We start from the raw sequence: 57,671 nt of genomic DNA on the forward strand, positions 1-57,671 counted from the left end.
GAGAAAATGCTAGCAGATAAATCTTACTGGTTAGGACAATTTGCTGATTCAATTCCCGTCTTAGAGTTGCCAACAGATTATCCACGTCCCCTAATACAAACTTATGCTGGGGTTGAACAAACGATGCTCGTTGATGCTGAATGTTTGCGTGAGTTAAAAAGCTTCAGCAATCAGCATGGATGTACCTTGTTTATGACCTTAATTGCTGTCTTAAATTTGTTATTACATCACTTATCTGGTCAAGATGATATCGTAATTGGTGTTCCTACTGCTGGACAATCTTCTGTAGGAGATAAAGACCTAGTTGGTTATTGTGCTAATGTATTGCCATTACGCTTTGCAGTGAAAAACAAAAGTTTTAGTGACTATCTGAATACTATTAAAAAGGTATTTTTACATGGCTACGAGCATCAAAATTATCCGATTAGCCAATTGCTTAAAGAACTGAATATTAAGCGCGATCCCAGCCGACCGCCTCTGATTACAACATTAGTTGGTATGGATAAATTTGGCGTTGCATTAAAATTTTGGGGGCTGAAAGTTGAGGGCTTGACAAATTATCTTGGCATTGCTCGGCGGGAACTAACTTGGAATATGGTTGAGATCGACGGGAAACTATCATTGAAGTGTAATTACAACGCAGATATTTATAGTGCCTCTACAATTTGGCACTGGATGCAGCAATTGGAAACCATTTTCCGCACTGTCATAAAACAGCGCGATATCAGTCTAGATGCGCTCACCGAAAAACTGACTCAAGCAGATGGACAAAAACAGATTGGAGAAGAACAAAAATTAGCAGCAGCTAGTATGCAAAAGTTAAAGAACTTTAAGAGAAATGCTATATAATATCAAGAGTATTTATGAATACTTTGAATTGAAAATTCTATTTATTTGCTGACAAAGTGAAGTTTGTCTAAAAATCATGAATAAATCAATGACAAATTTGCCTGGTTTTGACCCAAATATTCAAATTAAATTAGAAAATTTTAAAGTTTTGCCAAGATTTGTAGGCACTTGGGAAGGGAACTGGATTCGCCTAGATGAAGATGGTAATGAAATTGAGAGATTCACATCACTTTTAAATCAAAATATTGTTAATAATCAATGGGTACAAACTAATCAGAATAAATATCCTGATGGTAAAATTGTTAACATAAGTTTTTTTGGCAAGATTGTGGGGGCAGGTAAGGTACTTTTTGAAAGTCCCGATTATCCTTATTGCAATTTTCAGATGATGGTAGAGGAATATGCTGATAATATTATCATCATTAGAGTCTCAGATAAGATAGCAGGTTTTCCACTAGCATTAGAAACTATCAACTTAATTAGTGATACTGAAAGAATCAGGACGTTACAAAAGTTTAAGCTACCAGATGGAAAATTATCTGGATTCATGATTGTTGTTGAAAACAAGATTTTGCGAAATTCGGGGCGTGATTATGGGGTGAAATGAGTGTGACTTAAAGGAAAAGATTGCCGGAAATTAAAGGATAAGCGTGCCGAACCCTGATTCAGACTGGCTTTAAGCATTTTCAACTGAACGTCGAGCTTCCCAGAAAGCATCCACAACTTCCTTTTTCCATAAGGCAGAGGGTTTAGCCATAAACTGACGAATATTTTTAAGTGTAGGATTAATACCCTGAGCATAAAGTTGTGGAACAATGTGTTGAACTTCTAAACAACCTTGTTGAATCACTTCCAAGCGACGCAATAAACGGTAATGTTTGTATCGCTCAACAATAATTTGGCAAAGGTCTGGGCAATAGAGGTAGAAAGTAGCTAAACCAATATGATGACATCTGGCTACTTCGCTGAGGGAAGGTGAAGGAGAATTGTCCAACATGGCAATTCTATCGAGCGATCGCTTCCGTGACACTGGATCAAGAACAATTGCCTGACCCATCTCGACCCTATTTAAGAGCTTTAAAAGCTTGTAATCCTTATTAAGGGTAGCTTAGAGCTTTATAAGGGTGCCAATTTGTTATGACCTATATAGAGAGACTTTTATACTAAGCAAGGCATTATGAGTTTTACGTAAAGCCGTTAAGCTGTTATATAAAGTTTATTTAAATGTTTGCTTAACTGTCTTAACTGTCTTAACTTTCCTTGCATCTTGACCATAATTCTAAGAAGATATGTGAGTCTAAAAAGTCTTAAGGAAAGCTGATCTTTCAGGAGCTAGCCTTTCGGAAGCTAATCTTTTAGGAGCTTATTTATAAAAGGCTGATTTAACAGGAGCTTATTTACAGAAAGCCAATCTGGAAGGAGCAGTTTTATATGGAGCTAATCTTCAAGATGCTAAACTCAAGGGTTCTAATTTAGAGGGAGCTAAACTCAAAGGAGCAAATATTGAAGAAGCTATCAAGTAAAACTTGTATAGCTTTGTACAAATTATTCTGAATTTATCTCACAGTTGAGGTGAGTAAAAGTAACTCTTTTACTCGCTTAGAAAATAGAAGCAAATGTACCCAGCAGAGTTAGTACATTTAATTGATATTAGGAAAATAATATGACTACTTCAGAAATAGCTAATTTGGAACAGAAAGAGGAAAAACAAACTTTAATTATTGGTGAAAATTTATCAGATGAATCATTCCAAAAAAAACTGTTTACTTTTAAAGTAATTGAATATTTATTGCTAGCAGCCTTTTTTTCTGCTGTGATTGTTCTTATTTTTTATCCATCAGATAAAACACTTGTAATATCTGGAGCAATATCCTTAAGTTTTTCGTTTTTTTTGCTACTTGTTAACAGACAATTAATTCAGGATGCTAAGAAATCTATTAATCAGTTTGAGATTACTAGAAAAGCTCAACTGTATACTTATCTAGTAAATAATAATTCTTGGAATAAAGATACAGCAGCTTTGACAAGAGGAAAAGCTTTACAGTACTGTCAAGATTTAATTGATGATTATAAAAAAGTTCGGAGTTCAGCCAGGAACCTTTATTATGGGCTGCAAATAGCAACAGTTATTTTATCAGGAGTCACACCAATTTTAGTTTTGGTAGACAAATTAGAAGCAGGACAAGCTTGGCTCAAGTGGCTACCTGTTCTCTGCCCAGCTATTGCCTCTATAGTCGCTAGTATAGTTACCTCTTTTCCTTTTCAGAAGAATTCGATTGCTGCTAATACAGCAGTTGAGTTGTTGGAAGCAGAACAAGAGAAGTTTATATTGGGCGTGACTCCTTCTTACCGTTGTTATGATGTATCCGATGAAACTCAACAGCAACAAAAAGCAAGCCAAGCATTAGAATATTTTATTGTTCAAGTTAATAATATTCATCTCAACCAACTACAACAACAAGCTCCTGAACAACAGTCCGAGAAGGCAGAATCATCTCCACCTAATGAGCAAAATTAATAACATTTGGCTTTGGAGGCAATTTTAGCTTAACTTAAGCTACAGGGTGGAAAAACAATGAACATAAGATTTGCAAGCGAGTATGAATTTATACCACGTTATTTTCACCTAGCTCTTGCTAACGTCCTATCGAATATTATGGTACCACTGGCTAATTTGGTCAGTGTCATCTTCTTAGGTCATCTTGAAGAAATTCACCACTTTGCTGGAGTCACCCTCGCTGGCAACTTGCTTAACTTTCTCTACTTTGTTTTACTCTTTTTACGAATGGGAACGACTGGAGTAACAGCGCAAGCAGTGGGGCGAGATGACCGAGAAGGTGTATTGTTGGTGGGACTGCGTAATGGTTTAATTGCTCTGGTGCTGGGGATTGCACTCATACTCTTGCAGTACCCTTTGGGAGAGCTTGGGTTTGCCTTACTAAATGTTACCCCAGAGATCAAATCTTCAGGTCTTGCCTATTTCAACACCCAAATTTGGGCAGCACCTGCGGTTTTGCTCAATTTTGTCATGATAGGTTGGTTCTTAGGGCGGGAAAAAAGTGGCTTAGTTGTGCTGGTGTCAGTCGTTGGCAATGGGGTAAAAATCGCACTTGACTACCTGTTTATTATCCACCTGGGATGGGAAAGTACAGGGGCAGGAGTTTCTTCTGCAACAAGCCAATATCTATCGCTGTTGGTGGGATTGATCTTTTTTTGCACAGAAATCCAGTGGATTGAGGTACGAGCAGTAGCTGGCAAAATATGGGACATCTCAGCTATAAAATCTAACTTGACCCTCAATATAAACATATTTATCAGCAATTTAGTTCTTCTGTTTATCTCCTTAATATTTAGCTATCAAGGAGTACAGATGGGGACATTGATTTATGCTCAAAATGCCTTGCTGTGGCAGATAGTCAGTTTGAATACATATTTTGTAGATGGATTGGGATTTGGTACAGAAACTTTGGTCGGAAACTTTAAAGGAAAAGGAAATTTACAACAGTTAGCACCCCTGGTTGGTGTTTCTGTTTTAACGGCTCTGGTGGTAGGACTGTTTTTCGGCGGAGTGTGTGTGCTATTTCCCGATACTGTTTTTAGGTTGTTCACTAACCACACCGAAGTCACCTCTAACATAGATACTTTTATCCCCTGGTTGCTACCTGTCCTGATACTTAGTTCAATAGGTTTCTCGCTGGAAGGATATTTCTTGGGTTTAGCACAAGGACATACCCTCCGCAATGTTAGCTTAATTGCTCTTGCCGTGGGGTTTGCGCCTACGGATTTTGCTGCCATTAAGTTTTCGGCTAACCATGTCTTGTGGTTAAGTCTATCTTTATTTTATGCAATCAGAATGCTGATGTTTATGATAAAGTTACCTAGCACATTTGGTAATGAGCTTGATGATAGTGGTGTTTCCCTCCCGGCTTTAGAAGCAAATCGCTCCTTGCCTCTGATTTTTGAAGAAACCCGCGAACAGATAATGGTCGAAAATTTGCAGGGAGGTCAAGATGATAATTCATTTAATAACTAATGTTTTGTCTCTAAAATTACAACTGCAATCCGGCTTGTAACTCGCGTATGTTGAAAATTGATTATGCAACTGCTTGATAAAATTATATTTCATAAACCTGTTATTATTGAAACGATAGAACAGTAATGTGTCGCTACTTTAGAAGTAATACAAATAAATATTACTGGTCTTTAAAGTTCTTAATAGAATACAATAAAAAGAAATTTTTGGTTTGACAAAAATAATTTTTGATCGTGCGTCTTTTCTTTATAATCGAACCTCATAATTAACCTCGATATCATGAATAAGTAAAAACAAAAAAATAGGAATGAAATAATATTAATTGAATCTGTTTTCTAGAGTATTGCTTCAGTAATTTAAATAAGACTTTTGACAGATAGCATAAGAAAAAATGAGCGCCCGCACTTAAAGTCACAGATAACAAAGTTTGGATTAAAAATTAGCAATGCCGAGCAATTCTTCTTTGAAAAATCAGCCACAAGTTACAGGGGACGCGAAATCATTTCCCCTCTCTTACGGTCAACAAGCGATGTGGTTTCTCTACCAGATAGCACCCCAGAGCATCGCTTACAATATCTATACGACAGTAGGGATCATCTCAGAGTTAGACTTGCGGGCATGGCATCGAGCGTGGCTTCATATTGTAGAACGTCATCCTATCTTGCGAACTACCTATACACAGCATCAAGATCAACCTGTTCAAGTAGTTCATCCATACCAAGAAGTAGATGTTAAGGTAACAGATGCAACTTCATGGAACTTAGACTACTTGAAGAAGCAAATTCTGGCAGAAGCTGACCGTCCCTACAACTTGGAAACAGGTCCAGTGCTGCGGGTACATCTGTTTACACGATCGCCAGAAGAACACATCCAATTGCTCGCCATGCACCACATTGCTGGGGATATGTGGTCTTTTGACATATTATTGGATGAACTCCAGGTTTTATATGCCGCCCAAGTAAAAACATTACCTCAAGCTTCTTTACAGGTTGTTGAAAATTCTTTTATTTCCAATTCCCAAACAGATAATATCCTCTCGCTTCCAAAGCTGTCATACACAGATTATGTGCGTTGGCAGACTGAGATATTGACAAGTTCTTCACGTGAGCAACTCTCGGCATACTGGCATAAACAATTAGGGGGTGAGTTGCCGCTTTTAGATATGCCTGTAGATAAACTGCGACCAAGCGTGCAGACTTATTGTGGAGCAACACACACAATTAAGTTAGATGAAGAATTGCTCCAAAGGCTGAGAAAGTTGTCAGAATCTGAAAAAACCAGCCTTTATAGAATTTTCCTCGCTGCCTTCTTCGTACTGTTTTACCGCTTATCGGGTCAAGAAGACATCCTAGTTGGCTGTCCGGTGGCGGGTCGATCGGGTCGAGAGGAGTTTGAAGGAATTGTCGGCTACTTTACAGATCCTGTCGTTTTGCGTGCAAATCTGGAGGGAAATCCCACCTTCAAAGAATTTCTCGCTCAAGTACGTCGCACAGTTTCCGAGGCTAAGGAGCATCAAGATTATCCTTTTCCCTTATTAGTAAAAGAGCTTTCGCCTGATAGAGATCCTAGCCGTCCTCCTCTGTTTCAAGTTTCCCTAACTTGGCAAAAGCATCGCTGGTACGAGAATGCCCAAAAATCATCTCTAGTGATGTTGCCATACCTGATAGAAGGACATCAACGAGGAGCAGCGTTTGACCTAGATTTGGCGATTATTGAAACTGGTAGTGAGTTTCATTTTTGCTGGCAATACAACACTGACCTGTTTGATGCTGCCACTGTAGAACGAATAGCAGAAAATTATCAAACTTTGCTCTTAAGCATCTTAACCAATCCAGAACAAAATATTTCAATCTTAGCATTGTTAACCCAAGCAGAACGACACCAGTTGTTGGTGGAGTGGAACAACACCACAAAAGAGTATCCCCAGGATAAGTGTATCCATCAATTGTTTGAAGAGCAGGTAAGAAAAACGCCCGGCTCTATGGCGGTGGTGTATGAAGATGAACAACTGACTTACCAGGAGTTAAATGAACGTGCAAATCAGCTGGCACACTACCTGCAAAAACTGGGTGTGAAACCAGAAGTTTTGGTGGGGATTTGTGTAGAGCGATCGCCATTAATGCTGATCGGATTACTGGCAATACTCAAAGCAGGTGGCGCTTATGTACCTCTAGACCCAGCCTATCCTGCGGATCGCCTGGCTTATATGCTCAGTGATTCTCAAGCACAAGTATTGTTAACTCAACAGCAGTTAGTCAACTCATTGCCAAACACTCCAGCAAAAGTTATCTGCTTAGATTTTGACTGGAAGTTGATCGCCACTCATCGCCAGAACAACCCACAAACTCAGGTCAAACCCGATAATTTAGCTTATGTAATTTATACTTCCGGGTCTACAGGAAAACCGAAAGGGGTGATGATCGAACATGGGTCATTGGTAAACTTCACTTTATCAGTAGCAGATAAGTATGGGATGAGCAATAGCGATCGCGTTCTGCAAGCAGCAACCATCAGTTTTGATGCCGCCGCCGAAGAAATTTATCCCTGTCTAACCTGTGGTGCAACCCTAGTATTGCGTACCAGCGAGATGTTGAGTTCTGTTTCCACATTTGTGCAGAAATGCTGGGAATGGAAACTGACCGTATTAATGGTGGGAACAGCCTACTGGCAGCAGTTAACCTCGGAATTAGCAATCACAAATCAGACTCTACCTCCATCAGTGAGACTGTTGTCTACTGGGGGAGAAAAATGGTTGCCAGAAAAATTGAAACTGTGGCAAAAGTGTATGGACGAGCGATCGCGTCTCCAGAATTTACCACAACCGCCGATGTTGATGAACGGTTACGGACCGACAGAAGCAACGGTATTATCGACGGTGTACGACTTATCGCAGTTAGTTATAGAAGATATACAACCACGACAACTGATTGGCACTGCTTTTGATAATGTGCAAATATACATCCTCGATGCTTATTTGCAACCCGTTCCCATTGGTGTACCAGGGGAACTGCATATTGGTGGTGTAGGTTTAGCCAGAGGTTATCTCAAACGCCCAGATTTAACAGATGCGAAATTTATTCCTCATCCCTTTAACAAATCAGAACGTCTCTATAAAACAGGAGACTTGGTGCGTTATTTACCCGATGGGAACATCGAGTTTTTGGGACGAATTGACAATCAAGTTAAGGTGCGGGGTTTTCGCATCGAACTAGGGGAAATCGAAACTGTGTTGGTAAAACATCCGCAAGTATCAGAAGCAGTGGTGATTGATTGTGATGATATTCCGGGAAACAAACGCTTAGTTGCTTATGTTGTGACTCGCGAAAAGTCCCAAATCAAAAGTCAATTGCGCTCCTTCCTCAAACAGAAGTTACCAGACTACATGGTACCATCTGCCTTTGTGATTTTGGATGCCCTGCCCCTTACCCCTAATGGCAAGGTCGATCGGCGTGGACTACCGAAACCTGACCAAACTAGACTTGACGTAGAAGCAAATTACGTAGCACCCCACACTCAGGTGGAACGAAGCATTGCTGCTGTGTGGCAAGAGGTGCTTCATTTAGAAAATATAGGTATCCACGATAACTTTTTTGAAATCGGTGGTCATTCCCTGATTGCCACCCAAATCATATCTCGACTACGTCAAGTCTTCCAAATGGATGTGTCCGTGCGTACCTTATTTGAAGCACCAACCATAGCTAGTTTTGCCGAGTGTTGTGAGATAATCCGGGGGACAGTGCAAGAAGTACAGGATTCTTTTGATATATATGATGGCGAGTATGATGAGATTGAACTATGAATAATATATACAGTTTTCTGTCTCATCTACGTAGTTTAGATGTGAAACTTTTTCTTGATGGTGAGCGGCTACGATGCAAAGCCCCCAAGGGAATTTTGACACCGCAACTCCAGGCTCAGATAGCTGAACGCAAACCAGAGATTCTGGCATTTCTCCACAAGGACGTTGTTTATGCAATTGAGCCAGTTAGCAGGACAGGAAACCTCCCGCTCTCCTTTGCACAAGCTAGATTGTGGTTCCTTGACAAATTACAGCCCAATAGTGGATTTTATAACATCCCCATCGTCTGGCGTTTTAGCGGTCAACTTAACGTAGCTGCGCTACAGTCAAGCCTTAACGAAATTATCCGACGACATGAAGCATTACGCACAAACTTTGTAACACAAGAGGAACAACCTGTTCAGGTTATTGCTGCAACTGTTTCTTTGCCACTGGAAATCGTGGACTTGCTTCATCTACCTCAAGGGGAGCGAGAAGTCGAGATGCAACGATTAGTTACAAATAAAGCAGGGCAACCATTTAACCTAGAGCGAGAAACTTTAATACGTCCTACTCTGTTTCAACTTGGCTCAAGAGAATATGTCTTTTTACTAACAGCACACCATATTATTTTTGATGGTTGGTCAACGGGTGTATTCGTCCAAGAGTTAGCAACACTCTACAATGCATTCTGGACGGACAAACCTACAGTTTTACCTGAATTACCCATACAGTATGCTGACTTTGCTGTGTGGCAGCGACGGTGGTTGGAAAAAGAGGTGCTTGCAGAGCAGCTATCCTACTGGAAACAACAACTTGAGGGCGCTCCCACCTTACTAGAACTTCCAACCGACAGACCAAGACCCGCCATTCAAACAAACCGGGGAGGACATCAACAATTTACACTTTCTCTGGAGTTAGGTGAGGCTCTTGCCAATCTTAGCAAGCGTGCGGCAGTCACCCCGTTCATGGCATATTTTGCAGCATTTGTTACCTTGCTTTATCGCTATACAGGGGAAAAGGACATCCTAGTGGGTACGCCTATTGCTGGTCGCAATCGACCGGAAATAGAAGGGATAATTGGTCTTTTTGTCAATACTTTAGTGCTGCGTACTGATTTGTCAGGCGACCCCAGTTTTGAGCAGTTGCTGATTAGGGTGCGGGAAGTAGCACTGCAAGCTTATGCTCATCAAGACCTGCCCTTTGAGAAATTGGTAGATGCCTTACAACCTGAGCGTTCCTTAAGTCACTTGCCTCTGTTTCAGGTCATGTTCGATCTCCAGAATGTTCCCATACCATCTTTGGATTTGCCTGAGATAACTGTAAGTTCATTTCCTATAGAAACAGGAACAGCAAAGTTCGATTTGGCTCTCTCAATTAATTGTTCTTCTGGATTGATCGCCGAATGGGAATACAACAGCGACCTGTTTGATGATTCGACGATCGCTCGCATGGCAGGAAATTTCCAGACTTTGCTTGCGGGAATTGTAGCAAATCCGCAGCAATCTATTTCTCAATTACCTCTGCTGACAGAAGTTGCAGCACATCAATTGTTAGTTGAGTGGAATGATACACAGGTAGATTATCCCTGTGATAAGTGTATCCATCAGTTGTTTGAGGAGCAGGTCGAGCGCAACCCGGAGGCGGTAGCGGTCGTTTTTGAAAATCAACAGATGACTTATGGTGAGTTGAATTATCGAGCTAACCAGTTAGCGCACTACTTGCAGTCTTTGGGTGTGGGAGCAGATGTGCTGGTTGGGTTGTGTGTGGAACGTTCTGTAGAAATGGTCGTGGGATTGTTGGCAATTCTCAAGGCGGGTGGTGCATATCTGCCAATTGACCCAGAATATCCCCAAGAACGTTTAAGCTTTATGCTTGCAGACACTCAGGTGAAAGTGCTGTTGACTCAAGAGAAATTAGTAGAGTCTCTTCCTCAACATCAGGCACGTATCGTCTGCTTAGACACCAACTGGCAGAGCAAAACCCTAACAAATCAAGATAATCTCAACAGCACAGTCAGTTCTGAAAACCTATCCTATGTGATTTACACATCCGGTTCTACAGGAACACCCAAGGGAGTAGCCGTAACTCATCAGGCTGTAAATCGACTCATCTTAAACACCAACTACATACAGTTAACACCTGATGACCACGTTGCTCAAGCTGCAAATATTGCTTTTGATGCTGCGACCTTTGAAATTTGGGGAGCATTGCTTCACGGAGCCAAGCTGGTTATTATCACTAAATCTGCATTGCTGATCCCGAAAGAATTTGCTGCAAATATAGGCTACTACAAAATCAGTGTTTTATTTTTAACCACAGCTTTATTTAATCAGTTAGCTAGTTTTGTACCACAAGCATTTAGTTCTTTAAGATATCTACTATTTGGTGGTGAAGCGGTTGACCCCAAATGGGTGCAAGAGATACTAGATAAAGGCGCTCCCCAGCACCTGCTCCATGTTTATGGACCAACAGAAAATACTACTTTTTCTTCTTGGTACTTGGTAGAGGACTTACCAAATACAGCTACAACTATCCCCATTGGTCGGGCAATTTCCAATACGCAAATCTATTTGCTAGACCAAAACTTACAACTTGTACCGATTGGTGTACCAGGAGAATTGTACCTTGGCGGAGCAGGATTAGCACGCGGCTACCTCAACCGTCCTGAACTGACCGAGGAGAAGTTTATCCCCAACCCCTATAGCAATAAACCGGGCGATCGCCTGTATAAAACTGGTGATAAGGTTCGCTACCTAAGCGATGGCAATATCCAGTTCCTCGGTCGAATTGACAACCAAGTAAAAATACGCGGCTTCCGCATTGAACTGGGGGAGGTTGAAGCAGCGATCGCCCAGCACCCTACAGTACAAGAAACTGTGGTCGTGGCGCGAGAAGACATTCCAGGTCGTAAATACCTGGCTGCCTACATTGTCCCTAACCAGTCTAACGCTCCCACCACCAGTGAGTTGCGCGGTTTTCTCAAGGAAAAACTACCCGATTACATGATACCAGGAGCGTTCGTGATGTTGGATGCTCTGCCGCTTACCCCCAATGGCAAGGTAGATCGTCGGGCGCTACCAGTACCTCAGACAGCACATGAAGAACTAGCAGCATCCCTAGTAGCACCCCGCACAGAGTTGGAAGAAATACTAGCTCAAATCTGGTGCGAGGTTTTCCACCTCCAACAAATTAGCATCCACGACAACTTCTTTGAACTAGGCGGAGATTCTATTCTGAGTATTCTGATTATTTCTAAAGCCAATCAAGCAGGACTGCAACTGACTCCTAAACAGATATTTGAACGTCAGACGATTGCTGAATTGGCAGTCGTGGCAAGTACCGCTCAAACGAGAAAAGCAGAACAAGGTTTGGTGAGTGGGACATTACCTCTGACACCCATCCAGCATTGGTTTTTTGCACAAAATCTACCAGAACCGAACCACTTCAACCAAGCGTTTCTACTGGAAGCACCACAAGCGATCGACCCCATCTTGTTACAGCAAGTGGTGCAACAATTGTTGGTACATCACGATGCGCTACGCTTACGCTTTGTGCAGTCTGGCTCGAATTGGCAACAGTTCAACGACTTGAGTAATGATACCATTGCTTTTTCCTCTTACGATCTATCGGCAATACCAGACGCAGAGCAAAAAGCTGCCCTCGAAACCACTGCTGCTACCCTACAAGCCAGTTTGAACCTCTCCTCTGGATCACTGGTGCAAGTAGCCTTTTTTGCTCTGGGTACTGATAAACCAAGCCGACTGCTAATAGTCATCCATCACCTAGCAGTGGACGGCGTTTCCTGGCGGATTTTGTTAGAGGATTTGAAAACAGGCTACCAGCAACTTAGTAAAGGCGAAAGAATTCAGCTTCCCCCCAAGACGACATCTTTTAAATACTGGGCTATACGACTAACGCAGTACGCACGCTCAGGAGCTTTGGAGTCAGAGCTTGCTTATTGGCTAACTCTATCACGTCAGCACGTTAATCGCATACCAATGGATTACCCTTCGAGGGATAACACTGTAGCATCTGCCCGCACAGTATCAGTGTCGCTCTCACCTGAAGAAACCCGCGCTTTATTGCAGGAGGTTCCTTCTGCTTACAAAACTCAGATTAACGATGTCCTGCTGACTGCTCTGGTGCAAGTTTTAGGTAATTGGACTGGCAATAACTCTCTGCTGCTCAACCTCGAAGGTCATGGGCGGGAAGATATTTTTGAAGATGTGGACTTATCGCGCACAGTTGGTTGGTTTACCACTATCTTCCCCGTGCTTTTACAGATGGAAGCAACGGATAATCTAGGAGATAGTTTAAGCTCTATCAAAGAACAACTCCGTGCTATACCCAACCAAGGCATTGGTTATGGTTTGCTGCGCTATTTGAGTGGGGATGCAGAAATTACTTCGGTACTACAAGCCCTTCCAACGGCTGAAGTAAGTTTCAACTACCTAGGGCAATTTGACTGGGGAATGGAAGAAACTTCTCTATTTAAAATAGCAAAAGAATCAATTGGCTCAGAACACAGTCAGATTGGACACCGCAGTCATTTGCTAGATATTAACGGCATCGTTGTAGAAGGTCAGTTACAACTGGATTGGATTTACAGCGAAAACGTCCATCACAGGGAAACCATCTCCCATCTGGCACATAAGTATATTCAGGCGTTGCAAGCACTGATTGTCCATTGCCAGTTACCAGAAGCGATACTGCCTGATGATACCGAGTTGACATACCCTCTTGCTAAGATGCAAGAGTTTATGTTGCATCATTACGCAAATGACCCTCAAAAAATGGGGGTTTACCATTGCCAGCTATCCTACGATATATATGATGAAAGCCTCTGTTTGAGTGCCTTTAAGAAGGCTCTAAAAATAAGCGTACAAAAACATCCGGCTTTGAGAACGGTATTTATCATTCAGAATGGAAAACCAGCGGTTCAAGTGGTCAAAAACAATCTGAGATTTTCCATCAATGAGCAAGACATTAGCCACATCAAATCGGACGAGCAGGAAAATTACATTGATGAGGTCGTAAAGCAAGATAGGCAGAATTTATTCAACGTTGAAAATTCCAATGAGCCACTTTTTCGATTCTGGATTTTTCGGAAAGCCAAGAATAAATTTGAATTCTTCATGTCAATTCATCATGCAATTATAGATGGTTGGGGCAATATTGAATTTCTCAACCAACTGTACGAGTTCTATTCGGCTCTCAAGAAAGGAGAAGAAATAACGGTAGCCAAGTCAGCCAATGTGCATAAGGAATTTGTCGCTTTGGAGAAAGAGATAATTGGCTCACTAGACGCATCGAATTTCTGGAAGCTTCACTTGAAAAACTATACATATAAACCATTGAAGCCGTTAACCACTTCAGAGGTTCAGGTAGAAGCTGTTGCGGAAGAATACAACTTCGGCTCAGAAATCATTGCTGATTTACGTGAATTATGTCGAAAATTGAAAGTTTCACCAAAAGCAATTTTCCTGAGTACCTACCTTGACCTCATTGGTACTGTGATGGAAGAAAATACAGTTTCTGTAGGAGTCATCTCCAATGGTAGGACAGAAAGATTATCCGATCCGTTCGGTGCTTTGGGTTTGTTCTGGAATATTGTTCCGTTTTGTCAATCAATTACAGAAGAAAAAGCCGTACAAATTAAAAATGTCCAGCAATCCCTAATTGATATCGAACCTTATGTTAGGTATCCACTTCTGCAAATTTTGTCAGACCAACAGTTAAAACCTAGTGTTGGGGCGGAGTTATTTTTCGCTACGTTTAATTTTGTGCATTTCCATAATGCCAAAAATATTTCCGATCATACTAGCTTAAAGGTACACCAAAGAAGGTCTCATGACAAGTTCAACTTTCCTTTAAATTTTGCTGTGTCAATGGAGTCATTGTCAGGAAATGTCAGCATACGTGTGGAATACGATCGCATGTATTTTAGTTGCAAAGATATTCGCTCAATGCTTCAGAATTACATTGAAATCTTAAAACATACAGTTCATACATGAGGATTATGAACGACCTATCAACCACTAGACTTGGTGAGATTGTTGAAAAGTTAATTGAGAGGATTGCAACGTGAAAACCCTGATTATTGACAATTATGATTCTTATACCTTTAATCTTTACCAATTAATTGCAGAAGTCAATGAAGAGTATCCCACTGTGATTTGCAACGACCAAGTTGTATGGGATGAACTGAAACAGTGGGAATTTGATAACATCGTGATTTCACCAGGTCCTGGTCGTCCAGAAAACCTAAAAGATTTTGGCATCTGTCGTCAAGCGATTCAAAATGCACAAGTGCCACTTCTAGGCGTTTGCCTTGGGCATCAGGGACTTGGTTATGGGTATGGAGGAAAAGTTATTCATGCGCCTGAAGTTCGGCATGGTCGCGAGAGTGAAATTTATCACACTGGGACTGATTTGTTTAAAGGAATTCCTTCTCCTTTCTCTGTTGTGCGCTACCATTCCTTGCTCGTTTCAGATGACCTACCGGACTGTTTGGAAAAAGTAGCGTGGACGGAGGACAACCTTGTGATGGGAATGCGCCATCGATCTTTGCCGCTATGGGGTGTGCAGTTTCATCCAGAGTCAATCTGCACTCAATATGGACAAACCTTGTTCGAGAATTTTAGAGAAATGACTCTAAAATTTGCCCAAGAACGAGGCAAAAATCTGAGTAAGAACTATTGGACAGGAGACAACGGGACTGCTCCAATGCCTTCAAATTATTCTTGCCAAAAACAGCAGCAAAAATTTGAACTTTGCACGCGCCAGTTGAATCTGTGTCCTGATACCGAGCAGATGTTTGTGCATTTGTTTGGAAAATCAGCAAATGCATTCTGGCTAGACAGCAGTCGTGTTGAAGCCGGTCTTTCTCGCTTTTCCTTCATGGGAGATAGCAGTGGGGAAAATAGTCTGCTGATTCGTTATCAGACCATATCCCAAGAACTCACCATCGCAAATTCTAATACCATCACCCGTAGGACAGAGGGGATTTTTGAGTATCTGAAGCGGGAACTGGAACAGCGCCGTTGTGCATCCGATAATTTACCCTTCGATTTTAACTGCGGGTTTGTGGGTTACTTTGGCTATGAATTAAAAGCAGAATTTGGGTCTGCATTAAACCACCCCTCTAGCCTCCCCGATGCCATGTTTCTCTTGGCCGATCGGATGATTGCAATTGACCATGAGGAGCAAACGCTTTATTTGCTGTGCCTAATTCAGCAGGGACAAAAAGCCTCAGCCGAAGGTTGGTTTGAATCGATCAGACAGGAAATTAGCCACCTCCCCCCCCTATCACCTATGGTGCCTGAAAAGAAACAGACACCTGTAATCTTCCGATTAAGTCGGTCAGAAAGGACTTATCTTTATGACATTAAGAAATGTTTACAGGAAATTCACGAAGGAGAAACCTATCAAGTTTGTTTGACAAACCAAATTTATACAGATGCGACTCCCGATCCATTGACATTTTATCGTACATTACGCCAGATAAATCCTGCTCCATACTCTGCATTTTTGCGCTTCGGCGATGTGGCGATCGCCTGTTCATCCCCAGAGCGATTTCTACGCATTGATCGCCAAGGTTGGGTAGAAACAAAGCCCATCAAGGGGACACTGCCACGAGGAAAGACACCCGACGAAGATTTTATCCTGCGTGAACGCTTGCAAAACAGCGAAAAAGATCGGGCGGAAAATCTGATGATTGTGGATTTGCTTCGTAACGATCTAGGACGGGTTTGTGCAGTCGGTACTGTCCATGTTCCCAAATTGATGGATGTGGAAACATACCCAACGGTGCATCAATTGGTAACGACGATTCGCGGTCATTTACGCGCCGATATGAGCGCTATAGACTGCATTCGTAATGCCTTCCCCGGTGGTTCTATGACAGGTGCGCCCAAACTGAGAACGATGGAGATTATTGATCGATTAGAGCAAGAAGCGCGGGGAGTTTACTCAGGAGCGATCGGCTTTTTGGGATTGAATGGTTCAGCTGATTTGAATATTGTCATTCGTACTGCTGTATTGACGACCGAGCAAACCTCAATTGGCGTTGGCGGTGGCATTGTAGCACTATCTGACCCCCAAATGGAATTTCAGGAAACAATGCTGAAAGCGAAAGCATTAATTCACGCTATGTTGATGGCAACTCAAGGAGAATTTGATCCTAACCAATCTTACATCCAGGGAACAGAAGCAGAGGTTGTTGATAGCTCTAAAAAAGTATGGACATAGCTGCATAAATTTCGGAAATTTGATTTCAGCAAGTTCGAAATTACTCTAGTTTGTGGACAAGTTGATAGTCATTTTTACCCAGATAGATTATCTAATTCATCTTTACGGCTGACCGTTATGAACAACCCATTAATTTTTGCAACGTTAGGGCCTGCTGGTACTTGCCATGAGTTGGCAACTGAATCTTACATTGAGTTTCAAGAAGCACCAAATGCGAAAATCGAACTATTCAACGATCTTTTGGAAGCACTAGAATTATTGCATGATGGTAAAGTTGACTTTATCATCCAAAACTCTGCTCATCCTAAAGTTTATGAGTTAACAGAAAAATACTTTCGGGAAGTATTTGTCATTGATAGTTTCTTATGTCCAACTCGTGCTATGGGAGTACTCACTCGTATTGATGCAAAACACCCCCGGAGTCTAGGACTAATGCCTGCGACGCAAGCTTATGTAAATACAGAACGCTGGGATACTTTAATCTATGAGACAGCTAAACCTGTTGTGGGAAAAAACTTGTTGGCAGGTAAATATGATAGCGGTATCGCAGCGTTGCGCTTTGCTGAAGAAAATCCTGATGTATTAGTAGTTGATGAAGTGATTGGCTCTGTGCAAACGGCTTGGCTCGTATATGGTCGCCAGCGAAATAAAAAGCAGGGAGTGATTGGTATCAAAAATCCCAAACTTTTCCAATCAGAACTTTCTCACGCATAAGTAATCACATTAGAACATATTAAAAAATGTCAATATTTTTTCCAGATCCTCAAACTATCAAGCCGCGCTCAGATTTAGAGTTGACACTTTTTCATTGTCAAGAAATAGTCATTCAATTAGCTAATATCTCGCCGGGAGCAATTTTTGAGCCTCATCAACATCCAGAAAGCCAAATGGGTATGCTTTTTTCTGGTTCTGTAGAAATTAATGTCGATGGTAAGAAAGCAATTTTAGAGCCATTTCAGCAGGTGTATATCGCAGGAAGTAATATTCCTCATGGTTCTGTGATTCTTTCTCAAGAAACTGTTCTCGGATTTGAGATGAAGTATCTAATAGGATCTCAATTAGATAAACATATTGATGAACCTATTCTTAGCTTACAGCCTACGATAGATAAAACTACAGGTTTTCCTTGTAAGTTCGGTGCTTGTTCCTGGTTTCAAATAGCGATTTGGGAAATTCCTGCAAATGAGAAATTGCCCAAATGTACAACTAACACAGAGGAAATTGGCATTATTCTCAATGAGCAAATCATGATGAAAGTAAGTGAGGAAGAAAAACTTCTAGAATATGGTAGCATTTACTATGCTCCCGCAGGCGTTTCCCATAGTGGGTATAGCACTTCAGATAAAGCAATTTCTTTAATTAAAGTTTCGCTGCCATCTTATGCCCATTTGGTTGCTTGAAGAGCTTAAGAGGCTGTCTTTAAAGAGATGTAAAGGCGAAAAAATTAGGCGATCGCTTAATTTTATAAGCAGTAACAAGTAATTAGTGAAAATGGTAGTGGAAACCATGAGCGGATTAGAAGGTTTTAGACAAGAAATTGATGCCGTGGATTCTCAGATTGTTGAGGCATTAGCCAAGCGATTTGAAATTTGTAAACGGGTAGCTAACTTTAAGAAGCAACAAGGCATTCCCATGATGCAACCGGATCGAGTGGAAGCAGTGAAACAACGTCGTCGGGAACTGGGGATGCAGCATGGCCTAGATGGAGAATTTATGGTTGCAGTGTACAGCCTCATCATTCAGGAAACCTGCCGTATGGAAGATGAGATTATAGAAGCGCAACCTCAACACCACTAATTTTTCAGCAAAACCCATGAGTATGGTATCTACGTTAATTTAGACCCGCCGATCGTTAAGTATAATTTTTCACAACTAATTGAGGATTGCTATATGGCTTTAGAATTTTGCTCTTGGACTTACCTCAATGGACGCATTGTGCCAACTGAGCTTGCATGTTTGCCAGCAGATAACCATGCTGTCAATTTCGGAACTGCTGCCTTTGAAGCATTTCGGGTTTACTCCACTCCCAATGGCTCAAAGATATTGGGATTAGATTTACATCTCAACCGATTAAGATTGTCAATGTTATCTTTGGGACTATCCCCCATAGAACCCGAAGAAGTTACCAAAGCATTGTGGCAAACCATAAATCAGAACAATTTACAACAGGGATATGTGCGTTTGCTAGTGTATCCAAACGGAAATTGTTTAGCTTTAGATCCTTCTCCATTCCCTTCGGCTGCACTGGTTATGGCTTGGCGCTCCGATAGTTCAGGATTCTTACCACCACTGACTTTAGGGATTAGTCATATCCGTCGTCCCTCAGCCGGTTCTACCCTGTCTAGGGCTAAAATTAGTGGCTTTTATGCTGTCGAAGCAGCTGCCGATCGCAACGCCAAACAACAAGGATTTGACGGTAATCTGATGTTGAATCCAGATGGAACCGTCTGCGAGATGACAGGAGCAAATATTTTTATCGTCAAAGACTCTATTTTGTATACTCCTATTCTTCCTCAGAGTATTGATGGAGTCACAAGGCGGTTGGTGATTGAGTTTGCGAATACGTTGAGTATCCCTGTCAAAGAAGTACCCCTGCCTCTGGGAGACTTAATGGTAGCTGATGAAGTATTTGTGACTGGAACATATCACCAGATCCGTCCTGTGGCGGCGGTGGGTGGACAGGTTCTCAGTAGCCAATTTTCGGGGCCTATCACCCAACTGCTTCAAGAGCGTTTCCAAAAAATGCTTGACAACCCAGAAGATGAAATCGCATCTCGTTGGCTGACAGGTTCGGTTTTAGAAAAATCTACGCCCAAGCCTGTTGCTCAACAAGCATATCAAATTCGTTCTGCTGAGTTAACTGACATTCCCGGCATAATTGCAGGCATCAGTTCTTTGTTAGCAGAAATAAGAGGTATTTCAGAATTTCAACTTCCTGCCGCGGCAGCAGATGTTTGTCAGCGTCTGATTGAAGGAAAATATCCTGGTGCTATTTTTGTGGCCAATCCACAAGGGGACAATCATTCTATCCTCGGTTTGATTACTTTAAGTGTGCAAGAAACGATTCATGTGGCGAGTTCCTATGTACTAATTCAGGAATTATGGGTTCATCCAGATCATCGAAGTCAAAATATCGGTGACAATCTCATTCAAGCTGTTGAATCCTACAGTCGTCAACAAGGAATTTCTCGGATAGAAGTTTGTTTACCAACTCATGAATTCCCTAGCTTTTCTAACACTTACCATTTTTATCAAAAGAGCAACTTTCATGATTTTGGTCCTCGGATGCGGAAGATGCTGGAGTAGGTTATTTACCACAATAAATTAACCCGTGAAGGTTAATTAAAGTAGTCAGGAACGACATGACAACTACAAATATACGTCTGTAGAAGGTGATTGCATGAGTCATTTGTCCCTAGAGGTGAGCTTGCAAAGAGAAATGCAAGGAGCATCTCCAATCATTGTTACTTCTGAGGGGAATACAGCTGGCAGAGAAATTGAAGAACGCAGCCAGTGTATTATGAAAGGTCTAAAGCGACTTCCTCAATCTCATTTTTCAACAGCAGAGGTTAGCGATCGCTATCTTGATAGCATTCTCCACCAAATTCATCATCAGGAGTATCTTGAATTTTTAGCTCATTGGAATCGAGCGCTAGTAGGAGAAGAGCTACTGTTTGAGTATCCTTATGTTGACCAGGGAATTCAGCCAGATACTCCTCTATTTGAGGGAGTCTACGACTTGTCTCGTGAAGGAGTTAGAACTGCAATTGCCGCAGCACAGCAAATTGTCAATGGCGCTTCCTTGTCCTATGCTTTGTGCAGACCTCCCGGACACCATGCTGGTTCTGCTTGGTTAGGAGGATATTGTTTTTTGAATAATGCAGTTGCTGCTGTAGTTACTCTTCTGGAGTCTGGGATCAGACCCGTAGGACTGATCGATATTGACTTTCATTTTGGCAATGGTTCTGCTGCTTTATTAGCATCACGACCAGATGTTTGGTTTGGTTCTATTCACAATTCCACAATCATTAGTTATCCTTACAAAGAAGTTCAACCTGCTAGCGATCGACAAAGTTTTATTTCTTTTTCCCATTCACCTAGTTCAGAAGAATTTTTAACTAAAGTTGATCGGCTAGTTAAAAAGTCATTAGATTTTGGTTGCGCGGCTATGGTTGTTTCTGTTGGCTATGACATTATTATCAACGATCCTCATGGAGGTTGGCATCTGCCACCTTCTATTTTTGAGGAAATTGGTCACATTCTTGCTCAAGCATCTATGCCACTTTGTTTAGTGCAGGAGGGAGGCTATCTGTTAAATGCTTTAGAAGAATGTGCCTATAAATTTGGATCGGGATTGTTAGGGTGGGAGCAGAAGTAAGCGCTAACAAAGAAAATAATACGCTATTGTTCATTACTAAGGGCATTGGAAGACAGATAAGACCTATCTTGTCTTGATAATGTAGGGTTAAAGCACATTAAGTGGTGGTGGAAAATCATTTATAGTACTTATCTGATAGTGAGTTTGCACTCAGAGCAAATGTTTGTTTCCCCACCACTGCATTGTGTTCCTTGAATAAGCTTTGACTACACATTTATCAAAAATTACGTTGTTTAGTACTATGAGATTTCCTAAATTTAAACCTGAAGAATATTTTTCTCACTCAGAGTTTAAAGCTTCTTATCTTATGGGTTCTAGCGATGCTGAAAGTTTTTCTTTACAAGAAATTTTAGCATTGGCTGATGATGAAACAAGGAGTATATGGAAAAATTGCGATTAGGATATACTGAAGTTCAAGGTAGTCCTCTTCTAAGAAATGAGATTGCACACCTCTACCCGGGGTTACAGGCAGATAATATATTGTGCTTTGCAGGTGGAGAAGAAGCGATATTTTGTACCTTTTTGTCACTACTTAACAAAGAAACCCATGCTATAGTTGTTACTCCTTGCTATCAATCCCTCCATACATTAGCTCTATCATTTGCAGGAAGCGTTACAACAATTGCACTTGACGAAGCTCAAGGCTGGAAGCTTGACCTTGATAAAGTCAAAGATGCAATTAGACCAAACACAACACTAATAATTTTCAATTTTCCAAACAATCCTACTGGAGCAATACTTAATGAAGATGAAGTCAAAAATTTGATAGATATTGCATCAAGTCATGATATATACATTTTTTCTGATGAGGCATATCGATTGTTGGGAAGCTCTTCTTTGACCTGGGGTGCTCCTGTTGCTTCTTGATATCCAAAAGCAATTAGTTTAAGTGTTATGAGTAAAGCCTTTGGGATGGCTGGACTTCGCATAGGCTGGATAGGAACACAGAACAACGAACTACTGAAGTCGATTGAGTTTACAAAGCACTATACAAGCATTTGTAATAGTGGGCTTTCAGAAGTGGTTTCTCTGATAGCACTTCGTGCAAAACATATAGTCCTTAAAAGGAATTGTGAAATTATTGATAATAATCTATCCATTATCGATAATTTTTTCAGTGACAATCACACTCGCTTTTCTTGGGTACGTCCTTCTGGTGGATGCGTAGGATTAGTTACCTTTAATATAGCAACACCAATAGACATATTTGCTCAAGAGTTGCTAGACAACACAGGTGTTCTTATTATTCCAGGTTCTATTTTTGATATAGAAGGCAATACATTTCGGATTGGGTTTGGAAGAAAAAATTTCCCTGAAGCCTTAGAAAGATTTGAAACATATGTGAACAGATATGCAAAGGAGAGTAGTTACTCTTGAGGAAATGCAATGAATACACAAATTTCGCTCACATTTCACAATTATTCGTTTGGCATCCGGGAAATGTCTTTCTGGACGGTGGCGAGGTTTTTTTTCGAGCGAAAAGGGTGAGGCTGTAGAGTTACGCTCGATGATGTAGCGGTTTCCAATGCAGTTTTAAACTGGGGGAAACTCAATTTAGAGATTTTACTGCGGGTTGATCAAAAATTTGCTTAACCGTCTTAACTGTCTCAAAAATTTACTTAACTGTCTTAACTGTCCTTGCATCTTCGCCATAATTATAATAGGATATCACCCTCAATAAATGGCGTTGCATATTTGTGGGATGAATTAAAGCAGAAGGGGTACAGTACCGTCATGCAGGTAGTACAGTAATAATTTGATTGATAGTCTCAGCATTTGTTCTGATTTTGAATAACAATGAGGACAGTTCATCCCTTAATTATGCAACGCCTAATTGACTAAGCTATAAATCTTCTAGAGCCTCATTCTCAGTGAAGCTGATAAATTTGTGCAAAAAAATCAATGCTTTTCTAGGATGCAAAAGAGTGCTTTGGGAAGGGGATCGAGTATTCCATGATAGACCGTTTGTTTAGCCAAACGCAGATTAAATCGTTCTTTGAATATCTGCTGAATCTTCTCTAGGCTAAAGCGGTAAGGGCCTTGTTCTCTTGTTTCTTCTTGAGAGAAGCATTTCAGTAACAGGTAGCACTTAGGCTTTAATAAGCTTGCGACTGTTTGCACGTAAGTACCATAGCTTTGGGGTGGCAGAACATGGAAGCATCCTCTGTCGAGAATCAAATCGAAAGATTGTTCCAAACGACTGTTGAGAATATCATCTTGCTGAAACGAAATTTCTAATCCCTTTTGGTTTGCTTTTGCTGCCGCCTGACGAATGGCCGCCTCTGACAAATCTGTTGCTATCATCTGAAATCCTCGTTCGGCTAGGGCGAGCGCTTGAGTTCCCGGTCCTGTTCCCAAATCCAGCACTGAACCATTGCTCAGTTCAAGGGTAAGGAGCGCTTCTTCGATATCTGGATCTAAGCTAGGGTTGAACCAAGGCATGGTTTCAACGGCTTGTTCTTGATAGAGCGTTTCCCAGTTCGGAAATTCTCGTTCGGTCATCATTAGTTACCCTTTGATTGCAGAGTTGATGCGGCGGTATCCTTTGAACAGTAGTAAGGTTAACTGAAGTCAGATGGCGATAAAAATTACATCGCTAATCGCCGATTTCCATAGGAGCCATTAATTTTTAGATTAGAGTTTATTATTTATTAATAGTAGTGTACAAACTATTGCACCAAGCATATAAACCATAGATGTGTCAGCATCTTTTAAGAATAGAAGATAAAACATAGACAACACTACAAAAATAAGTACTGTTATTTTCAACATAAAACCTAACAATTTCAATTATAACTACAAAAAAAAATACATCAAAATATATCTTACGATTTTTGAAATTGTTGCTTGCAGAAAATAGTTCAATTTCTAATAACATTTAAGACTTTAGCGTGGAGAAATTATTGAATCGCTATTCTTAATATATTTCTCAAGTGGTTATTTACCTGATTGTAATTATGACAGTTTTTTTTGTGGTAGTAACTAATCTAGACAAAAGTACTGATACCAAGTACTTTTGTCTCTCTAAGTTAAATCTTGCTCATAAATATGCCGTCTGTAGCATTATTTCTTTGATGAATGGCACGTTACACGCATATTTTTGCATCTGACAAGAACAATAAGAAACATCTCCAAGTTCTAAATAGTGCCGAAAGTAACACCTGTTTTTTTAAGCCACTGACGGTATGCAATAGAATAGCGATCGCTGAGTAAATGTATTTATGCTTGCAAAACCATTATCGGGGTAAGTACACAGTCAGTACTCATATACTGGAGTTTAGATTAGTTCCCGGTGCGAAACTTCAAACCTTTACGACAATTGATGTACATCAAATATAAGCGCACCAACCCAAAACTTCAGCCGAAAATATTTAGTTCAAATATACTAAATATGTTTCCAAGGCAATCAAGGATGTGATGCCTGCTAGGGCGTAGCAGGCATCGCCTACGGTGGGCGGAACGCCATGCCGGAGACTGCGGTGTTTGAACGACTCTTAATCCTAACATTGATTGAGCTTTGAGGGTGTGTGCCCCACCCGCCTTTATGTTTATACTTGCATTAATCGCTACGAATTCATTTTACGGAAACTGCGCGAGCGATCGCTAATCAAAGCAAATAACCAATTCATACTCACCAGCACAAAACCTACACCTACGGTTCCCCAAAATTACGTTGAGCCACAGAGATATGCATCCGTAAAACCAATATCTTAGAAAGAAACAGATAATCAAAACTCTCTTAAGCAATGGCAAAGGCGGAGTCGGCGTGCCTCCTACTATTGAAAGAAAAAGTGTCTCTAGCTCAAGAAATAGAAAAATTTCATAACAATTTCACTTTTTCGTGAAAGCGTATTTAAAGAAGGCTTTTAGCACTGTGTTGACTATGCGGCTTATATTAGTTGAGGATGAGGCAGATTTAGGTGCAGCAATCAAACAAGTCCTGAGCCATGAGGCGTATATAGTTGACTGGTTTCTAGATGGTACTCAGGCATGGCAATATTTAGAAACTGGTTGGACTGAGTACACACTTGCGATTTTTGATTGGATGCTGCCTGGAGTTTCGGGGATAGAGTTGTGTAAATGGTTGCGATCGCGCCAGTTAATTCTACCTGTATTAATGCTAACGGCTAAAGACCGGATGGAAGAAAAGATTATTGGTTTAGATAGCGGTGCAGATGATTATTTAGTTAAACCCTTTGATATGGCAGAACTGCTGGCAAGATTGCGGGCATTGCAACGGCGATCCTCTTACGTAGGAGCAACCCTTACACCTCAAGTCCAACCCCGCCGTTTACAAGTAGGTTGCCTGACGCTCAATTACAGCACTCATCAACTTATTCGTCAGTATAGTCACGTCCAAAAGCAAGTATTCTCTTTAACTGTCAAGGAATTTCAATTGTTGGAATATTTCATGAGACATCCTAACCAAATTGTCAGCCGCGACCAAATTATTAATCAGCTTTGGGAAATTGGTACAGAACCAGTTAGTAATATTGTAGCAGCACAAATTCGCTTATTGAGACGCAAATTAGGAGAAGAAGAGAACGAATCTTTAATTGAAACTGTTTATGGTGTGGGCTATCGTCTCAATATTCCGGCTGCGGAAATAGGCAGTTGATTTCTACTAACTCAACAGTGAAACTTTCAGCAAGATTATAGAAATATGAAACGCAATCCCATCTTTCACCAGACTCGGTTGCGCCTAGCAGCTTGGTATACCCTCGTCATGGGCGGTATTTTAGGGCTATCTAGTCTAGGCGTTTATAGTGTGGTTGCCCATGCCTACTATGAAACCATAGACCAGGGATTGCAATCAGTCGCAAATGCACTCCATAAAAGTATTGAACCGGCTTGGCAGCAACCCGGACAATTACAACGCCTTGCTAAAGAATTTTCTTTAGAATTATGTGTGGGTCAGACAAATTGTTTGCCTAAAAGAACATCTATTAAAAAATCAATCAAAGAGGCAACGAATCCAGTTAATTACTATATCCGCTTATTGGATCGCTCAGGAAAACTTTTTGCTAGTGGAGGCATGAAATTTGACAATTTTCCGATTACCTCAAAATTACAGTATTGGCAAATATTAACAGATTCCTCTGGCACTCTATACCGCGAAATCACTTTACCTTTGTATACTCAAAAGCAGGTTTCGGGTTATCTACAAGTGGCGCGTAGTATCACTGATTTAGAACAACATCTTACTTATCTAAGATTAGCTTTGGTGTTGGGATTGCCAATTTCCATGATTTTCGTTGGTTTGTCTAGTTGGTGGTTGGCAGGAAGGGCAATGCAACCTGTATATCTTTCCTACCGACAAATGCAACAATTTACTGCTGATGCTGCCCATGAGTTTCGCACACCTTTAGCAGCAATGTACTCTACTATTGAAGCTGCTATTAAGTTACAGCAAGAACCAAAATCCAATGGTAGAATTTTAGATGTACTCAAACGCCAAAATCGGCGACTATCACAACTAGTTGGAGATTTATTGCTATTAACTAGGATAGACCAAAAAGAACTAACAGGAAAATATCAGTATTGCTGTTTAAATGATTTAATTAGCGATTTAATTGAGGAATTAGCATTTTTGGCAGTAGAAACTAAAGTAAATCTCTCTAAACAGGTGCAAGTCTCAGAAAAACTGTATGTGATGGGAAATGAAGAACAGCTTTATCGCTTAATTTCCAACTTAATTGCCAATGCAATTCAAGCTACATCTAGCGGTGGAAAAGTCACGGTTTTTTTAGAAAAAATTGAGCTTTACGCCATGATTAAAGTTGAAGATACAGGAATTGGTATTGCTGTTGAACATCAACAGCGAATTTTTGATCGTTTCTACCGAGTAGATCGCGATCGCTCTCGTACCTCTGGCGGTTCGGGTTTGGGATTAGCGATCGCAATCGCGATCGCCAGAACGCATAAAGGCAATATTCACGTTCAAAGTCAACCTGGGCTAGGTAGTATATTTACAGTTCGACTTCCTCTTTCATCGTGATTTCTGGAAATAAATATTGCTATTTAGTACATTATTTATCTTGATAACGATATTCTATACTAAGTAAGTTGGTAGGAATAAACCAAATTATATTACGAAATTATAAATATCTTTAAAACCCTTACCAATGACTAATGACAAAGGACTAATGACTAATGACAGTCATCGCCAGTTAGCTTTAATTACACCAACTTACTTAAATTTTAAAGACTTTGAGGGAACTGTAGAAAATATTGAGACACGCTCCAGCGTCAAAAATACCATCCGTTTAAAGGCTCCCAAGAACAACCACAGGTAATTGAACGCTGACTTTAGTACCTGTAACGGTGTCAGACTCAATAGATAATTCTCCACCATGAGCATTGACGATACGTTTGCTAATGGCAAGCCCTAACCCAGTACCGCTTGGTTTTGTGGAAAAGAACGGCTGCGTTAGCTTTGACAAAACCTCTGAAGGAATTGGTTCACCACCATTGCAGACATTAATGCAGATTTTATCAGGAGACGAACTATCCACTTCCCATTTAATCGCATCTCCGGCTGAGACTGCCTCACAAGCATTGCGGACAATATTAATAAACACTTGTTTTAGCTTATCTTTATCTCCTAAGATTTTGACTGTAGGTAACGCTGGAATAAATTCGATTTGCCGTGAGAGCGCTTCTGGCATCTCGCACATTGGCATCAGTAATTCGCAAATAAATTCATTCACATCCAATTCACACAGTTGCAATACCTGGGGTTTGGCATAAAGCAAAATTTCACTCAGCAGATTTTCTAGCCGACTAGCCTCACTAAGTGCCAGCGATAATCGCTCTTGAGCAGCTTCAGTCAGAACAGTTTTCTTAAAATACTTCAATCCCATAATCATTGTTGTTAGTGGATTGCGAATTTCATGCACAATCATTGCCGCGAATTCACCAATAGCTGCCAGCCGTTCTTGTTCTAAAAGCTTGGCTTGGGCTGCTTGTAGTTCTGCGGTACGTTTTTCTACCTCAGTCTCCAGGATATGATTAAATTGGCACTGCTGCTGGTAAAGATGGTAATGGTCGATGGCAGTAGCAGCACGTTCAGCGAACAATTTTACAATTTGGATTTCTTCTTTGGTAAATTCCCTCGCTTGCCGATGAAAAGAGCAAACAGTACCGAAGACTTGACCTTCAGTAGTTTGCAAAGGTATCCCTAAATATGCTCGATAACCTGGCGCAGGTTTACCATATTCTGGATTAGCAACAGCATCCTCAACAGCTAATGTGCGCCCAATTTGCATAACTGTAGCAATCAATCTACCATGCAGTGCATAAACACGAGGTGTATCTTCGGACATTTCCAGACTACTCGCTAGAATAGTTTCAAATCCCTCTTGGCAAAAGGTAACAACCGTCCAATCAACTGCAATCAGTTCGCTGACTCCACAGGCAATGTTGTGTAAATAGCTACCTATCTCACCAGTGCGATAGTTCAAAGAGGACAAACGTGCTATTATCTGCCGTTCGCGCTGCCAAGGCTGTTGCAACAACATTTCTTCATCATCGGCTTTGCTCATGGATGCTTGTTGCATGGTTTAGCAAAATAAGTTAAAAAATCAAATATTAAATATTGGATTTTCCAGGTGTTAACTCTGGATATCCTAATAATTTTGATGGGGAAATCTTACTAGATAAATGTGCTATTTATGCAGAAAAAGTATGAATTTTTACTGAAATAAATGTAAATTTATACAACAAATAGCAAGCGAAAATCAGGCTCTTGAAAACTTAGCGTATCTTTTTTTACATTTAATCACCCGTAACTTAAAAATTTAAATTTTGCTGAGAAATCTGTAAGAAGTTTCTAAGGGAAATATCAGTTTTTTAGATATCAATCTTTATCTATTCATAATTCTTAGATAAATTATTTAAGCAATAATCAGTTTAAAGTTCAAGCTAACAGCTATATTGCTGATTGAAGCATTAAGGAATTGAAATCATGAAATTAAGACATTTATTAATACTGGGCTTGTCTTCTGTTGTCATGGTTGGCTGCGTCCCCGAAGTCTCAAAGAACCGGACTAATGAAAATCCTATAGCTGTGAATGCCTCTGTTCCCGTGTCTTCAACTCAGGCAAAACCGTTAGGCGAGTCAGCACAATCTCCAAATTCAACTGCTATGAAGTCAGGCACATTTGTTTCTGGAGAACAAAAAACTCAAGGGAAAGTTAGTATTACCACTAAAGACGGCAAATCATTTTTAGAGCTTGATGATTCATTTAAAACTTCTGAATCAGGTCCAGATTTAGTAATAATTTTGCATCGTTCAGATAACGTGATTAATTCAACTAAGCCACCATCGTATTCTTTAAAAAGCGAAGATTATTTTATCATAGCTCCCCTAAAAAAATATAGTGGCGCTCAAACATATTCTATTCCTCAAAATATCAATTTAGCATACTACAAATCCATCGCTATCTGGTGTTGCAAGTTTAATGCTACTTTTGGCGCTGCTAGTTTGAGTTAGTAAATATTAACCAACAACTTAAAAATCAATTACCGGGAGAAAGTTTATGAAACTAGAAGGAAAAGTTGCCCTAGTAACTGGGAGCAGTCAAGGAATTGGACAGGGAATTGTTCTCGGTCAGCTCAAGCAGGGGCAAATGTGGTAATTAACTATCGTTCTCACCCAGAAGGAGCAGAGGATACTTTAGCAAAGGTGGAAGCGATTGGTGGTAATTGTCATATAGCTCAGTGTCCAAAATCGTATGGTTATACAGTTCAAGCAGATTTGGGTAGTGTCGATGAAGTACGCCAACTGATTGCAGAAAGTATTAACCATTTCGGCAAGCTAGATATTTTGGTAAATAATGCTGGCATTGAAAAACACGCACCATTTTGGGATGTCACAGAAGAAGATTACGACGCTGTAATGAATGTCAATTTAAAAGGTGTTTTCTTTGCCACTCAAGCCTTTGTACAACACCTGATTGAAACTAAACGAACTGGAAAAATTATTAATATTAGTTCGGTGCATGAAGAACTGCCATTTCCCAATTTCACAGCTTACTGTGCTAGCAAAGGTGGAATGAAAATGCTCGCTCGTAACTTAGCTGTTGAGTTGGGTGCTTTGGGGATCGCGATTAATAATGTTGCGCCAGGAGCAATAGAAACTCCGATTAATACTAAGCTGTTGAATGACCCAGAAAAGTTGGGTGCGCTATTAAAAAATATTCCGCTTGGTCGCTTGGGTCAACCGCAAGATGTTGCTTCTTTAGTGGCGTTTCTGGCTTCTGATGATGCCGACTACATTACAGGTAGCACTTTCTTTGTGGATGGTGGACTACTTTGGAATTATCAAGAACAGTAGGGAGAAAAAACTATGTCAGATTCATCCTTATTTATTCCAGTTATCCTTGGTACTTCTCGTCAAGGTCGCCAGAGTGAACACGTTGCTAAATTTATCTTTGAGCAGGTTGCAGCGCGCGATCGCTTAGAAACCGAACTGATCGATATTAGAAATATAGCGATCGCTAATGATGATGCAGGTGAACCACTCAAAGACCCTGAATTTTCTGCAACTATGGAACGGGCAGATGGATTAATTATCGTTGTACCAGAGTATAACCACGGTTATCCGGGTTTGCTCAAACACATACTTGACACCTGCCTTAAAGAATACATTCATAAAGCCGTTGGATTGTGTGGCGTTTCCGCAGGCCCCTTTGGTGGTACAAGGGTAATCCAAAACCTTTTACCTGTGATGCGGGAGTTGGGGCTAATGACTATTTTCTATGACCTCAACTTTAGCAACGTTCAAAAATTATTTGATGAGTCGGGTAATTTGATTGACAAACCAACCTACATTCGCCGCATGGAAAAGTTTATGGACGAATTAATTTGGATGTCAACTGTCCTGAAATATGGGCGACAAGAAATCAGCTTGGAGAAAAAAGATAATATCCAAGTTAACACCTATGCTAGTAAACCCTGCCCGGAAATAGCTGCTCGGATGGGTGCAGATGCAATGGATACCGTCCTACAAGTAAGTCGTAATGCCCAGACTGGTGAAGTGAAAGCTACCCCAATACTGCTCGGTTAGCATTTTTAAGTCGGAATTGGGTTTTGGGAAAAGGTTAAAGGGTAAAGGTTAAAGGTTTTTTCTTTCCCCTTTCCCCTGCCCCTTATCCCCAGAGGGGACCCCACCTTCCCCTTTTCCCCTTAACCGACAAGTATTGAAAGCTACCCCAGTTACTTAAGTTCCAATTGTGCTTGCTTCTAGAACACTGATTCAGTAATAAAAAACGAGACTGAGACATCCAATTTTTACGCCTTATTTCATTAATTCATAGCGAATTAACTTTGGCAAAACTCTGCGTACCTACCCTGCGGGAAGGCGTTCGCGTAGCGTCTCGTAGAGAAAGAAGCGCCTATGCGTTTACCTCTGTGTTCCTCTGCGTTTAAAAAAGTTACTAACTTATGCAAAGCTGTACTTAGAGCGGGTCTTGAAATTATTCCTCCACCTACTGCATCTTTGCAGATATAGTCCAACATCACTAAAAGTATTAGACAGGAAACAACGATGCTAGAAAGTCTGGTAAGAATTAAGAATCCATTAGTCAGAAGTATAGCCGCAGCAGCTACAGTTGCTTCAGTAATCACCTTATCTGCTGCTGTTGTAATTGGTGTAACCAATGCCAAAGCTAAATCTGCCTATCAATTTGGTGTCTATTCCTCACTGTTTGGAATAGCTAGTGGTGCAGTATTTGGCTTAGTTTATACAAGCAAAGCAAGTGGAAATCAATCTACCCCAGACCTCAAAGCATCAGATAGTTATGTTTGGCAAGATTGGCGAAATTTTGTTGTTGTTCGTAAGGTGAAGGAGAGCGAAGAAATTACTTCTTTCTATTTACAACCTGAAGATAAAGGCGAAATTCTCAACTTTAAACCGGGTCAATTTTTAACTATCAAACTTGATATACCTGGACAGGATAAGCCTGTAATTCGTACTTACTCGCTTTCAGATTATCCTAAAAACTGTGAATACTATCGCCTCTCAATTAAGCGGGAACCTGCACCGAACGGATTAGATGTTATGCCCGGTATAGCATCTAATTTTATGCACGATCGCATTCAAGAAGGTTCAGTAATTCCAGCGAAACCACCAAACGGTAAATTTGTTTTAGATGTGCAGAAATCTATCCCCGCAGTGTTGATTAGCAATGGGGTGGGAATTACGCCAATGATTAGTATAGCGAAAGCTTGTACTCTTCTCAATCCTACTCGTCCTATTTGGTTTGTACATGGTGCTAGAGATGGTAAATTCCATGCTTTTCGAGATGAAGTGAGGGAAATTTCTCGACAAAATCATAATCTGAATGTGTATTTTCGCTATAGTCGTCCTACACCCGAAGATAGAGGTAAATACCACAGTGTTGGTTATGTTGATGCTGCTCTGATTCAAGAGTTAGTAAGAGAAGAAGCTGAGTATTTTTTGTGTGGTTCTCCATCTTTTATGCAGTCCATAATGCAAGGATTGAAGGAATCGGGAGTACCTGATAGTAGAGTATTCTTTGAATCTTTTGGTAAACCGATGAAAAGTGTGTCTGAGAAACAAACTGCGATCGCAACTGGAGATGAGACATTTGCAGAAATTGTCTTTGCAAAATCTGGCAAAACTTATACTTTTACTCTTGAAGTGTCCTAATTCTTTCAAGGCATCATAAAAGTGTTTAATATTTACCAAATCTGGTTTTCTAATTTCTCTTTGCGATTTACCTAATCCAACCCAAGCAGTAAAAGTTGAAAAATAGGCATAACCTCCACATAACAATTTCAAGTCAAAGACATAAATACCATCTTCGAGCGCTTGAACCATATTATCAATTTCTGGATTATTAAAAACTTGATCCATTACACATCACCTATTCTTCTACAAGTTTAAATAATATTCTTGGTCAGATAGTTCTCAAAATAGTAAGCAGTATAATAACTAATTACAGTACAACTTTAGCTCAATGCCAACGCTCCTTAATCAGTAATTGCAGCACTTGCGCTTGTCGTTCTTACAACATCATCAACAATCTCTTTTTTGAGCTAATGCTATCTTAATTGTAAATATATGATTTAGCGTTTGAGACGCGCTAACCCTGGATACAGAAGTTTCAAAATGATCCGCACTGGCAAAATTTAATTTTATTCCATGAGTATTTTCATGGTGATAACGGAGCCGGAATTGGCGCTAGTCATCAAACTGGATGGACAGGATTAGTTGCTCAACTTATTCAGCAATTTGGTGAATATGAAACACAACATCAGGAACCAAAAATTGAGCAGGATAAAAAGGCGATCGCTATAGCATAAATCCGCTCAAATCACTGCTTTCATAACACTAGAGCACGATACGGTTCATACCATCAGAATTATATAGTGCATTATCCGAGCGATCCCTATGTGGTGATGAATGACTTGCCGAAACTGGCTAAACTTCAAGCAAAATTCCCTGATATGTATAGCAAGTAAGGGGATTAGCAGCCCCTCAATCCAGTGAAAGATTAGCCTATCTTGTAAGACGCTCCTCCATGCTTCTCCAGATATTGCTGATGATACTCTTCCGCTCTATAGAATTGCGATGCAGGTACAATTTCTGTCACAATTGGATTTTTGTGATAACGAGAACTAGTTTCAAGCTGCTCCTTAGACGTTCTTGCTAATAATTCCTGCTCTGGAGTGTGGAAAAATATGACTGACCGATATTGATAACTAACATCTTGCCCCTGGGAGTTTGATGTTGTGGGATTGTGCTTATTCCAAAACACATTTAGCAGTTCATCATAAGATACTATTGCCGGATCGTATTCCACTTCCACTGCCTCAGCGTGTCCAGTTTTACCTCTACAGACATCTTCATAGGTTGGATTCTCAAAGTGTCCGCCACTGTAACCAACATCTGTAGAAGTTACTCCCTTTACTTGACGAAATGCTGCTTCAACTCCCCAGAAACAGCCTGCTCCAAATGTCGCTTTTTGTAGATTAGGGTTTTGCATATCTTTGACAACTCTTTTGTGATAATTTTAAATGAAACTCATCAAATCAGACACATACTTGAAAAGGAAATATTTTCTAAATACTGCCTGATTTATTTTAATTATTAGAATTACAGATTATCCTGATACAAGTATGAGATAAAGCTGAATATTATCTAAGATTGAAAAAATAGTGAAATCTAAAATTAATATACTACTACCGCAGGACAGAATTAAAAATTAAAAATGATACTGGCAGACTCGCTAACAAAATTAAAAATGAATGCAGCGTAAGCGTTTCATGGTTACTCAGCTTGTCGTAAAGCCTGCGGCATAGCTACGCTTAGGGCGCAGCCTCTCCAAGAGTTGTATTGATTTGGAATGGGTGGTTTATTTACGCTGTGCTGTAATAGCTATCGCTAACAATAGGAATATTTCGTAGAATACTCACTATTTCAATTGGGTCTAACCGCTTACTAGTTCGTACAATAAAGGCTTGAAACTGAAGCGATCGCGCTGTTCAATTAAAATAATCGGATGGGAATAATTTTGCTGGCTTAAGTGTAAAGCTGTAAATAGTCCAGCAAAGCCACCACCCAGGATGACTGTGAGATGAGACGCCTGCTGTATAAGTGTCTAAGTTGCTGCTTTGTGAACTGCTATCAGTATCTCGGCAGGTAGCAACTTGGGTTATTAGTATGTCAGATTGAATCTGCTCTAAGTAGTTTCATCATGTCTTTACCTAATCTTTAATTTATCAATCAGTAATTCTATGTAAGATGTATTGAGTAAGATGCAATTTCATATTTTTGAGATACATATATAAAAAAATAGCTAATTTAAAACTAAAAAATTCGTTATAAATGTCTATTTTAAATGGATATAATTTGAATTTTTATATTAAAAACTTGTTCTTTTAACACCATGTTTTACAGCCACCATGATGAGTTTAGATATTAAGAGTATTCAAAAAAAATGGAGTGCAGTATAACATGAAGAATGCTTGGAGGCGTTGGATTACAACCGTTAATCTAGCTGCAATTGTACTAATGCCAACGCTGATATTTTTAGCATTCTCTCATCGGGCAACAGCAGACGATCCAGGAGCGTGTTACATGATAACTTCCTCTGGTAAAACCGTTGGATTGGGAAGAATTTGTGGCAATATTATAGCCGCACCTTCAGACAATAAAGTTTTTCGAGTCTCAATCAAACGCCGTTTTGGTGGAACTCCTGTGATTGATGTCACTTTCAACGACAAAAAAACCTTTGAAATGATTGTAGATACAGGTGCTAGTGGAACCATTATCACTCAAGATATGGCGAATACACTTAACCTCCAGGCTACAGGTACAATGCAAGCCCAAATTGCTGATGGTAGTGAAGTAAAATTCTCAACCAGTAAGGTAAAATCTATTGCAGTAGGTGGAGTTACAGCCAATAATCTTCAAGTAGCGATCGCACCAAAAGCAAGCATCGGGCTACTAGGTCACGATTTCTTTGGCAACTATGATATTAAAATTCTGGAAACAGAAGTTGAATTTCATCACCGCTAATGCTTGCAGCTTCTAACTTCTTGAGGTTTTTATATTGAAATATCAAAAGGAATCTGAGCCAAGGTACTCAGCACTCCTGAAGCAGTATAGAGCGTTATAGAATAGAAAGAAACCTTACATACATTACGCTGATTCAGCAGAATTGCCCATGACCACTTCTAAACGCCAATACCACATTACTACTTTCGGTTGTCAGATGAATAAAGCTGACTCAGAGCGCATGGCTGGTGTTTTGGAAGATATGGGCTTTGAGTGGTGTGAAGATCCGAATCATGCAGATGTGATTCTCTACAATACCTGCACAATTCGGGATAATGCTGAACAAAAGGTATATTCCTATCTTGGCAGACAAGCAAAGCGTAAACATGAGCAGCCTGATTTAACCCTCATTGTTGCTGGTTGTGTTGCCCAGCAAGAAGGAGAAGCGCTGTTGCGGCGAGTCCCAGAATTAGATTTGGTAATGGGGCCACAACACGCCAACCGTCTGAAAGATTTGCTGGAGTCGGTATTTGAGGGCAACCAAGTTGTCGCAACCGAAGCAGTTCATATTATTGAAGATATCACTCAGCCGAGACGGGATAGTACAGTAACAGCTTGGGTGAATGTGATTTACGGCTGTAACGAACGCTGCACCTATTGTGTGGTTCCCAATGTGCGCGGTGTCGAACAATCTCGCACGCCGTCAGCTATCCGGGCTGAAATGGAAGAATTAGGACGGCAAGGTTACAAAGAAATTACTCTACTCGGTCAAAATATTGATGCTTACGGTAGAGATTTACCTGGAGTCACACCAGAAGGTCGTCATCTGCACAACTTTACAGATTTGCTTTATTACGTCCATGATGTGCCGGGGATTGAAAGATTAAGATTTGCTACTAGTCACCCCCGTTATTTTACTGAGAGATTAATTCAAGCTTGTGCTGAGTTACCCAAGGTGTGCGAACACTTCCACATTCCCTTTCAATCTGGGGATAACGAACTATTAAAGGCGATGGCGCGGGGTTATACCCATGAGAAATATCGCCGGATTATCGATACCATTCGGCGGTATATGCCAGATGCCTCCATTAGTGCCGATGTAATAGTCGGTTTTCCTGGGGAAACAGAAGCACAGTTTGAGAATACCCTGAAACTGGTGGAAGATATTGGCTTTGATATGTTGAATACAGCAGCATATTCGCCGCGTCCAGGGACACCAGCCGCTTTGTGGGACAATCAACTGAGTGAAGAAATTAAAAGCGATCGCTTGCAACGGCTCAATCATCTGGGAAACTTGAAAGTAGCAGAGCGATCGCAACGTTACTTTGGACGCATTGAAGAAGTTTTAGTAGAAGACCAAAATCCTAAAGATCCAACCCAGGTAATGGGACGCACTGGCGGTAATCGTTTGACCTTTTTTAGCGGCAACATCAAAGAACTCAAAGGGCAGTTAGTGAAGGTAAAAATTACCGAAGTTCGTCCTTTTAGCTTAACGGGTGAACCAGTTGAAGTGAGGCAAACTGTTTTGCAATAAGAAGCATTTGAAGATTATACCCCTGACTTATGATGAAGTTACCGCAAACGATTCCAGTTCTTCTTTTTGGGGCTAGCTTGGCTGTAATTTCCCCTCAACATTGTGCTGCTTTGACTGTTCAACAAATAGCTATTCTTGCGCAAGCATCAAGCGATTTGCCAATGGTCAAATCGGCTGGACTGTCCCCCGATATGGATGTACCTTGGTCGAAAGCCGTAAAAATTGTTGACCCTTTTGAAGGGGAGTTTGTTGGAGTTTTCGACCGCAATTCATTAGGTGGCTATTTATTCCGTGAGGGTGCAACGCAAGTTATTAGTTTGTGGACACCTTCGAGCATTCGAGTACTCGTAACAGTAAATTCGGGTCAAGCAATGTCTTCTTTCTACACCGCAGGTCGTGTGTATCCTAGACCTGACTATCTTAGATTTGTTACGACTAAAAAAGTCGATAAGCTTTTACTCAAGGTCAGAGGAAAAGTTTTTCAATTAGACGGTTCAACTGGCACATTTGCTGTCAGTAAAGAATTAGCCACTGCCTTGAAAAATGCTCCAGATGAGAATTTAGATATCAGACTAGTCTTGGAAGGAGGCCAAACTGTTGATAGCGAAATTGGTAAAGGGACAGTAAAAGCTTGGCGAATTATTTATTAAGCGATCGCATTTTTCAGCCAAGTATTTTCTATGTTTAATAAAGGAAAAATCTCTCCGTTATCATCAAAAGTTGACTGATAAAACTTATTTACAGATTCAATAAGAACGAACATTGTTAGAAGTAAACTTGATTAATTCTTCAACATTGTTAGAGATTGTATTGCAAATAGTATTTAAAGGTAAGTCATTAGGATCAAAGCCAAAAGGTTCTTCGATTTCTGAGCCAATTTGTTCAATGCTTAATAATGTAAAACTTACAAAAGCCATTACTATACCAGTCCACCAATTTAAAAAACTCACAATTTCCAAAGGTAATATAAGACAAAAAATTAATAACAGTTGTCTTAATTTAATAGTATATATCAAAGGCAATGGCGTTTTTAAAATACGTTCGCAACCGCCTAAAATATCTACTAACTCATCTACACAATTATGTAGAGTAGTCAGTTGATAGACATTTAGACAATTTCGGTCATGCTGATACTGCAAGTAATCTCCTATCCAATAAGCAATTTGTAGTGGAGGATGATCGCTATCTTGGAGGTGTAAATATTGTTTTTCAGACATTAATGATGCCAACTGAGTGTCTAAAGGCACCGATCTTAGATGTAACTTCATTGCAACTGCAAAAGCAGTTACTAACCGAAGCATTGCTTCCTTTTCTAATTTATCTTGTGGTGTCTTCTCTTTAACTATTATCGCAATTCCCCGCGTTAAGTTACGCGATGTATTAACTAAAGCTCCCCATAGTTGACGACCTTCCCAAAATCTGTCATGGGCTGTATTCGTCCGAAAGACTAATAGTAATGTAAAGCCAATATTAAAGCTTAAAACAGCATTGGTAAGAATATTACTGGAATCTGAAAATGCTATTGGTAATCCTAAATGAGCTAAAAATGATATGAAAGTACCATATATAGTACAAAAAATTACCCAAGGAAGAATAATAGAGATAATTGACCTTTCAAGTCTAAGAGTTACTTGAAGCCAGTTCAGCTTTTCGCCTTTGTAAAGATGATACTTGTCTCTTAAAGAGTTTTTAGAATTATTTTGAAAATAGTTAGGTTGTTTCATATTGGTAAGATTTGAGGATTACATCAATTAGCAAACTAACTGTTTTAGCTAAATATATCTTGCTTAAGCAAGATATATGCAAAATGTAGGTTTCCAAATAGTCACTATAGTGTAACTATAATAAACACAAATTATAGTTGTAACATTGAAATTTATTTCTGTGAACCATCTTTAGGTAGGGAAATTCAATACTGTCTTCCAATTCTTCACCACACACCTGATTTTCTGCTTATATTGATTAAATGTTGTGGTATTTCACTGATTTATGAGATAGTTAGACAGAATTTCCAGCTATTTACAGTAAATATTTACTTTTTCTCATCGGCAAATCGATGCCTAAGACAGACTACAACCAAGCATTTGAGTTAATAACAGTGTAGCGAATGCGTAACTCTCAAGCTAAAAAAGGAGATAAACCCAATGAAATTTGATATTAAGCCAGAGAGTTACCCAATTTTAGCTGTCCGTTTTGAGAAAAACTATTATTGGGTGAAGGGTTATACAAATACTTTTTAAAAGGACAAAACTATATCATTACTAGATGATTTAGTAGAAACTTATTTTAATAAAGATTTAGCAACAGTATTTACACAAGTTGGCATTGAAAATATCAAAGTTACCGAAATAAATCGGCAAATTCTCAAAAAAGTAATCTTCGCTCAATAGTTACTAAAATCTGTTGGAGGTAAAAGCGATCTTGCTATCAATAAAGCTGATAATATTAAAACTATTAAGGCACGATCGCACTAGCTATGGCTACATATCAGCAGGCAATCTTAACAGTGCAGACAGAGACAGAGGGCTATTTGACAAAATCAAATTATTTCAATCAATTATTGCCGATCGCAGTACTGTTAATGGTGATAGATGAGTTTAATCTTCAAACTCTCCTCAACCAGGCAGTGGGTTAAAAAATTTATAGTTTCTGTCCTGCATAAATCGATCGCACTTCGCCATTACGTCGGATAACTGCTTCGCCATTACTGACATCTACTAGTGTCCAACCGCTGGAGCCGATACTTTCGCCCATATTGATGCGGCGAGTCACGCCATCAATTTTAAACAAAGCGGCAGATTTGTTGCCCAACTCTAGCAATCCCTCTAAGGTATTGCTTGGAGCAACTGCGATCGCAGTTGCCGGATATACTTGTTCCTGGGTAATAGTTGGTTCTGACTCTGGTGCGAGTGCAGCACGCAATGGAACTACTGGTAATGCAGGCAGAGGTTTGGGTGTTTGGCGCACGGTAATGGGTGCAGTTTTCGCTGCCACCGGTTTGAGTTCGGCTCGTACAGCCGCAGCTAACATATTGACAGTTACAGGCTTGGCAGCTTGTCGCACTGTATTCAGGGCAGTTTTCACAACATTAGGTTGAGATACCCGTAACGCACTGGCAACTTGTGGTAAAAGTGTGGGAGTCCCCGGAATGGCTGGAAGGGCGTAGCGCATTGGTGACGGCGCTTGATAAACGGGGACATAGATGCGCTCAACAACGCTTCCAGAACGGTTGGGGGCTGGTGGTGTATTATTAGCGAGAAGTGGAAGTGCTGGTAGATTACCAGTTACTTGCTCGCGACCAAGGGCTATTTGGTTAGTATTTGCCTGACTGGAGAATCCTGGATTGAAAGATTTTTGATTGCTTTTTGCTCCTTGCTTATCTATAACAGCCAACGCTTGGAGCATATAGTCAACTAACTCTGCCTCCATTTCTGTTTTTACGGGCAACCGTGACTGCGATTGCGGCAATAGAAGCGCTGATTCGGGCAATTTGCTATTTAAAAGATATACGACTCCAGCCTGCACCAAGTAGATCGTGCTAGCGATCGCCACGCCTAAAGTTGTTCCTACAATCAGCAGTTTACCCAAAACCGAACTAGTTTTCTGACGCTGTCTACTAACTGATTTAACAGTAGAGGTGTCAAATACAACGGTACTCAATTGCTTGTGGTTATCTTGAGCAACTGACTGTACTCCTTGGTTCAAAGTAATCTGTGGTATCGTAACTGTTTGCAGAGGCACGTATTCTGGAGGCGATTGGCGTTGAGCTTGGGCGGAAACTCCAGCAACAGAGTGGCTCGATCTGTTCTGACTACTGTGCCTAACAGTTTGAGAAGGCAGATTACCATTAGCATCCAGAATGTAGTCGATATCGGCAAAGAGTTCATCCATTAGGCCATCAGCATAGTTTTCTATCGACCAAGGCTCGTTGGTGATTAAGTCTTCTGATGGTTCTGGTACTATGAGACGGGTGCTGGCTTCTTGTAACATAGACGTTCTGGGTTGTTGCTTGGACGAGGAAACGCCACCCCTACTGCCTGAAAATTAGGATTATCAGAGGAGGCAGTAGGTCGAAGGCAGTTTTTACGGAGAAAAGAAGTATGAATAAAAACTTTAGTCCTGGGTGATTACCCTGTTGTTTAAAAAGAAGAATTGTATTGAGATGTATCGGGCAAGATACAAACAGAGGAGCCGCTTTGCCTCCAGTCTTGCGCCAATCCTATACAGTTAGTTGTGCGTGGGTTACTCCTGCCTGGTTGTTGAGCGTAGTCGAAACACTGCCTCCTGAATAATGAAACATCCAATCCCCCATCTGATTCAGATAAGTTGATTGAGTGTTGGTATTAAACTCAACTTTCATCTGGGGATTGTTGATGATGCCACTACTAATCCTTATGTCATCTATCATACCAATCTCTCTCCCTACTACTATACTCAGTCTTTATCAAGCTTGTGTTAAGCTAACGCTGGAAACTCTGACTGGCTCTTGCTTCTACGCAATTCTAGATATAATAATAAGGCGTTAATATCCGCTGGGTTTACACCACCTATACGTGCAGCTTGACCAAGGGTAAGTGGTTTTATGTGAGTCAGCTTTTCCCGTGCCTCTTTAGAAAGAGTATCAATTGTTGTGTAGTCTAAATCCCCAGGTAACTGGCGGTGAGCTTGGCGGGCAATTTGGTCAATTTGATTTTGTTGCCTAGCAAGATAGCCAGAATACTTGATATCAATTTCTGCGCCTTCTTTCTCGGCCCGGTTGAGGTTGGGGTTTCCCAGTCCAAACCTGTCGAGATCGACGTAATGTAATCCTGGACGCCGTAACAAGTCATTGAGGGTAATTGAACCTTTAATTGCTTGTTGGGTATCAGATGCGATCGCTATTCCAATTTCATCATGTTCCTTAACTCGTGTGGCTTGCAATCTTTGCTTTTCTGTGGTGATATTACCCTGTTTTTGAGTAAACATATCCCAGCGGCGATCGTCAATTAAACCAATCTCCCTTCCCAAGGGTGTCAAGCGTTGGTCGGCATTGTCAGAACGCAATAGCAATCGGTACTCTGACCTACTTGTAAGCATCCGGTAAGGTTCCCGTAGGTCTTTTGTACACAGGTCATCAACTAGCGTCCCAATATAACTTTGCTCGCGGGCAAACACAATCATTTCTTGAGAGCGAACAAATCGAGCGGCATTAATTCCCGCCACCAGCCCTTGAGCAGCAGCTTCTTCATAACCTGTGGTGCCGTTAATCTGCCCAGCACAAAACAGCCCCGCAATCTTCTTAGTCATCAGTGTTGGGTAACACTGAGTTGCTGGTAAATAGTCATATTCCACTGCATAAGCGGGACGCAGCATCACACATTTTTCCAAACCGGGGAGAGTCCGCAACATTTGCAACTGCAAATTTTCTGGCAACCCTGTAGAAAATCCTTGAATATACAGTTCGGGTATATCCCTTCCTTCCGGTTCAATAAAGATTTGGTGACTTTCCTTATCGGCAAAGCGGACAATCTTATCTTCAATACTGGGACAATAGCGCGGCCCTTTGGCTTCCACCCAACCGCCATAAACTGGCGACAGGTGTAAATTTTCTTGAATTAAACGATGGGTTTCGGGGGTTGTGCGGGTGATGTAGCAAGGCATCTGTTCCCGTTCTACCCACACATCCGGGTCAAAGCTAAACCAGCGCACATCTTCATCTCCTGGCTGGATGAGCATTTTACTATAATCGACCGATCGCTTGTCTACCCGTGCTGGAGTTCCAGTTTTAAGTCTGCCGGTTTCAAATCCCAGGCGATTTAGGGTTTGTGTCAATCCTTCAGCTGCAAATTCTCCAGCACGTCCGGCTGGCATTGATTTGTTACCAACCCAAATTTTGCCTCCCAGGAAGGTGCCGGTTGTTAAGATGACTGCTTTACATTGGAAACCTACACCAAAATAAGTTTCAACGCCGATAACTTCACCGTTAGCACCCAGCACTAAGTCTGTTGCCATACTTTCGCGGATTGTCAAGTTTTCTTGATTCTCAACAATATTTTTCATCACCGCTGCATATTCGCGCTTGTCCGTCTGGGCGCGTAATGCCCAAACAGCAGGCCCCCGTGAAGAGTTGAGGATACGTTTTTGCAGATAGGTGCGGTCTGCTACTTTACCAATTTCCCCGCCGAGTGCGTCTACCTCATGAGTCAATTGGGATTTCGCCGGGCCACCCACTGCTGGATTACAAGGTTGCCAAGCGATTTTATCCAAATTGAGCGTCAATAACAGGGTACGACAACCGAGGCGTGCAGAGGCGAGAGCTGCTTCGCAACCGGAGTGACCTGCACCGACGACTATGACATCAAAAGCGTCTTGGAATTCAACGGAATTGTGCATGGTCATACTTACAGGATCGGCAAGCTTAGAGTTCTTTTCAATTTTAACTGTTCCAGTGGTTTCATGGATGTAACTTTCTAATAAAAAAGTTATCAAACTTACTAGTACTCAATTAAAAGCAAGGTTTCATTCTTTTAACTTTAGTAGGAAGTGAAAAATCTCATTTTTTAAAATTTGTGACAACATTCCGGTTTGGCGATCGCAGCTATTGTTCAGAGCGTTAACCCAGCACAAATTAATTGATCACTGGTATGTATTAAATATTTTCTCTAATCTCGATTAACCGATAGTTCAATGTCGATAAACTATCTGTGATTTTAAGTCATGAATAATCAATACTGCCTAAAAAATTCTTAATTGTATTCTTGAATAACTAAGCAAATATTTAAAATGAAACTCACCCTCAGAAATCAAAAAAATATTACTAGGTTTATTAGAAAGACAAGTTTCATCAGTATCGTTATCTTGATGATTTTTGTATTAGTCGCTAGTAATGAGATTACCCACCACAAAGTTGCTATAACTGCTCAACCATTACAAGAATGCTCGATCAATAATTCATTACCTTGTATAGATACCTCTAAAACAACATCAGAACCATTTATTCCCGATCAAAAATTAGATGCTAAACAGCGTTTTTTATCTGCGATCGCTAGAAAATTACCCACAATTCCCCAGCCTGATACTTATGAATATACTTTGCTGCGAAGCTACGGTGCAGTATTCGTAAATCCAGATATTGGGATTAAACTACCGCCAAAAGATATATTTGCTAATGAACAAGAAACCCAAGAGTTTCAAGCTACTTTAACAATGGGTCATGTTGAGGGCACTAACGACTGTTATTTACAAAAATCGGCGGCTGATGCTTTAAATAAAGCGCGAATCCAGCAACAAATTCCGCTAAAATCTGGTTATGGCTCTGGTGATTGTACTCGTACTTTCAACACGAATTTAAGATTTTGGCACAAGTATGCTAACGATCGAGTTTTAGCAAAAGTTCAACAAGGTAAAGAAACAAAAATTCTCGGTTTAGTTGCACCTCCGGGAACTTCACAACATCTTTGGGGATTAGCCATTGATTTACGCGTAGGCAGTAAAGAGCAGAGAAAAGCTCTTAATCAAAATGGTTGGTTTCAAACTGTAGAAAACGATGTTCCACATTGGACTTATGTGGGTTTATCTGAAGAAAACTTACCTCTGTTTGGTTTTAAGAAACAACCTATTCGAGGGATTACCTATTGGATTACGCCACTTTAAGTCTTAGATAGTATGAAAACTTATTAATACTAACCGAAAACTAACTTAAACGATTAAAATATCTGTTTAATAAAAATAAAAAACCAGTTAGTCTTTACAAAAAGTACAGGTAGTTTGGTAAATAAAACTTTTTTATCTTTAGCTCCGTTCTTCAACTCTTGTAAAAAGTACTTTTGCAAGAGTTGAAGAAAGAGTATCCTAACGACTGTTATTCATTAACAATCGTAAAACCTTCATAATCAACGACTCCACTTACAGCATTTGGTAAATTAACGTTACCCAATAAAGTGGCGGTTGCAAAGCCAGCGCCATTAGTACCCGTGGCACTACCTAAACCTAAACCTGATGCAGCAAGTTCATCTTGGTAGCCTGTGATCTCATAGATAGCGCCAGTTTCCACCCAACCGATCAATCTTTGAGATCCGCTGTTAGTAAATGACAATCCAGAATCTAAGTTGAGATTCAAAGCTTGCCCTGAAGGAGTTCTCAGAGCAATCGGCGCAGATAGCTGACCAGTGAGCAGATCGACTTTGTAAAGCTGGTTCCCATCTCTATCATTAGTCCTAAAATCGCTAGCAAGAGCGCGAGCATTACCAGGTTTGAGATTGTCGATGGCTAATCCATCGGCAAACTGAGAGTTGGTAGGTTGAGTTCCTTGTCTTTGTGCAGCAGTAGTAGCTGGGCCAAAGTTGTCTACAAGGCTAATAGTTCCAGGGGTAGCTGTAGTAATTCTATAAAGAGAGCTTCCTACTGGCCCATTTGCGGGATTCGGATTCCCTGAAATGCTGTACAGAGCACTACTATTAAAGTCAGCACCTGACTCAAATCCAAAACGACGTAGGTCAGATGGTGTACGGGTTGGTGAGGTCGTGGCTGGAGCAAAAAGTTGATCTACATTATTAACGACAGTAACAGTTGGATCGATTGGTGTTGTACGACCAGTAACCCGTGCTTCGTTAACTGCACCAACCCTTCCGGTAATGGGGTTAGTTCCCAAACCTTCTAAATCGGCGGTAGTAGCAGTAGCTGGAAGATTGACTGTACCTACTTTTGTAGGAGTAATAGAACTTCCAGGTTTAGAAGGGATCGAAAAGCGGTAAACGTCAAGTTGCTTGCCATTACTAGCGTTGCCGTCGCGGTCTTCTCCAATGGTATAGCCGTAAAGAGCCATAAGAATTTTCCCCTTATTCAAACTGTAAAACTTTTGGGAACACTCCAAATATGCAAATTGCTATCTGACTAAAAGCTTGTACGACACAAACAAAGCTAACTTTGCTAGGCTGAGATTTAAGATTAGTCTGCGTTATCTTACTTTGCTTATATAGCAGATAAATTTGCAAAGCTGAAATACTAATTACTAAACTTTTGACTGTAAATAGGCTAGGAAAACTTAACTCAAGATTGTTGAAATCATTATTTGCTCAAGTTGTGAAATTAGGATATGTGAGAACTTGATGTCGGATGTAGAAATCTCAAAACTACATCTAGCTACACTTTCACACATTTTTTTTGGAACCCATTATTTCCAAGTTTGATTACAATTAACCGAGAATTAAGCATCTTTTATTTGCCCATTAAAAGTCAAAAAATAAGGTTGTAATCTGCATTTAGAGTTATCTTAGCAAGAGTGTATTTGAGTAATGTTAAGAATATTTTTCCTAATCATTAAGGTTGAATAGCATCTTGGTTAAGGTTTAGTTTTTGCTGAGTTTTTTGACTGGATTATATAATTTTTATATTTTTTCAAAAAAGGAAAATCATTGACTAGATTAATCTGGAACTGCTACCGATTACCTATGAGGTAGCATAGAATAATTGCTTTAATAGCTATTAAAATTTTGTTCGCAGGCGATCGCTTTTAAAAGCCTCATTGTAAAATACCTGAGACGAAAATAATTAAATAAGAGTTTAAGGACAAAATAAAAAAAAGTTTCATGTTTTAACTTTTCTATTTGACCTGATTTTCCCAGAAACTTAATCAATTTTTGAGAAGGGCTAAATCAGACTTTTTCTCAAGCGCAAACGCACTGCATAAAGCCGGAGACGTTTCCGCTACTCCGGGCTTTTCTTCATATATTGCAACCTAGATACAATCTAATTGCTTCTCTAGTTTCAGTTACCCTGAAAATGGATTTATTATTACTTCACTTCGCTAGGCTCAAATTTAGTTACCTTACCTTTCTTAATGGCAACAATCACATCGTAATGCGAACAGTAAGCGAATGTGACATCATTAGCTTTGTTATAAAGGTTAACTACATGACCTGCACCACCTACTTGGATACCGATTGGTTCCAAGTCACCAAAGAAGAAACGACGTAGTTGATCGCCACTACCAATTTGACCCTTACTCTTAGTAAGCAAGTCTAATTTTTGTGCTACAGACATTTCTTCGGCTGCTGATGCCTGCACTAATGACGGATTGATCGCCTTTAATGGTACGTCCCAAACTGTGAAAAAACCAACTAAGGCTACGCTTGTAAGTAAAGGTGCGAGTTTCATTTGTTTCTTCTCTTTTTTGTTTTATCCTGAACATCCCAAGCATCTCAGGTAGCAGTGAGAGCTTATTGAAACTAAGCCACTATTTTCATGAATTTATCCTTTGAGAAAATTTAGTTAATTCTCAGGATTTTCTCAGCTAATCATGACTGCTAAAAGTCACAGGATAATTTAAGTATTTTCTCAACAAAACCTCATTTTGAAGTGCGTGAGGGTAACTTAATATGATGAGCAATGCTTTCATTGCAGTGATGTTATTGTGACTAGACCCAAAAAACCACATCGCCAAATCTATAGAATTTCAGGACAAACATATCTTTGGCTAGCAATGCTAATTTTTGGAGCATCTAGCGCCGTTACCCGGAAACTAACAGAAATTGGTGCCCAACATTTTATCGGTAATGCCTACGGCGGCAAGCTACGCAATCCGATTTCTTTGTGTAATGTTTTATTCGTGGGAAACCTTTGCGCCTTGATACTTCTGATCCTCATCTATGGGCGACAGTGGAACAAAGCTACTTTGAAGCAGCTCTCAAGGAAGGATTGGGTCAGTCTAACGGCAGTAGCTATTTTATCAGGAGCGTTAGCCCCTGGTTTAATTTTCCAGGCACTGGCACTCACAGGGGTGAACAATGTCATCTTGGTGGGCCGCTTGGAACCGCCTCTAACTTTGGCTTTATCAGTCTGGTTATTGAGAGAACGGGTAAATATTTGGGAATTTATTGGTGCGATCGCAGCTTTTGTTGGCGTTATCCTAACTATTATCCTTCAACCTCCAACAGCAACAATGATGAACATGGGAGGTTTCGGTTTAGGCATAGGGGAACTTTTGGCAGCAGTAGCATCTGTAGCCATAGCCGCTTCTACGATTATTAGTAAGAAACACCTTTCGCAGATTCCTTTGGGAATCTATAGCATCTTTCGGACTGCACTAGGAACTGTAATCTTTTTCTTCATTGCTTTAGTCCTCTATGGCAAGGATCATTTCGCTGATGTCCTTTCACCATTTTTGTGGCAGTGGATGTTTCTCTATGGCGGGTTGATTGTGGTGGTAGGGCAGTCTTTTTGGGTTAAAGGCTTGAAAACTTCCACTGTATCTACAGCTTCCCTAATTAGCTCATTTGGCCCAATTGTGGGAATTATAGCAGCCTATTTAATTTTGGGTGAAGCCCCTACCCGACCTCAATATATTGGCGGTAGCTTGATTTTAGGAGGTATATTCTTGAGCCAAGTTGGCACCAGGCGTCAGACTTCTACCAGCAAGGTAAATTCTACTCCAGCAAAGCAACAGATAGAAACTGGTATGGGATTCAAAGGCATTTGAAGGATGAAAATTCAGATCGCTAAAGATGTGATTTATCGCCGTCAAGACAAAAGACTGAATATTGTAGAGACGGCGATTCATTGCGTCTCTTGCCTTAACCGAACAGTATTGCAAGTAAACCACCCATCCCAAATAAATGAAACCCTTGCAGTATATAAATTACGAATTACAAATACAAATTACAAATTCTGCACAGAGGTAGTAATATGTCAAAATAAAAATACCCGATACATCAAGGTGAGCGATCGCTCCCAAAGCTAGATTAAAGGATTGACCTGAGCAATGGCAGACCCAACCAATCACAATCAAGCGGGAGAAGTAGCTCCCAGCACTGTTGACCAGCAAGCTCCCAGTGTGGCTGAAGAACACGCTCCTAGTACAGACTCACCCGAAGCCACAGATATTCCTACTGCCAACACACCAGATCCTAAAGCCGCAAACCCTGAAGATAATCCCAATGCTGCCAAACCAGCTGCTGCATCACCCAAGCGAGAAAAATCCGCCGCAGCTAAAGCCGCAAAAGGAGAAAAAGCAGCCGCCGACGCAACAGAAGAAAAACCTGCCGCAGCTAAAGCCGCCAAAAAGGAAAAAGCCCCATCTGTTGAAGATAAGCCATTTGTAGAGTTCATTGAGCAAGATTACTTGCCAGCTTTACAAAAAGCGATCGCTCAAAAAGGTGTGCAAGATTTACAGGTGTCTTTTGCCAAGCAGAAGATGCCAATCACTGGCTTTGAATCCGCCGAAGAATGCTGGCAAATTATCGGCAGTTGGTCAGAAATTGGTAAGCGACAGTTTAACCTGTATTTCCCCGATGAAGATATTCAAGGAAAAAAGGGGTTTTCTTGTAATGAAGGCAAAAAACCTAGCACTCTTGAGTCATTCTTAATCGATGAACGCAAAACTACCCTCGATTTGTTGGTATATGGCTTAGTTCAGCGCTTGGACGGTCAAAAGTGGTTAGGTAGAAATTAGTCATTAGTCATTAGTCATTGGTCACTTGTACTGAGCGTAGTCGAAGTATTGACCATTGGTTTTTAACAAATGACAAAGGACAAAGGACAAATGACAAATGACTAATAATTAAAGCTCGTGGAAATGGTAAGTAACGGCTCCAGTATTGGGGTCGTTATCAATTTTTACATAACCTGATTTGTACATCTCTTTGAGAGTAGCTTCCACTTCAGCAAAGCTGGCTCCTGTAAACTTTACGCCTTGAGTGACAGTTAAAATACCACCTTTGTTTTCCGCCGCTTCAATCAGTTTCATCATGAGTTGGTTGCCTGTTGGTCGATGGACTTGAGAAGCAACTACTGCTTGATTTAACGGCACACCAAAGGGAGATACACCCGCTTTTAATCTCAAGTTATGTTCGTATTCGTCAACCATATTGGGGATAAAGAATAAATCCACAAACTGCCCTATACCAAACACACCACCAGTCAACAGCCATAACAAACCAGTTCCGATCTTGCCATTGTAGAAACGCTGCAATCCTCCCACCCCGATAAATCCGACTGCACACAAGATATAAGAGACAAGAAGTCGGTCTTTCTGCTGCTGATTGTTTTCAACATTCATCTTGTTTTCAACCTTTTGCATTTACTCTTGTTGTTTAAGATAGTTTTTTCGGATTTTTTTATACCAAGCGCTAAGAGCTAGACTTACATTTTGCACCAGTTGCTTTCTAACAATTTTCGTAATAGACAATGCTGTTCTGATTTGAAGTTGTGGGCATTGTCTAATCTCTAGTTATTGAGACGGGTGCAAAAAATAACTAAATTACTTAGATTTTTTCAGTAATTATGCTACTCATGGATTGTTAATTTTAAGCTGCCCAATGTATTAATAGAACCCCATGAATTTATTGTAGTAACAACCTTACAAAATTACTGAGATAGTAGTGCTTTGAGAATCAAGAAGTGAGTGCTACTCCACTTGAACAAGATAATGCTGCTCGCTGAACTATACTTATTTGACTACCAATCCGCGATTTTTGATTCCGCAAATATTGCATGATTGTTGCAACTCTTAATGTTTTGCTTACAAATTTCTCACCCGCACCTTGGTAGACTGAACTTTATACAATTGGATTATTGTGGGCTGTTGCGGTTTGCCAGAGCATTTCTGGTGAGACAGTCCGGTCTTCTCCCAAATGGAGAGGATAGCGCCAACGGGGTTTCCCCCATAAGGAACTGCCGCTACCGTAGCGGTAGGGACGTAGGAACGTCACCCGAAAGGTCTACTTAAGATAATAAAGACGAAAGAGAAATCAAGACATGGTAGATTCCCTCAAAAAACCAGGCTTTGAAGAAATCCGGCCAGGGATTAAAGTCCCAGCAAAAGAAACCCTGTTAACACCTCGGTTTTATACTACCGATTTTGATGAAATGGCACGGATGGATATCTCCGTCAACGAAGACGAGTTAGAAGCCATTCTCGAAGAGTTCCGCACTGACTACAACCGCCACCACTTTGTTCGGGATGCCGAGTTTGAACAATCCTGGGATCATATTGACGGGGAAACTCGCCGATTGTTCGTTGAATTTCTAGAACGTTCTTGTACGGCAGAGTTTTCCGGCTTTTTGCTGTATAAAGAACTTGGTCGTCGCTTGAAGGGAAAAAGCCCTGTTTTAGCAGAGTGTTTTAACCTGATGTCACGGGATGAAGCGCGTCACGCTGGCTTTTTGAACAAAGCTTTGTCGGACTTTAATATGTCCCTAGATTTAGGGTTTTTGACCAAGAGCCGCAGTTATACCTTCTTTAAACCGAAATTCATCTTCTACGCGACTTATCTTTCTGAGAAGATCGGTTATTGGCGCTACATCACCATTTATCGCCATTTAGAAGCACATCCCGAAGATCGGGTTTATCCAATCTTCCGGTTCTTTGAAAACTGGTGTCAGGATGAAAACCGTCACGGCGATTTCTTTGATGCAATCATGAAATCTCAGCCGCAAATGTTGAATGATTGGAAAGCACGGCTATGGAGTCGGTTCTTCCTGTTGTCGGTGTTTGCGACCATGTACCTCAATGACATCCAACGCAAGGACTTTTATGCCACCCTTGGATTGGATGCGCGAGAATACGATATCCATGTAATTAAGAAGACCAACGAAAACGCAGGTAGGGTATTCCCACTGATGCTGGATGTAGAGAATCCAGAGTTTTATGAGCGCTTGGATGTTTGTATAAGCAATAATGAGAAGTTGGGTGCGATCGCTAACTCCAACACTCCCAAATTCCTGCAAATCTTCCAAAAACTGCCGCTTTACATCTCCAACGGCTGGCAGTTATTGCGGCTGTACCTGATGAAACCGATTGATACTGTTTCTGCTCAAGGGGCAGTTCGTTAATTTATAACAGATTTGTGAAAACTTTGGTGGTTCTGCTGGTTGCAGAGCCACTTTTTTTGTCCTTTTTCAAAGCCAATGATTACTGATATGTCAACCAATTAGTAGTGCGATCGCTAATTTATTAGCAGGCAAAAATCGGAGATAGTTGCTTAGGTGTAGTTTGTAGTAGATACCTTGAGTTAAGCTGATTTTTCCATTCTGATTAAGTCTGGAGTCAATATTTGATGCTTGGCTGCTTCTGCCTCATAGCATCTGAGAATCAGTGATGTCAGCTTATCTAAATCACTGACAGAGGAAATAATTACTTTTGATGCGGCATCCCCTAGAGAAGCTGTTACTTCCTGCACTTCAAAGTTTGAAGCTAGCGACTTTACTTCATCTACATTTAGTCGAACAATAAAACTTTTTTTCTGCGAAGACAGATATAGCCGGAGAAACCACCAAGTACTTTTGCCAACAAGATTGATACCAAAGTATGAAACAGTATCTTTGTATTGGAGTTGATAATTGTAACTCGTTGAGGTTTGCGTGATTGCTTTAATTTTTTCAAAAGCTTCGATTTCTTCAGCAGTTGTTACTACTTTTGATTCTTGAGGATCTGGTTGTATATCCCCTACTTCAATATCTACCTCTATTGGAGGTTCAACAGGCTGATCTATTACTGGGGTAAGTGAGCGAGTCATTAACTCTACTAAACTTCCCTGAATCGACTTTTTAACAATTGGTTTGAATTTATCAATAATTTTACCAGTAATTCGACCTTTAATTTCATAACTAGGAGCAACTGTACCAAGTTCAGTCACCAAAAAGCGAACAAATTCTTCAGAAGGAGAACGTAAAAGATTTCCTAGAAGTTGAGTCATACCTTTTACATAAACCATTTCCTCAGCATGGTTAGTAATAGCTGTAACCTCAAAATTATCGCGGTGGAAGAATTTGAGGTTATCAATATCTTTGGTATCATATTCTAAGATGTTAAAAGTAAAAAATGGCTCCTTGTCCATAACATTTGTTTCACGCAAGTCCGTAAAAAAACGGTATTCAATACCGTTAGTGACGATAGCTACTTTTGTTGTCGAAAGTGCATTAAAATATCTACTCAATTGTCCATCATGTGCCTCAGCTTTTTGACCACGGGCTTTTGCTTCTACGAGCATAACTTTAGTACCGTTAATAGCTAAGGCGTAATCTACCTTTTCAAACTGCCCTGCTTTTTTGATAGCAAAATCTGCCACGTATTCCGGTATTACTTCACTAGGGTCGTAGACATCGTAGCCAAGAACACTCAAAAAAGGAACAATTAGTGCCATCTTAGTAGATTCTTCACCAACAACTTGGTCAGCCCGCTTACGCACTTGTTCAGATAGCTTGGTAATATCTTCAGTGAATGCCATCTTGCTTGCTCCTGGTAGATTAGTGAGTATTGATAGGTCTTTTTTGTAAAATAAGAGTGATTGTAAAGTGACGTAGTACATTTGAATTGAAAGTGTTAGTGCGATCGCCTTTCTCATCACTCCTATAAAAGTATTCCCAAATAAGTACCAGCCTGTAACACTCATGACTTGTTCACAGGTGCAATGGCATCAGTAATGAATAAAAATAAATCAGAATAATTTTTAATGAAGCTTCAGCCTCTGCGAGATGCGCAATGGGCAGACCAAAATATTCCTGAGTCAATGAATTTTACTTTTTACTCAGAAATATTTTGGTGAGAAAGGTTTTCGTGAGTTTTTACGGATATAACAGAAGCCGACATTAGGATACACTGGCATTTGAATACACCGGAAGTTCATCAGCGACTTAGTTTGTCGCTTCTGGTGACTTCCTTCCTAGTATCTTATTGCTTTTGGCTGTATGAAACTTACTCCAATCTACGGTAAGTCTCCCTGAAGAAGGTTTTTAGCATCTAAAACGACTGCCACTGTTTTGAGGCTATAGCCTTAGAATATTTACAAGCTTTACTTACGAATTAGCTCTCTCTAGATAAAAGTACCATTTTTACTGTGTAAGCTGACATTCTACCTGTTTGATCCAGATTTGTGTAGCTTATTAACAAATCAACGGATTCATTAATATTAAGCCTGCTTTACTATTTAGTTTCTTAGCCCGACCTATTAGACAGCTAGAGTGTTCATTTCACTTTGTTCAATAGCTTTTAGCCCTTATCGCTCCCATGCTGACCCATCACCGCAAGCCCGTGTGCTTATCACTTATTTCCACTGACCTACCGATCTGGTCTGTTGTCGAAACTGCCGCGACATTGTATCAAAAGGATACCGATCGGTTTCATTTACTGATGACCGCACCGCCTTTAATTAGCTGCGAAGTAGAGAGTGTCATAAGTCCAGAAGACACACTTCCTCAAAGCAAGAGCAAAGCTTACGCCCCTAACAGTCCCAGAATATTGTGGCTGGAGATTTCACCTTACCGAGTCATCATGACTATGCAAGGTAACGCTCAAGTGAGTTACCGTCACTTTTGGGAACAGGGTGTTTATGGCATTAGTCGGTATTGGTTGCCAACTGAGTCATTGCAACCTAACGATCCGATTCGTTTACGAAATTTTACTCGTAGCCTAACTCTCAACGGACATCCTTTGCCAGAGAATTTACGGCTGGAATATGAATTATGGGCAGAAAAAGTCCAATTAGGATGCTACATACTGAATTTGGAAATTAAACATTGACAGGTGTGGGGAGTGAAGAAGAGAACAGGGTAAAGGTTACAGGGTATAGATTATTTCCTATCACCTGTCACCTCTCCCCTAATTTCAATGCCCAATCCCTCTTAACCAAAATAACTGGGTTGGTTTCCTGGTTTCCATTTTATATTGCAACCAACACTCGGCTTTTGCTCACTTGTAACAGGTTTACCTGCTAGCACTGCTTCAATGGCTGCGGGTAAATCTGCACCTGTTACGGGTTTATCATTACTGGGGCGGCTATCATCTAATTGTCCCCGATAAACAAGTTGGCGTCGATCGTCAAATACAAAAAAATCTGGTGTGCAAACTGCTGTGTAAGCCTTCGCCGTTTCCTGGCTCTCGTCGTAGCATAAGGTAAAATTAAACCCTTGTTCTGTTGCAAATGCTTGTAACGACTCTGGCGCATCATCTGGGTAATTTTTTGCATCGTTAGCACCAATAGCAACGATCGCTTCCTCCATCATCTTGATAAACTCCCACACCAAAATACACCTCCACCCCAACTGTGACCTTCTGTATAGTCTGCACGTCTTGCCAAACCTGCATCTTGGATAAAATGGACGTGCCTTTTAGCTCCAAATGGACCGACGTTGGGATATTTGTCTTCTAGTCCAATGTATTTATCGTCACCTACACTATCTAATAGCAGCCCCACTCCTTTAGTAAAGCCATAGCCTTGACCGTACCTGTAGAGAGAATAGCGATCGCTGCCTTCATTATCGGCAGTCCTGAACCAAAAGTACCACTGCCTTGTAAATTACTAATGCCTTGATAAGTGTCTTGACCTTGTGCATCGTAGAGAATGCCAGGCATTTGCTATCGCACACCGGGTTACAAACTAAAACCATCACCAATGGCGCAATTGCGACCAATAGAATTAATTTTTGCAAAACCAAGATTTGCTTAAAAGTCATATAAATTTTCTTTCTTTTGATCTCAAAAGCATCCAAAGTTGGGGTGTAGAGCCAAAGCAACTGGCATTTCCGAGATCGGCAGTAGAAATGCTCCAACAATGGTAGCCTTGTTAGCTAAGTAATGTATGTAATTATATTAAGTTGTCAGTATTATAAATAACTTAAAAAAGTTTATTAGCTCGTGATCTAGATCAGTGCTAAAAGCTCAAGATACTTCCCACAATAGATTGGGGCAAAGTCTGATTCCGTGGCTAATTTGCATACCCCAAATTTTTCTATATATTTAAACATTGGTATTGATTTTATGAGAGAAGTCATCCCAGAAGAAAAGATATATTTAGAGCTTTCCGAAGCTAGTGGAAGCTCTCACAAGTTTTATGAAGTGATAGTTCAAGATAACCAATTAACTATACGTTACGGTCGTATTGGCGACTGTGGGCAAACTCAAACAAAAGCTTATCCAACTTCAGAGAAAGCCAAAGCTGAGGCTAGTAAAAAAATTAAAGAAAAGCTCAAAAAAGGTTACGAGGTAGCTGTTATGGGTGTTCGCCAGAAACGCCCTGTGACACGCCGCCAAGTCAGCAGCACTATTTCCACTGCAAAACAAGCTCCGATTATTTGGAAGTTTGCTTCTAATTCAGCTGCTTTTGGAATTTTTATTGATGCCAAACGTTGCTGGGTTGGGAATCAAGCAGGTCAAGTTTTTGCTTTGAATCATCAAGGTCAAGCGATCAATCGGTTTAAGCTTCCTGATGGCGTTAAATGTTTAGTTGCCGATGATGTTTGGATTTATGCTGGTTGCGATGACGGCAATGTTTATGACCTGACTGGCAAGCTACCACGTTTGAGCTATAAAATTGATGAAAATGTCGATATTTTTTGGTTAGATATCAAAGATGGATTATTAGCAGTCTCTGATGCCAATGGTGGGGTAACGACAATCGATCATGATGATGAATCACAGTGGACGCGTCTGAGTCAAGGCGATTCCGGCTGGATGGTACGTTGTGACCAATCTGGGATTTACCACGGTTACAGCAAAGGCGTGACTATGTACGATCGCCTTGAAGGTCGGATGTTATGGCATCAAAAAACTCAAGGCAGCGTACTGTTTGGTTGGCAAGAAGCATCAACAGTCTATGCCGGAACAAGCGACCATAAAGTTTACTGCTTTAATAAAAATGGGGAAGTTGGCCCCGTTTTCAAATGTGATGCGTCAGTTTACTCTTGCGCTACCGCACTTGACGGGAAGTATGTGTTTGCTGGAGACAATAGTTCTTCCATTTACTGCTTTGATGGGCTAGGAGAGCGTCTTTGGAAGCTTTCTACAGGGTGTGGCTCGGCTTTATCTATGCAGTTTTTCAACAACTATATTTATATTGTTACAACAGATGGTTATTTAGCTTGCATTGATGCTAGTGAAACTGCGATTGGCTCTGCTCAAACAGGCACAGTTCCCGAAGCTGTAGTAATTAAAGCACCATTAGGTGAAGGAGCTGCACCTTCATCTATTCTAGAAACTACTACAAATACAAGCTCTGGGGTTATTGTTGAATGCTTTCGAGAAGGAAGTAAATTGAGAGTTCGTGTTGTTTCTGATGGTTACAACCACAACTGGAAAGTTCAGTTTCCCAAGGATATTCGTATTGAAGGTGCGCGTTACCTTGTTCAAGAAATACGTGAATCAGCTAGTGGCGGATTCTACCGTGCCTATGGTGATATTCAAAAATTAGTTTAACTAGATAGAGCGTGAGCATCAGCGCTAAAACGCTCGGCATTTGAGACGATCGCGACATCTCTCAAAAAGCGCCGACAGTAAAACATTCAGTCCCAGGTTAAACCGTAAAGACTGCGATCGCCCTTGAGCAAAACTTTGCGATTTAGTGACTCTCT

46 protein-coding genes and 6 pseudogenes (1 of these 52 running past the window's edge) are annotated in these 57,671 nt (G+C 40.6%); 35 read left to right on the top strand and 17 right to left on the bottom strand.

Going from position 1 to position 57,671, the window contains the following annotated elements; all coding sequences use genetic code 11:
- A protein-coding gene (locus V7K53_RS20965) for an aminotransferase class III-fold pyridoxal phosphate-dependent enzyme (protein WP_335199437.1) crosses the window boundary here: on the top strand, window positions 1–849 show its 3' end. The gene continues 6,345 nt to the left of window position 1, outside the view; only the last 849 of its 7,194 coding nucleotides appear in the window; the start codon falls outside the window, past its left edge; the stop codon is at window positions 847–849.
- A gap of 76 nt (window positions 850–925) precedes the next feature.
- Window positions 926–1,456, top strand: a complete 531-nt coding sequence (locus V7K53_RS20970; RefSeq protein ID WP_335199438.1) for a hypothetical protein — start codon at window positions 926–928, stop codon at window positions 1,454–1,456.
- Between the two features lie 69 nt (window positions 1,457–1,525).
- Here the strand turns inward: V7K53_RS20970 and V7K53_RS20975 are convergent, their stop codons facing one another.
- Window positions 1,526–1,906 carry a hypothetical protein gene (locus V7K53_RS20975; protein ID WP_335199439.1) on the bottom strand — a complete coding sequence of 127 codons (381 nt, stop codon included), beginning with the start codon at window positions 1,904–1,906 and terminating at the stop codon, window positions 1,526–1,528.
- Window positions 1,907–2,159: 253 nt separating this feature from the next.
- Between V7K53_RS20975 and V7K53_RS20980 the strand changes: the two are divergent.
- The 14 genes and pseudogenes from V7K53_RS20980 to V7K53_RS21045 form a co-directional block, all read left to right on the top strand.
- Window positions 2,160–2,222, top strand: a pseudogene (locus V7K53_RS20980) (pentapeptide repeat-containing protein); the annotation flags it as partial.
- A gap of 15 nt (window positions 2,223–2,237) precedes the next feature.
- A pseudogene (locus V7K53_RS20985) lies at window positions 2,238–2,372 on the top strand (pentapeptide repeat-containing protein); the annotation flags it as partial.
- A 140-nt stretch (window positions 2,373–2,512) separates the two neighbouring features.
- Window positions 2,513–3,367, top strand: coding sequence for a DUF4231 domain-containing protein (locus V7K53_RS20990; protein WP_335199440.1), 855 nt, complete (start codon window positions 2,513–2,515; stop codon window positions 3,365–3,367).
- 57 nt (window positions 3,368–3,424) lie between these two features.
- Window positions 3,425–4,882: a guanitoxin biosynthesis MATE family efflux transporter GntT gene (gntT, locus tag V7K53_RS20995; protein ID WP_335199441.1), complete on the top strand. Its 1,458-nt coding sequence runs from the start codon at window positions 3,425–3,427 to the stop codon at window positions 4,880–4,882.
- A 445-nt stretch (window positions 4,883–5,327) separates the two neighbouring features.
- On the top strand, window positions 5,328–8,681 hold the full coding sequence (locus V7K53_RS21000; RefSeq protein WP_335199442.1) for a non-ribosomal peptide synthetase: 3,354 nt from the start codon (window positions 5,328–5,330) through the stop codon (window positions 8,679–8,681).
- Window positions 8,678–14,677: an amino acid adenylation domain-containing protein gene (locus V7K53_RS21005; protein WP_335199444.1), complete on the top strand. Its 6,000-nt coding sequence runs from the start codon at window positions 8,678–8,680 to the stop codon at window positions 14,675–14,677. Before V7K53_RS21000 ends, V7K53_RS21005 begins: the two co-directional genes overlap by 4 nt.
- Before the next feature lie 70 nt (window positions 14,678–14,747).
- Window positions 14,748–16,913, top strand: a complete 2,166-nt coding sequence (gene pabB / locus V7K53_RS21010; protein WP_335199445.1) for an aminodeoxychorismate synthase component I — start codon at window positions 14,748–14,750, stop codon at window positions 16,911–16,913.
- A 117-nt stretch (window positions 16,914–17,030) separates the two neighbouring features.
- On the top strand, window positions 17,031–17,627 hold the full coding sequence (locus V7K53_RS21015; protein WP_335199446.1) for a hypothetical protein: 597 nt from the start codon (window positions 17,031–17,033) through the stop codon (window positions 17,625–17,627).
- A gap of 26 nt (window positions 17,628–17,653) precedes the next feature.
- The gene (locus tag V7K53_RS21020) at window positions 17,654–18,313 is read left to right on the top strand and encodes a cupin domain-containing protein (protein WP_335199447.1); all 660 of its coding nucleotides are present in this window, start codon (window positions 17,654–17,656) and stop codon (window positions 18,311–18,313) included.
- A 91-nt stretch (window positions 18,314–18,404) separates the two neighbouring features.
- Entirely contained in the window at window positions 18,405–18,710 is a 306-nt protein-coding gene (locus V7K53_RS21025) for a chorismate mutase (RefSeq protein ID WP_335199449.1), read from the top strand.
- A 93-nt stretch (window positions 18,711–18,803) separates the two neighbouring features.
- Window positions 18,804–20,219 (top strand): GNAT family N-acetyltransferase, encoded by a 1,416-nt coding sequence (locus V7K53_RS21030; protein ID WP_335199451.1) that lies wholly within the window; start codon window positions 18,804–18,806, stop codon window positions 20,217–20,219.
- Between the two features lie 94 nt (window positions 20,220–20,313).
- Window positions 20,314–21,291 carry a hypothetical protein gene (locus tag V7K53_RS21035; protein WP_335199452.1) on the top strand — a complete coding sequence of 326 codons (978 nt, stop codon included), beginning with the start codon at window positions 20,314–20,316 and terminating at the stop codon, window positions 21,289–21,291.
- Window positions 21,292–21,532: 241 nt separating this feature from the next.
- Window positions 21,533–21,691, top strand: coding sequence for a hypothetical protein (locus V7K53_RS21040; protein WP_335199453.1), 159 nt, complete (start codon window positions 21,533–21,535; stop codon window positions 21,689–21,691).
- A pseudogene (locus V7K53_RS21045) lies at window positions 21,673–22,668 on the top strand (aminotransferase class I/II-fold pyridoxal phosphate-dependent enzyme). Before V7K53_RS21040 ends, V7K53_RS21045 begins: the two are co-directional and overlap by 19 nt.
- 522 nt (window positions 22,669–23,190) lie before the next feature.
- On the opposite strand, the gene V7K53_RS21050 reads toward V7K53_RS21045, so the two are convergent.
- Window positions 23,191–23,796, bottom strand: coding sequence for a class I SAM-dependent methyltransferase (locus V7K53_RS21050; protein ID WP_335199454.1), 606 nt, complete (start codon window positions 23,794–23,796; stop codon window positions 23,191–23,193).
- A 1,378-nt stretch (window positions 23,797–25,174) separates the two neighbouring features.
- Between V7K53_RS21050 and rppA the strand changes: the two genes are divergently transcribed.
- The 3 genes from rppA (at window position 25,175) to V7K53_RS21065 (ending at window position 27,587) form a co-directional block, all read left to right on the top strand.
- Window positions 25,175–25,909 (top strand): two-component system response regulator RppA, encoded by a 735-nt coding sequence (gene rppA / locus V7K53_RS21055; RefSeq protein WP_335199455.1) that lies wholly within the window; start codon window positions 25,175–25,177, stop codon window positions 25,907–25,909.
- A 45-nt stretch (window positions 25,910–25,954) separates the two neighbouring features.
- Window positions 25,955–27,289, top strand: coding sequence for a two-component system sensor histidine kinase RppB (gene rppB, locus V7K53_RS21060; protein WP_335199456.1), 1,335 nt, complete (start codon window positions 25,955–25,957; stop codon window positions 27,287–27,289).
- Between the two features lie 148 nt (window positions 27,290–27,437).
- A complete protein-coding gene (locus tag V7K53_RS21065; protein ID WP_335199457.1) occupies window positions 27,438–27,587 on the top strand; it encodes a hypothetical protein in 150 nt (49 codons plus the stop codon).
- Here V7K53_RS21065 and V7K53_RS21070 read toward each other — a convergent pair.
- Entirely contained in the window at window positions 27,558–28,835 is a 1,278-nt protein-coding gene (locus V7K53_RS21070; RefSeq protein ID WP_335199514.1) for a GAF domain-containing sensor histidine kinase, read from the bottom strand. The genes V7K53_RS21065 and V7K53_RS21070 overlap by 30 nt on opposite strands.
- A 422-nt stretch (window positions 28,836–29,257) precedes the next feature.
- Here V7K53_RS21070 and V7K53_RS21075 point away from each other — a divergent pair, with 422 nt between their 5' ends.
- The 5 genes and pseudogenes from V7K53_RS21075 to V7K53_RS21095 form a co-directional block, all read left to right on the top strand.
- The gene (locus V7K53_RS21075; RefSeq protein WP_335199459.1) at window positions 29,258–29,785 is read left to right on the top strand and encodes a DM13 domain-containing protein; all 528 of its coding nucleotides are present in this window, start codon (window positions 29,258–29,260) and stop codon (window positions 29,783–29,785) included.
- Between the two features lie 138 nt (window positions 29,786–29,923).
- Entirely contained in the window at window positions 29,924–30,628 is a 705-nt protein-coding gene (locus V7K53_RS21080; protein WP_335199460.1) for an SDR family NAD(P)-dependent oxidoreductase, read from the top strand.
- Between the two features lie 12 nt (window positions 30,629–30,640).
- Window positions 30,641–31,360: an NADPH-dependent FMN reductase gene (locus tag V7K53_RS21085; protein WP_335199462.1), complete on the top strand. Its 720-nt coding sequence runs from the start codon at window positions 30,641–30,643 to the stop codon at window positions 31,358–31,360.
- A 480-nt stretch (window positions 31,361–31,840) separates the two neighbouring features.
- Window positions 31,841–32,965, top strand: coding sequence for an FAD-binding oxidoreductase (locus V7K53_RS21090; RefSeq protein WP_335199464.1), 1,125 nt, complete (start codon window positions 31,841–31,843; stop codon window positions 32,963–32,965).
- 449 nt (window positions 32,966–33,414) lie between these two features.
- Window positions 33,415–33,621, top strand: a pseudogene (locus tag V7K53_RS21095) (hypothetical protein); the annotation flags it as partial.
- Between the two features lie 191 nt (window positions 33,622–33,812).
- Here V7K53_RS21095 and msrA read toward each other — a convergent pair.
- Together msrA and V7K53_RS21105 are read right to left on the bottom strand one after the other, a co-directional pair.
- Window positions 33,813–34,304: a peptide-methionine (S)-S-oxide reductase MsrA gene (gene msrA / locus V7K53_RS21100; RefSeq protein WP_335199466.1), complete on the bottom strand. Its 492-nt coding sequence runs from the start codon at window positions 34,302–34,304 to the stop codon at window positions 33,813–33,815.
- 447 nt (window positions 34,305–34,751) lie between these two features.
- A pseudogene (locus V7K53_RS21105) lies at window positions 34,752–34,913 on the bottom strand (FAD-dependent oxidoreductase); the annotation flags it as partial.
- Window positions 34,914–35,275: 362 nt separating this feature from the next.
- Here V7K53_RS21105 and V7K53_RS21110 point away from each other — a divergent pair.
- From V7K53_RS21110 to V7K53_RS21120, 3 genes are all read left to right on the top strand, one after another.
- Window positions 35,276–35,839, top strand: coding sequence for a retropepsin-like aspartic protease family protein (locus tag V7K53_RS21110; RefSeq protein ID WP_335199468.1), 564 nt, complete (start codon window positions 35,276–35,278; stop codon window positions 35,837–35,839).
- A 148-nt stretch (window positions 35,840–35,987) separates the two neighbouring features.
- Window positions 35,988–37,352: a tRNA (N6-isopentenyl adenosine(37)-C2)-methylthiotransferase MiaB gene (miaB, locus tag V7K53_RS21115; protein WP_334840994.1), complete on the top strand. Its 1,365-nt coding sequence runs from the start codon at window positions 35,988–35,990 to the stop codon at window positions 37,350–37,352.
- A gap of 29 nt (window positions 37,353–37,381) precedes the next feature.
- Window positions 37,382–38,002, top strand: coding sequence for a hypothetical protein (locus tag V7K53_RS21120; RefSeq protein ID WP_335199469.1), 621 nt, complete (start codon window positions 37,382–37,384; stop codon window positions 38,000–38,002).
- A gap of 96 nt (window positions 38,003–38,098) precedes the next feature.
- On the opposite strand, the gene V7K53_RS21125 is transcribed toward V7K53_RS21120, so the two are convergent.
- The gene (locus V7K53_RS21125) at window positions 38,099–39,076 is read right to left on the bottom strand and encodes a bestrophin family protein (RefSeq protein ID WP_335199470.1); all 978 of its coding nucleotides are present in this window, start codon (window positions 39,074–39,076) and stop codon (window positions 38,099–38,101) included.
- 752 nt (window positions 39,077–39,828) lie between these two features.
- Between V7K53_RS21125 and V7K53_RS21130 the strand changes: the two genes are divergently transcribed.
- Window positions 39,829–39,987: a hypothetical protein gene (locus V7K53_RS21130; protein ID WP_335199471.1), complete on the top strand. Its 159-nt coding sequence runs from the start codon at window positions 39,829–39,831 to the stop codon at window positions 39,985–39,987.
- Between the two features lie 5 nt (window positions 39,988–39,992).
- Here V7K53_RS21130 and V7K53_RS21135 read toward each other — a convergent pair whose 3' ends face one another.
- From V7K53_RS21135 to mnmG, 3 genes are all read right to left on the bottom strand, one after another.
- On the bottom strand, window positions 39,993–41,342 hold the full coding sequence (locus tag V7K53_RS21135; protein WP_335199472.1) for a hypothetical protein: 1,350 nt from the start codon (window positions 41,340–41,342) through the stop codon (window positions 39,993–39,995).
- A gap of 229 nt (window positions 41,343–41,571) precedes the next feature.
- Entirely contained in the window at window positions 41,572–41,760 is a 189-nt protein-coding gene (locus V7K53_RS21140) for a hypothetical protein (protein ID WP_335199473.1), read from the bottom strand.
- Between the two features lie 47 nt (window positions 41,761–41,807).
- A complete protein-coding gene (gene mnmG, locus V7K53_RS21145) occupies window positions 41,808–43,730 on the bottom strand; it encodes a tRNA uridine-5-carboxymethylaminomethyl(34) synthesis enzyme MnmG (RefSeq protein ID WP_335199516.1) in 1,923 nt (640 codons plus the stop codon).
- 384 nt (window positions 43,731–44,114) lie between these two features.
- Here mnmG and V7K53_RS21150 point away from each other — a divergent pair, with 384 nt between their 5' ends.
- Complete coding sequence (locus V7K53_RS21150; RefSeq protein ID WP_335199475.1) at window positions 44,115–44,984, top strand: D-alanyl-D-alanine carboxypeptidase family protein; 870 nt, start codon at window positions 44,115–44,117, stop codon at window positions 44,982–44,984.
- A 208-nt stretch (window positions 44,985–45,192) separates the two neighbouring features.
- Here the strand turns inward: V7K53_RS21150 and V7K53_RS21155 are convergent, their stop codons facing one another.
- Together V7K53_RS21155 and V7K53_RS21160 are read right to left on the bottom strand one after the other, a co-directional pair.
- Window positions 45,193–46,155, bottom strand: coding sequence for a water stress protein WSP1 (locus tag V7K53_RS21155; RefSeq protein ID WP_335199476.1), 963 nt, complete (start codon window positions 46,153–46,155; stop codon window positions 45,193–45,195).
- Between the two features lie 968 nt (window positions 46,156–47,123).
- Window positions 47,124–47,486, bottom strand: a complete 363-nt coding sequence (locus V7K53_RS21160) for a hypothetical protein (RefSeq protein ID WP_104906199.1) — start codon at window positions 47,484–47,486, stop codon at window positions 47,124–47,126.
- A gap of 256 nt (window positions 47,487–47,742) precedes the next feature.
- Between V7K53_RS21160 and V7K53_RS21165 the strand changes: the two genes are divergently transcribed.
- From V7K53_RS21165 to V7K53_RS21175, 3 genes are read left to right on the top strand one after another with little or no spacing between them, the layout of a single operon-like run.
- The gene (locus V7K53_RS21165; RefSeq protein ID WP_335199477.1) at window positions 47,743–48,807 is read left to right on the top strand and encodes a DMT family transporter; all 1,065 of its coding nucleotides are present in this window, start codon (window positions 47,743–47,745) and stop codon (window positions 48,805–48,807) included.
- 3 nt (window positions 48,808–48,810) lie between these two features.
- The gene (locus V7K53_RS21170) at window positions 48,811–49,068 is read left to right on the top strand and encodes a hypothetical protein (RefSeq protein WP_335199478.1); all 258 of its coding nucleotides are present in this window, start codon (window positions 48,811–48,813) and stop codon (window positions 49,066–49,068) included.
- 21 nt (window positions 49,069–49,089) lie between these two features.
- Window positions 49,090–49,779 (top strand): DUF2996 domain-containing protein, encoded by a 690-nt coding sequence (locus V7K53_RS21175; protein WP_335199479.1) that lies wholly within the window; start codon window positions 49,090–49,092, stop codon window positions 49,777–49,779.
- Between the two features lie 108 nt (window positions 49,780–49,887).
- Here V7K53_RS21175 and V7K53_RS21180 read toward each other — a convergent pair whose 3' ends face one another.
- Both V7K53_RS21180 and V7K53_RS21185 read right to left on the bottom strand, forming a co-directional pair.
- Window positions 49,888–50,385 (bottom strand): TM2 domain-containing protein, encoded by a 498-nt coding sequence (locus V7K53_RS21180; protein WP_335199480.1) that lies wholly within the window; start codon window positions 50,383–50,385, stop codon window positions 49,888–49,890.
- Window positions 50,386–50,884: 499 nt separating this feature from the next.
- Window positions 50,885–51,037 (bottom strand): hypothetical protein, encoded by a 153-nt coding sequence (locus V7K53_RS21185; RefSeq protein WP_335199481.1) that lies wholly within the window; start codon window positions 51,035–51,037, stop codon window positions 50,885–50,887.
- 46 nt (window positions 51,038–51,083) lie between these two features.
- On the opposite strand from V7K53_RS21185, the gene acsF reads away from it, so the two are divergent.
- Window positions 51,084–52,160 carry a magnesium-protoporphyrin IX monomethyl ester (oxidative) cyclase gene (gene acsF, locus V7K53_RS21190; protein ID WP_335199483.1) on the top strand — a complete coding sequence of 359 codons (1,077 nt, stop codon included), beginning with the start codon at window positions 51,084–51,086 and terminating at the stop codon, window positions 52,158–52,160.
- A 179-nt stretch (window positions 52,161–52,339) separates the two neighbouring features.
- Here acsF and V7K53_RS21195 read toward each other — a convergent pair whose 3' ends face one another.
- A complete protein-coding gene (locus tag V7K53_RS21195; protein WP_335199487.1) occupies window positions 52,340–53,719 on the bottom strand; it encodes a type I restriction endonuclease in 1,380 nt (459 codons plus the stop codon).
- Between the two features lie 614 nt (window positions 53,720–54,333).
- Between V7K53_RS21195 and V7K53_RS21200 the strand changes: the two genes are divergently transcribed.
- Entirely contained in the window at window positions 54,334–54,846 is a 513-nt protein-coding gene (locus tag V7K53_RS21200; RefSeq protein ID WP_094348271.1) for a hypothetical protein, read from the top strand.
- 101 nt (window positions 54,847–54,947) lie between these two features.
- Here the strand turns inward: V7K53_RS21200 and V7K53_RS21205 are convergent.
- From V7K53_RS21205 to V7K53_RS21215, 3 genes and pseudogenes are all read right to left on the bottom strand, one after another.
- Window positions 54,948–55,313 (bottom strand): annotated as a pseudogene (locus V7K53_RS21205) (thioredoxin family protein); the annotation flags it as partial.
- Between the two features lie 11 nt (window positions 55,314–55,324).
- On the bottom strand, window positions 55,325–55,519 hold the full coding sequence (locus V7K53_RS21210; RefSeq protein ID WP_335199489.1) for a hypothetical protein: 195 nt from the start codon (window positions 55,517–55,519) through the stop codon (window positions 55,325–55,327).
- The gene (locus tag V7K53_RS21215) at window positions 55,504–55,677 is read right to left on the bottom strand and encodes a hypothetical protein (protein WP_335199491.1); all 174 of its coding nucleotides are present in this window, start codon (window positions 55,675–55,677) and stop codon (window positions 55,504–55,506) included. Before V7K53_RS21215 ends, V7K53_RS21210 begins: the two co-directional genes overlap by 16 nt.
- 417 nt (window positions 55,678–56,094) lie before the next feature.
- Here V7K53_RS21215 and V7K53_RS21220 point away from each other — a divergent pair, with 417 nt between their 5' ends.
- The gene (locus V7K53_RS21220; RefSeq protein ID WP_335199518.1) at window positions 56,095–57,516 is read left to right on the top strand and encodes a WGR domain-containing protein; all 1,422 of its coding nucleotides are present in this window, start codon (window positions 56,095–56,097) and stop codon (window positions 57,514–57,516) included.
- Window positions 57,517–57,671: the final 155 nt, after the last annotated feature.

The organism is Nostoc sp. (genome assembly GCF_036917355.1).
Classification (GTDB): Bacteria; Cyanobacteriota; Cyanobacteriia; order Cyanobacteriales; family Nostocaceae; genus Nostoc.

Bases quoted from the DNA above. Each gene is read 5' to 3' on its own strand.
- V7K53_RS20970 (WP_335199438.1), top strand. From the start codon at position 926: ATGAATAAATCAATGACAAATTTGCCTGGTTTTGACCCAAATATTCAA.
- V7K53_RS20975 (WP_335199439.1), bottom strand. From the start codon at position 1,906: ATGGGTCAGGCAATTGTTCTTGATCCAGTGTCACGGAAGCGATCGCTC.
- V7K53_RS20990 (WP_335199440.1), top strand. From the start codon at position 2,513: ATGACTACTTCAGAAATAGCTAATTTGGAACAGAAAGAGGAAAAACAA.
- gntT (WP_335199441.1), top strand. From the start codon at position 3,425: ATGAACATAAGATTTGCAAGCGAGTATGAATTTATACCACGTTATTTT.
- V7K53_RS21000 (WP_335199442.1), top strand. From the start codon at position 5,328: ATGCCGAGCAATTCTTCTTTGAAAAATCAGCCACAAGTTACAGGGGAC.
- V7K53_RS21005 (WP_335199444.1), top strand. From the start codon at position 8,678: ATGAATAATATATACAGTTTTCTGTCTCATCTACGTAGTTTAGATGTG.
- V7K53_RS21015 (WP_335199446.1), top strand. From the start codon at position 17,031: ATGAACAACCCATTAATTTTTGCAACGTTAGGGCCTGCTGGTACTTGC.
- V7K53_RS21020 (WP_335199447.1), top strand. From the start codon at position 17,654: ATGTCAATATTTTTTCCAGATCCTCAAACTATCAAGCCGCGCTCAGAT.
- V7K53_RS21025 (WP_335199449.1), top strand. From the start codon at position 18,405: ATGGTAGTGGAAACCATGAGCGGATTAGAAGGTTTTAGACAAGAAATT.
- V7K53_RS21030 (WP_335199451.1), top strand. From the start codon at position 18,804: ATGGCTTTAGAATTTTGCTCTTGGACTTACCTCAATGGACGCATTGTG.
- V7K53_RS21035 (WP_335199452.1), top strand. From the start codon at position 20,314: ATGAGTCATTTGTCCCTAGAGGTGAGCTTGCAAAGAGAAATGCAAGGA.
- V7K53_RS21040 (WP_335199453.1), top strand. From the start codon at position 21,533: ATGAGATTTCCTAAATTTAAACCTGAAGAATATTTTTCTCACTCAGAG.
- V7K53_RS21050 (WP_335199454.1), bottom strand. From the start codon at position 23,796: ATGATGACCGAACGAGAATTTCCGAACTGGGAAACGCTCTATCAAGAA.
- rppA (WP_335199455.1), top strand. From the start codon at position 25,175: ATGCGGCTTATATTAGTTGAGGATGAGGCAGATTTAGGTGCAGCAATC.
- rppB (WP_335199456.1), top strand. From the start codon at position 25,955: ATGAAACGCAATCCCATCTTTCACCAGACTCGGTTGCGCCTAGCAGCT.
- V7K53_RS21065 (WP_335199457.1), top strand. From the start codon at position 27,438: ATGACTAATGACAGTCATCGCCAGTTAGCTTTAATTACACCAACTTAC.
- V7K53_RS21070 (WP_335199514.1), bottom strand. From the start codon at position 28,835: ATGAGCAAAGCCGATGATGAAGAAATGTTGTTGCAACAGCCTTGGCAG.
- V7K53_RS21075 (WP_335199459.1), top strand. From the start codon at position 29,258: ATGAAATTAAGACATTTATTAATACTGGGCTTGTCTTCTGTTGTCATG.
- V7K53_RS21085 (WP_335199462.1), top strand. From the start codon at position 30,641: ATGTCAGATTCATCCTTATTTATTCCAGTTATCCTTGGTACTTCTCGT.
- V7K53_RS21090 (WP_335199464.1), top strand. From the start codon at position 31,841: ATGCTAGAAAGTCTGGTAAGAATTAAGAATCCATTAGTCAGAAGTATA.
- msrA (WP_335199466.1), bottom strand. From the start codon at position 34,304: ATGCAAAACCCTAATCTACAAAAAGCGACATTTGGAGCAGGCTGTTTC.
- V7K53_RS21110 (WP_335199468.1), top strand. From the start codon at position 35,276: ATGAAGAATGCTTGGAGGCGTTGGATTACAACCGTTAATCTAGCTGCA.
- miaB (WP_334840994.1), top strand. From the start codon at position 35,988: ATGACCACTTCTAAACGCCAATACCACATTACTACTTTCGGTTGTCAG.
- V7K53_RS21120 (WP_335199469.1), top strand. From the start codon at position 37,382: ATGATGAAGTTACCGCAAACGATTCCAGTTCTTCTTTTTGGGGCTAGC.
- V7K53_RS21125 (WP_335199470.1), bottom strand. From the start codon at position 39,076: ATGAAACAACCTAACTATTTTCAAAATAATTCTAAAAACTCTTTAAGA.
- V7K53_RS21130 (WP_335199471.1), top strand. From the start codon at position 39,829: ATGGCTACATATCAGCAGGCAATCTTAACAGTGCAGACAGAGACAGAG.
- V7K53_RS21135 (WP_335199472.1), bottom strand. From the start codon at position 41,342: ATGTTACAAGAAGCCAGCACCCGTCTCATAGTACCAGAACCATCAGAA.
- V7K53_RS21140 (WP_335199473.1), bottom strand. From the start codon at position 41,760: ATGATAGATGACATAAGGATTAGTAGTGGCATCATCAACAATCCCCAG.
- mnmG (WP_335199516.1), bottom strand. From the start codon at position 43,730: ATGACCATGCACAATTCCGTTGAATTCCAAGACGCTTTTGATGTCATA.
- V7K53_RS21150 (WP_335199475.1), top strand. From the start codon at position 44,115: ATGAAACTCACCCTCAGAAATCAAAAAAATATTACTAGGTTTATTAGA.
- V7K53_RS21155 (WP_335199476.1), bottom strand. From the start codon at position 46,155: ATGGCTCTTTACGGCTATACCATTGGAGAAGACCGCGACGGCAACGCT.
- V7K53_RS21160 (WP_104906199.1), bottom strand. From the start codon at position 47,486: ATGAAACTCGCACCTTTACTTACAAGCGTAGCCTTAGTTGGTTTTTTC.
- V7K53_RS21170 (WP_335199478.1), top strand. From the start codon at position 48,811: ATGAAAATTCAGATCGCTAAAGATGTGATTTATCGCCGTCAAGACAAA.
- V7K53_RS21175 (WP_335199479.1), top strand. From the start codon at position 49,090: ATGGCAGACCCAACCAATCACAATCAAGCGGGAGAAGTAGCTCCCAGC.
- V7K53_RS21180 (WP_335199480.1), bottom strand. From the start codon at position 50,385: ATGAATGTTGAAAACAATCAGCAGCAGAAAGACCGACTTCTTGTCTCT.
- acsF (WP_335199483.1), top strand. From the start codon at position 51,084: ATGGTAGATTCCCTCAAAAAACCAGGCTTTGAAGAAATCCGGCCAGGG.
- V7K53_RS21195 (WP_335199487.1), bottom strand. From the start codon at position 53,719: ATGAGTGTTACAGGCTGGTACTTATTTGGGAATACTTTTATAGGAGTG.
- V7K53_RS21200 (WP_094348271.1), top strand. From the start codon at position 54,334: ATGCTGACCCATCACCGCAAGCCCGTGTGCTTATCACTTATTTCCACT.
- V7K53_RS21215 (WP_335199491.1), bottom strand. From the start codon at position 55,677: ATGCCTGGCATTCTCTACGATGCACAAGGTCAAGACACTTATCAAGGC.